We start from the raw sequence: 54,832 nt of genomic DNA on the forward strand, positions 1-54,832 counted from the left end.
TTGGCTTTCGTGCAATCGGCAAACGTATACATTGAATGGAGTAGACGAGAAGTTTCCGGCCCTTGCTCGTTCTTGTTGCTCTGCCCTGGAGTTACAGCGTGCGAACCGCGCGACCCCACACCTCACTAGCTCATGCAAGGCGGCTTGGGCCGTTGTCGGGAGCGGTCCTGACCGTTGCCGGTGCGATCGGCTTCGGTCTCGCAAATCCGCCCTCGTGTTTTGCCCAGACCGAGCCGGAGCCCTCGGTCAACGACTATCTCCCACCAAGCGAGCCGGAAGTCAGCCGTGACGAGTGGCGTCAGCGTATCGAAGATGCACGGCGAAGATCCAAAGAGCTCTCGCGCGAGCGGCGGGATCATCCCGAGTTCTATAAGCCGGTCCCGGAGGATCCGGACCTTGTCGCGACCGAACGTCTCCTCAATGACGACAGCCTGCAGCGCGGCGACATCGTCTCGACCAAGAAGGGCATGTTCGTCTACCAGGGGCGACCGGATCAACCGCGCCGCGAGCAGGATTTCGTGCCGATCGCGCCAAAAGCGACGCGTTGAAGAATTGACGGCGAACCAGCAGGCTAAGTCGCGCTCGAACGCTCAGTACCGCCGCAAAATCTGATTGAACTTCGGATCGGTCCCCCGCGTGGCCTCCAGAAGCAGCGACTTGCCCAGCGGCGTAGCCTGCAGGTAGGCAGCGATCAGGAGCTGCTCGTAGCGAGAGCGGTTGGCAAGCGCCGAGCGAACGTCCGATTGCGCCAGCAGCTTGATCTCTTCGTCGGCGGCCGCCGCGCTCGAGGTGACGGTTTGGAGCCGTGCGAAGGCAACGGCGATCGGCACCGCGCCGGTCAAGTAAGACATCTTCACTGCAGGCGTCACCAGCTCACCCGACTGCGCCTTCAGCGTGCCGAGCGTGAGCCAAAGCGCAGGCCGGATGGGTGATACTTTCAGGGCCGCAACAACCGCATCCTGGGCCGCCTTGTTCTCGGTAGCCCTGCTGGTCGCATCGGCTGCGGGATGGTGAAGAAAATCCGCGGCTTTGGCGGCCGCATAATTCGCCAGCAAGTCGCCGTCCAATGAAAGGGGCGCCAGAACGCCCGAAGCGGCTACCTTGACCTTCTCGGGCGGAAACTCGCCCAAGAACAAATCGCTCGCCCGAAAGTTCGACCGCGTGAGATCGCCGTAAAAGCCCAATGCTGCGTAAAGCAGCAACATCACTGCGATGCAGGCGCCAATGATGCGAAGCAGGATCATGCGGCTCATGATGAATTTCGATGCCCGTGTGGCAGGGCGCGGGAGTTGGCCAGCAACTCTGCAAAAGTCCTAAATTGCGAGCAGACTATCGCCCTGGATCGTGAGCAAGGTCAAGTTGCCGGTCGCGTAGGCGCCGGTGTCGATATTGATCCGGTTCGAGCGGATATCCGGGACGCTGACCGGGGTATGGCCGTGGACGACATATTTGCCGAAGCGTCTTTCGGACTCGAGGAATTCCTCGCGGATCCAGAGCAGATCCTCCTCCTTCTGACGTTCCAGAGCTACGCCTGGCTTGACGCCGGCGTGCGCAAAGAAGAAGTCGCCACACGCGAAGGACGGGCGGAGCTGCTGAAGAAACGAAAGATGCTCCGGCGGAAGCGCCTGCCTCAACCCTTCGATCAACTCAATCTGTTGCTCCGGCGTCGGATTCATTGTCGGGTTGATGCCGTAGGAAACAAGGGTCAGCAGGCCTCCGTAGCGACGCCATTCCTCCAGCCGTGCCGGGTCCTTGAGGACCTCGAGCAGGAACACTTCGTGATTGCCCTTGAGGCACACTGTCTCATGCGACTTCGAGCGCTCGATCAGGAGATCAATCACAGCACGCGAGTCCGGGCCCCGGTCGACATAGTCGCCAAGAAAGACCTGAATCGCTCGTTCGGGAGCGGAGCGGGCAAGGTCGGCGTCGATGACGGTTAAGAGCGACTGAAGCAGGTCAGCGCGTCCATGCACATCGCCAATGGCATAGATCCTCACGCCGTCGGGAAGCCGAGGCTTGACGTTCTTACGAAAGCGCTTGGAAAGGCCCATCAGCTCGTCGAATCGGGTCTGGCATCATGAATGGAGGGCATGATCGCTCATAGCAGAACAAGTTACGCGTCGGTATTCTTAATTGTTTCTAACCAAGGCGCGGCGGTTTTGATTAAAGGATTGCTGGGCTTTTGAGCCGGATTTCAAGACGTCTCGCGTAGCGTTTCCCCAACAAGAAATGGGAAGCGCGACATGCGCAAGACTTTAAAGTTCCTGGCGATTGCCGCCGCTCTGTTGGCTGGGACGGCTCAACACAAGGCCGAGGCCGCCTTTGTTGGTGCGCCGTCAGCGTTGCGCGGCGCCATCCAGTACATCAAGTTCAACCAGGCGACCCTGGCGCCGATGGCATTCACGATCTTTTGCCTGAAGTACGAGGGCGAGTGTAAGCCGCGACCGCAGCAAATCGTGTTCAGGGGCGGACGTCTCAAGCTTACGGCCGAGCGCATGGCGCAGCTTCAGGAGGTCAACCAGCGGGTCAACAGCGCGATCCGACCCGAGCCCAATTTGGAGGGGCTGCGCGGCGAGAAGTGGCTGCTGCATCCCACCAGCGGCGACTGCAACGACTATGCCGTGACAAAACGCCATGACCTGATCGCCGAGGGCTTTCCGGCGCGATCGGTGTTGCTCAGCGAGGTCGTCACGACCTGGGGTGAGCATCATCTCGTGGTCGTGGTGCGCACGTTCTCCGGCGATCTCGTGCTGGATAACCTCACCGGACACATCCTGCCGTGGTCGAAAAAGTCCTATCGGTGGGTCCGCATTCAAACGCCCAAGAACCCGACCTACTGGGCGTCACTCGCTGATCGCGACGTCTAACGACGAGCGACTAGTGACCCGTGCCGCGTGCGGACTGGGTGATGCTTTGGGACAATCCGAGTCCCACGATCGTCGACAGGCAAAGGATTGCTGCCGGATGCAGCAGTCCTGAACCAGCGAAGCTCTCAACCAGCGCGAAGACAAGGCAGGCTGCGGCCGCCGCAGGGAAGAACGAGTCGCGGCCGCGCTGCAAAGCCCCCAAAAACAAACGTCCCAAAGCCAACATGCCCGCCAGCAGCGCGGCGGAAAAGCCGATCCATCCGGTATCCGCGAAGATGGCAAAAGCCGTCGAGGGCGCCGTCAAAGCCGCGCCGGCATCGCTTTGGTAGATCCTGCCAACGGCCGAAAAGGTGCCTGCGCCCGCACCAAACCATCTCGTATCGGCCAACATTCGCTCCAGCGCGGCTCTGGTTTCGGCCCCCGCATCCGGGACAAGCCGCAAAAGAATCGGCCCTGCATTCTTTTCGAACAGGAAGCTCAGGACAATCATCGCTCCGACCAGCGCGGCTAAGGACAGTGCGCCAGCGGCCAACGGCGACAGGTCGATCCTTCGAATGACAAGGATCAGCAAGATCAACACGAGGCCAAAGGCCGCGGCGATCGCGCTGTTCGTCCCTGACAAGCCAAAAACCGCAACCGCGCTGGCCAACGCGCCCACGAGGCCGCAAAGGCCGACAGCGACCGACCGAACGACCGAGTGGCGCGTTTCGGCCCGCTCGGCGGCAAGCTGCATGACGGCTAGATTAAGCATGACGCCAAGACCGGCCATCGTTGTCCCGAGGTCGGAAGGGACGGCGGTTGCAAGGGCGGGCGACAGTGGACGCAAGCCCAGGATCAGAGCCGACACTGCTGTTACCCCGCTCAGCACGAACAGCACCAGTTCGGCACGGCTGCGGTCACGGACCACGACGATTGTCACGCTGAGCAACGAGATCGCTGCAAGGGCTTGAAACAGCGCATTCAGGGTAAGGCCGAGATCCGCCGTCACTGGCCCAAGCGACAGGCCACCCAGAGCATCGTGGCTGCTCGCCCAGATCGGATGCGCCCAATTCAGCCACAGCGGCGCCAGCTGGGTTGCGATGCAAAGGGGAATGGCGATCAGGACCCAGCGGCCCCAGACCGTGGCACGCAAATAGTGCTCGTAGTCGGCCTTTCGTGCGCTGAAGACCGCTGCAAATAGCCCCAGGGCCGTCGCCGTCATCCCGAGCTGAACGCCGAATTTGGCGCCGACAATGTCGAGAGCGGATGCAGAAACAAGGCAAACGATGAGGGCAAAATAAGCGAAGGACAAACGTGCGCCTGGAAGGAATCCTGAAAGGGTCAGGCCACCATACAAGCCGGAGGCAAGTTTTCAAACAGAGCTCTGCAGCCCACGCAGCTCCCAGCCCAACCCCAGATCAACGAAGCGTCGCCTGCGGGATCAGACGGATTGATGCGCCACAGAGGAGGTCAGCGGGCGGTCTTGAGCGGACGGGCGAACACGCGGGCGGCACGACCCGCGGCGAGAGCAAAGCGGGCGGCCGAGCCAAAGAGATAACCGGCCTGGAGCGCGATGGCCGCGAGCGCTACGCCCTTCAGGCCATCGAGAAAGCTCAGATTGGCCATCCAGCCGACCGGGATCGCGGCGAGGAGCATGACGAAGGTCAGCGGCAGGAGCACCAGGACGCGAAAGCGTTGGCCCAGAACTGCGCCTACCAGAAAGCTGAAGATCAAAAGCTCGGTCATCCGAAACACTCCGTGCTCCGGACCTTAGGTTCCCCACCCTAAAAAGACCCTTAAGTCGTATGGCTAAATTTTGTCTATTGGCCGCAACTTGTTGCCAGAGAATTATAGGCTTCGCGAAGCCCGTTCAGGGCCACCACGCCTTTGATTTCGCTGTCGCCTTCCTTCACCACCACGGAAAGCGAGGGCGTCGTCTGCCACTTACCGGCAGCAAAGGCGGAAACTTCGTCTGGCAAGAGCACTGCCGCGCCCGCGGCGGCCATGCTGGCCTCGAACGTCTGGGTACCGCCGCCGGTTGAGGAGATCGTTACGCGCGGGCGGCTCCGTGGCGGAAAGGGGCGGATCAAGGCCACCAACACGTCGATCTTGCCTTTGGGAGCGCAGCGGACGATCAGGCCGGCGAACTCCGGGTCAGACTGCATCGTCTCGGCTGTCTTGGAGATGGAAGCGAAGCTTTCGCCCTCTTTGGAGCCTTGGGCGCGGGAGAATTTCCAAATCGAGGAGGAGGCTGCGATCTCAACGAAGGGGCGCCCCGGGGGTTCGTATCCCGGTCCGGCGAGCAACCATCCTGTCACGGCAAGGGAAAGAAGCGACAAGAGCAATGCCGGAACTCCTCATGAGACAGCGGAGCATTAGCAGAGACACGCGGGGTTGAGAACGCCTCGCCCTTCGGTTGAGCGTTTGCCTGCTAATCGGGCACACGAATTACAACAAACAGTCACAAAGGGTTAGCGAAGGTTCCGAAGTAGTGGCGCAGGCGCAACACCGGCGGACTCATTGCGCCGTTAACCATCGGTTTCAGCCTGGAACTCTTGTCGTGCCGCCCGCTAGACCGTACCACTTTGAGGTAATTCGGGACGATCGGGGCCATTCATGCATTCCTTTGCCAAGACTTACGTATTCAAGCCGGCGTTTCTGGCGGTCGCGTTGGCGCTGGCGGCGTGCTCGACCAATCCAGGCTCCGGCCCGTTAACCGATGACGTCAACAACAAGATCCAGACCGAGAATGCACCGGCCTATGAACTGGTGCCGCTCAATCCCGCCACGGTGAAGATCCTGCACACCCATGAGCCCAAGGGGCTGGCAGGCGTGTTCACCGATCGCCGCCCGCCTGCCAGCATCGTGTTCGGCATCGGCGACGTTGTTGCGGTTACCATCTTCGAAGCCGCGGCAGGCGGTCTGTTCATCCCGGCGGAAGCCGGCGTCCGTCCGGGCAACTTCGTCACCATCCCGGATCAGTCGGTCGACAATGATGGCTTCATCACGGTGCCCTACGCCGGTCAGGTCAAGGCCGCGGGTCTCACGGCGGTACAAATTCAGCGCGCTATCATTGAGAAGATCTCCAACCGCGCCATCGAGCCGCAGGTCGTTGTTGCAATGTCCTCGCAGCGGACCCAGCTCATCAGCGTTCTTGGCGAGGTCAATGCGCCGGCGCGTTATCCGGCGAGTGCGGCAGGTGCCAAGGACAAGGTGCTTGACGCGATTACCCGCGCCGGCGGCATCAAGGGTCAGGGCTTTGAGACCTGGGTCATGCTGGAGCGTGCCGGCAAGCGAGCGACCGTGCCGTTCGAGAACCTGGTCATGACGCCCGAAAACAACATTTACGTTCGCCCGGACGACAGCATCTACGTCTATCGCGAGCAGCAGAAGTTCCTGGCGTTCGGCGCCAGCGGCCAGAGTGGCGAGTTCAACTTCGACGCTTGGCGCATCAATCTCGGCGAGGCCGTCGGCAAGTCCGGTGGTCTTCTCGACGGCCAGGCCAATCCGGCGGCCGTGTACCTCTATCGCCGCGAGCCGCGTGAGGTCGCTGCTCAGCTTGGCATCGACGTCAGCAAGTACACCACCGAGACGATCCCGGTCATCTTCAACGTCAATTTCCGCGATCCGGGCGGGTTCTTCCTCGCCACCAAGGTCATGATGAAGAATCAGGACATCATCTACGTCTCGAACTCGACCAACGTCGAAGTGGCCAAGTTCCTGACCTACCTGCGGGTGATCATGGCGACCGGCAGCGATGCCGTGAACCTCGCCAACGACGCTCTGATCTTCCGCAACAACGTCAAGTTGGCGCCTTAACGATCGGCGGCTCGAAGCGAATGGCACCGGGGCTTTGTCCCGGTGCCATTTTCGTTTAGCGATCTAGGCGGGTGCTGTCGAGTTTGGATCAAGGCACCACCGAGCAAGGTTCGCCGGTGATCGGTCACCCCCGCGCGGTTGCGAGGCTTCATGCGCTTTCGACGGCAAGCATTCTGGCGTTCTCTAACGCTCATCATCGCGGGCCCTGTTCTGCTCGAACAGGCTGCCGGCGCGGCTGCGGAGTTCGGAGTCCGCCACCGGATCGACGTGGTGGTCTCAGCCGAGCCCGATGCGCCGATCTTTCAGCGCCTCCGGGGTGCTAAGGGCGAAGTTTCATTCACCGTCCGATTGTCGGCGAACGCCAAAGAGAGTCGCTTCTTCGGGATGCTGCATCCATCCTTCCCGGATGCTGTTGTCCCTGACAAAACTGCCAAGCCGCTGGTCCAGCAGACCAAATTGTGGGAGGAGGACGTCTGCCATCAGCGGCGCGGCCTGCCGAAAGTGACGGTCACCCAACTTCGGGGGCGCTTTGGCGAAGGGGAGGGGCGGGTTGAGATTTCCGGTATCAACCGTCACATCGGGCTTCTGGTCCCGCCCGACGAATTAACACCTGGAATAAAACTCGATTCGGGGAGTGACGATCTTGGGCTATTCTATGCCTTTCGGGCGCAGACCAGGACCAGCCGTCTCAACGTGGATCTGAAGATCTATCCCATCGATTGCTTCCTCTAAAAGCTCAAGCAAGGGCCCGCTTAAACGACGATGCGCCTTCGGCTTCCCCATATGAGCTGGTCGTGGAGCTTGCCTGCGACCTTTCTGCTGTTCTTCGTCGCGGCCGGCGCGCCGTTTCCATTCGGCTCGACCAACGACCTGTCGATCGCGTTCTGGTGCCTGTGTCTCGGGATTGCCGTGATCTTCGCGCCGACGCGGGACTTGCGAAAGCCGCACATGTGGATGATCGCGGGCATCGGCGTCGTCGTCGCCGGCTACGCGTTCGTCTTGCACGAGCAGTTGTCCGACCACCCCTGGGTCGCGCCGTTCCAGCCGATCTGGAAGCAGGCGTCGGATCTGTTGGGCGTGCCGATCGCCCCCTCGGCGTCGATCGTCAAGAACGAGGCCTTCTTCGCGCTCGGCGCGCCGCTCGCCAACATTCTGGCGATCCTCCTCGGGATCACGGTCGGCGCGGACCGCGAGCGCGCCCGACGCATGTTGTGGGTCATCGCTGTCTCCGGAGCACTCTACGCGCTCTACGGCGTGCTCTCGTTCCTGATCGAGCCCACGCTGATCCTGTGGCGGGACAAGACCGCCTATCTCGGCAGCGTTACCGGCACCTTCATCAACCGCAACACCGCGGCGGCCTATTTTGGCTCCTGCGCCGTGATCTGGATGCTGTTGATCCTGGAGGGCGCCCGCCGCCGTTTTCCCGAGCGGCATCTCGAATGGAAGCGTCTGTGGCGTGATCTTGCCAACATTCCCGGCCGCGACATCCTCCCGCAGCTCGGAGCGCTGCTGATCTGCCTGATGGCGATGTTCATGACGACCTCGCGTGCCGGTGTCGCCCTTTCGCTGCTGGCCATGATCGTTGCGACGACCCTCTTCCTCAGAAAGGACTTGCCGCCGCGCACCGGCATATGGATCGCTTTGGGCTCGGGCGTGGTCGTTGCGCTTGGGCTGCTGCAACTGCTCGGCGGACAGGTTTCCAGCCGCTTCGACAGCCAGGGCCTGGTCGATGAGGGCCGGGTGGAGGCGTGGAAATCGACACTTCGGATCATTGCCGACAACCCCTGGTTCGGCACCGGCATGGGGACCTTTCAATGGGCGTTTCCGCCCTACCGCAGCCCGCACATCTCGATTCGTGGGGTCTGGGATGCCGCGCATTCGACCCCGCTGGAGCTCGCCTCGGAGGTCGGGATCCCGATGGCGCTTCTGGTCGCATTGGCTTGGGCGATCATGCTGGTCGTGCTTGGCAAGGGCGTGTTCGAGCGGCGGCGGGACGCCATCATCCCGCTCGCGGCGGCGGCGACCGCGACGCTGTCGCTGCTGCATTCCTGTCTCGACTTCACGCTCCAGGTCCCCGGCTACAGCATTCCGTTCTTTGCGCTTTTCGGCGCGGGGCTGGCCCAGTCCTTCCGCACGAGCGAGGTCTCCCAGCGCCCTGACGATGCGTCAGCGAGGCCAGCAGAAGATGGACGCAACACGGGTGCGCAGCGGGCCTCCCGCCGTATCACCGAGCTTCATAAAAGTGTCTAGATTTGAAGCAGTTGTGCCGTTTACGAAGTCTTTAGAATAAGTGGACAGCTGCTTCTACTTACAGTACGTTTCGCACTGCACAGCCATTTGCCCGGGCAGGGTAGCTGATATTTTGGAGGTTCATTATGAGCGTTATCAAGGTTGCGCTTCGTCTGGCTGCGGCCGCGGCGCTCGCCGCGACCCTTTCCACGGCCGCGAGCGCTGCCGTTTATCCGCCGCAGCGGCAGCTGGCGGCGCAAGTCATTTCCGATTTCAAGGGCTCCCCGAGCAGCCTGTTACAGCAATATCCGACCGGCGGCGCGCAGATGATCTCGCGCGTGCGTGATCTCGGCGCATCCGATCCGACGACGCTTCCGGCCCTGATCGCGCTGCTCAAGGATCCCGCGACGACCAAGGACCAGCTCCGCGCGATCGTCGGCGGCCTTGCCCAGGTCGCCCGCATGGCCGCGCAGAGCGACCAGGCGTTTGCCAGTGAAATCCAGGCCGCGATTGCCGGCACCAACAACCCCGACGTGATCGCCGCCTACCAGGCCGCAACCGGCGACGTCGCCATCGCGGCGACCGGCGGTGGTGGCGGCGGTGGCTCGGGCTCGGGCGGTCCGACTGGCAACGGCGGATTCCCGACCGGCGGATCGGGCGGCGGCGCCAGCGGGTTCGGCGGGCTGCACTCCGCCAACTCTGCCAGCACAACTGGCAGCGGCGGGGTTGGCGGCACAACGGTCAATCAGGTGAGCCCGCGCTGAGCCGTGCGTTAGAGAACTTTTTGTGAATTTCAGTAAAGCGGCGCCATCAGGCGCCGCTTTCGCGTTGCGCTGTTAACGTTCATGCGAATTGTTTCGTGGACGGCGCGTGTGCGCTGCATCAACGACATTCAACTTCAGATAACCCTGTGCTACTGTAGCGCGAGGCCTTGGGCATGAGACTTGCCTGAGCGCCGCGGGGCCATTGCCAGGCTTAAAATCCTTAGAGCGAAGCGCGGATTGATTTCAGGAACCGATAAATGTTGCAGGTGAACAAGCCGACCTCGGAGATCAACCGGGATTTCGCCGAGGACAGCTCGCCGTCCCAGACGCTGACCTCCTATCTCGACATCGTCCGCCGCCAGTTCCCGACCATCATCGCGATCGTGTCGGCTTGCGTGATCCTGGCGCTGCTCTATCTCTTCACTGCCGCGCCGCTGTTCACCTCGACTGCCGCGATGGTGATCGACACCCGCAAGGTGCAGCTGTTCCAACAGCAATCGGTGCTCGGCGATATCGCGGTCGATTCGGCAACCATCGAAACCCAGGTCGAGATCCTGAAATCCGAGAACATCAGCCTCGCCGTGATCCGCGACCTGCACCTCACCGAGGATCCGGAATTCAGCGGCAGCGGCGGCGGCCTTCTCGGCGCGATCACCGGCTCGGTCTCCGGCCTTTTCTCCTCCGGCCACGCGGCGTCCGAATTCGAACTGACGCGCAAGGCGTTGCAGCGGTTCGAGAGCAACCGCACCATCAAACGTCTTGGCCTGACCTATGTGATGGAGATCGGATTCACCTCGCGAGATCCTCAAAAAGCCGCGCGCATATCCAACGCCATTGCGGATTCCTACATCGTCGATCAGCTCGAGGCGAAGTACCAGGCGACGCGCCGCGCCAGCGTCTGGCTGCAGGACCGCATCAAGGAGCTGCGCATGCAGGCATCCGCAGCGCAGAAGTCGGTGGTGGATTTCAAGACTGCCAATAACATCGTTGACACCGGCGGAAGGCTGATGAACGAGCAGCAGCTCGCCGAGGTGAACAGCCAGCTCATCATGGCGCATGCCGCCACCGCCGAGGCCAAGGCGCGTCTCGACCGCATGAACGACATCCTCAAGCAGGAGATTCCGGACGCCAACGTTGCCGACGCGCTGAAGAACGAGACGATTGTCAAGCTGCGCGCGCAATATGTCGACATGGCGTCGAAGGAATCGATCTGGGCGATGAAATACGGCTCGGAACACTTGGCCGCCGTCAATTTGCGGCGGCAGATGGCGGAGATTAAAAAGAACATCACGGACGAGTTGAGGCGGATCCAGGAATCCTACAAGAGCGACTACGACATCGCGACGACACGCGAGGAAAGCATCAAGACCAGCCTTGCCAATGTCGTCTCGGAATCGCAGCTCACCAATCAGGCGCAAATCCAGCTCCGCGAGCTCGAGAGCACTGCGCAATCTTACCAGGCCATGTACGACAATTTCCTGCAGCGCTATATGGAAAGCGTGCAGCAGCAGTCCTTCCCGATCACCGAGGCGCGTGTCATCAGCGCGGCGACCACCCCGTTGGCCAAGAGCTCTCCGAAGTCGCTGGTTATCCTTGCTGCCGCGCTATTCGGCGGACTTCTTCTGAGCTTCGGCACCGCGATGGCACGCGAGCTTACCGACAAGGTGTTCCGCACCACTGGACAGATCGAGGAGCAACTCGGCGCGAACTGCGTTGCGATCCTGCCAGCGCTCGGGGCGACGGCCTCTTCCCCGGTGCTGCCGGGCAAGATCGGCCGGAAGAAGGCTAATCCCGAGCCGGATCTGCTGCGCTATGTCGTCGATCATCCGCTGTCGCGCTTCTCCGAGGCGGTGCGGTCGTTGAAGGTCGCAGTCGACCTCAACTCTATCGTGCGCGAGAACCGCGTGCTGGCGGTGACCTCGACCCTGCCCAACGAAGGCAAGAGCACGCTTTCGACCAACCTCGCGCAGCTCATCGCCCATGGCGGCGCCCGCGTGATCCTGGTCGATGCTGATCTGCGCAATCCCTCGCTGTCCCGCGCCCTGCTGCCGGATGCGAAAGCCGGCCTCGTCGACGTGGTCGCGCAACAGGCGCAGCTCGAGGATGTCGTCATGGTCGATCCGCAGACCGGGCTAGCGATGCTGCCCGCCGGCACCACCTCGAAGCTGCTGCACACCAACGAAGTTCTCGCCTCCAAGCCGATGCGCGATCTCGTCGCGCTGCTGCGTTCGAAATATGACTACGTCGTGCTCGACATGCCGCCGATGGCACCGGTAGTGGACGTGCGTGTCACCTCGCCCTTCGTCGATTCCTATGTATTCGTAGTTGAGTGGGGCAGAACTAAAATTGACGTAGTGCGCCATAACTTGCGCGGTGCGCCGGAGATCCAGGACAAGCTTCTGGGCGTCGTGCTGAACAAGGCCGATACCAAGCTTTTGGCGCGCTATGAATCCTATCACGGTCGCTATTACTATCAAAAATACTACGCGCGTTACGGGTATGTGGAGTAGCACGCAGAGTGTCTCATGTTGAGGGGCGCGCGAGGCTGGCATCTCGAAGTCCTCAGAGGGTTGATCATGCTCTCAGGTCTTCTGGGCGTGATCTGGGCTGGGGTCGTGCTGCCGGCGTTCTCCTCGACCCTCGCCGCGAAAGACGTGGTCGCGCGCATCTTGGCCGGAGCTCGCTTTAAGCCCGAGGTACTGATCGAGTTGCTGGCATCGCGGGAGAACAGGGAGTTTCTTTTCCAACGCAGCGAAACGGCGCGCTCAGAAGCTCTAATTCGGATTCAAATTGCCGATGCACGAAAGACCCCGGATGAAGCAGACAGCGATGCGGCTTTGGCGGAAGAGAGGCTGAGGTCGTCACTGGTACTCAACCCGCTCGATTCTTTCTTATGGCTAATGCAGTATTCACTTGAGATCACCCGCAACGGGTTCGATGCCCGAGCGGTCGGCTTTCTCAACCTGTCTTACTCGACCGGTCCGCACGAGGGCTGGATTGCGCTTCGGCGCAACAAGCTTGCACTCACCGTCTTTCCGACCTTGAGCGAGCCAATGCAGACGGAGGTGCTTGCGGAATTTGCAGGCATTGTGAACAGCGACTTTGTGGACGCTGCCGCACTCAATCTGGTTGGAGTGGGATGGGAACAGCGGGATCGTCTTCTGGCGAGCCTTGCAAATTCAAACCTTAGCCAGCGAGAGGCGCTAGCGAAGAAGTTGTTGCGTGAAGGCGTCAACGCGAGCGTGCCAGGCGTGGCAGTGGAGGACAAGCTATGGCGTTGATGACCAATGACCGGAGATTGACGGCAGGGCTTCTCGTCGTGCTCACAGCTTGGTTAGATGTTCCAACTGGTGCATTCGCGGAGTCAAATAATCCGGGCTCTAGGCTGACAGTTCAAGGCTCGGCAGACAGCTCTGGCTCTCCCGTCGTACGGGACGCTCTAGGTAAGCCGTGTCTAGATGTAGAAGCTGCGGCCCGAGCACATGTAGTCAATTCGAATTTGATCGACCACGTAGTTAGCATAAGAAATACATGCTCGCGGCTAATTAGGGTCAAAGTTTGTTATGCTGGATCTGACAGGTGCGTCGAAAACGCTCTCGGGAGCTTCAGTCGCACTGACATCCTGCTAGGTACAATGACGGGTGTTAAGAGGTTCAGATATATGATTTCTCAGAAGTAACTGGTTTGCGAGGCCGGCTAGCCACGAAGAGTACGTTCTTTGAGTTTCTGTGCGGGATTTCCAACGTATACCGCCCATGGCTGCAAATCTTTGAATGCAACCCCTCTAGCTCCAAGGACAGCACCTTCTCCCACTCGAACGCCTGGACCAACAAAGCACTCCGCAGCGATCCATGCCTTGTCTTCAATTACAATCGGGCTGGTAATGAGCTGAAAGTTTTTGTCGTTGATATCGTGGCTGCCCGCGCAAAGATGAGCACCTTGGGAAACCACTGCACGTTGTCCGACTCGAATTCGATCCTGACAATAGCAATTGACGCCCGGACCAATGGTGGCGTTCTCACCAATCTCCAAATAGGGAGGGTACCAAACACGAACGGAAGCGTGAACTCTTGCAGAGGGGTGGACATTGGCTCCGAAAGCTGTCAGCAGAAAAATTCTCCACTTATGAAAAGGAGGCGGGGTCCACCGCGCTAAGAGGAGCCATGAGATTTTCCAAGCTAGCCGGAATAACCGGTTTCCTAGCGAGAAGCTGGGACCGCCTTCCAATGGCTTACTTTGGCTCGCGTCTAAGAGCATGTGACGTCCTAGCTTATGGTAGTCCGATTATCGTACGACTGCTGCCGTACCGAACGCGTTTATTAGCCTCGTTACGTTTTGATCGATATCAAAGTGCTTCAGGAAGGCTAGACGTGCCTGCATCCGCATTTTTCGTTTTTCTTCGTGGGTCATGTTTACGAACTGTTCGAGCAACGAGCTGATTCCAGCTTCATTGTCCTTATCGACTAGTCCAGCTCCTTCTTCTCGAACTTCCCGCCAAATATTGACCTTATCCGTTATCAGTACCGGCTTGCCGCAGGCGAGCGCTTCAGCGACAACGATACCGAAGTTTTCTTGATGTGATGGAAGTACAAAAGCTTCGCAACCGTGAAATGCGCCCCATTTCTGAGCGCCCTCCAACATGCCAGGCCAGTGAATACGATCTGCGACATTGTGGCGAGCGGCTTGCTTCTTAAGTTGGGGAACCCAGCCATTTTGATCGGGGCCCGCCATAACGAGGTCGAGATCTGGAACCAAAGATGCGATCTTTGCAAAAGCCTCAATCAGCAGATCGCATCCTTTTTTAGGATGTATTCTGCTCAAGAAAAGAAGATAACGCCTGCCTTCCAACTGTGGTAGCTCGCGCCGAAACTCGCCAATCTGCGCCGCCGGATCGCCCTCAGTATCGGAGGTGCCATATCCGACCACGAGCTCGTTAGCTTTATACGGCCAGAACGCGTCCCTCGCGAGAACACGTTCTTCGTCGCAGGTGAACAAAACAGCGCGAGCCTTGGAGAGCAAAGGCCCCTCGTTGAACCACCACGAAATCTGCTTCAAAAGCGTCTTGAAGGGATAGGTTTTCCTGAACCACGGATCTAACATTCCGTGCGTAAACACGAAATAAGGGCGATCCATAGAAACGAGAGCCCGTCGAGCGGCAAAGGTCGAATAATTCCACAGGCCGTTCACAACCACGACGTCATAATGCGAGACGTTCGCTTTCAGCCAAGGGACCATCTTTGGGGTATATCCGTAATGCACCCACGGTAACCGTCTCCATCTAATGCGCGCTGCCGATTCCCTCGCGCCTAACGGATGAATCGGGATCGGACATGACTTCACCCAAGGAGCAGACGGATGATCGAGCGTAGCCAGTTCCCTGTGGTGCCCTAGCCGGGATAGCGCGACAGAGGATTTAAATATCCCCTCGATCGGTCCGCCGTAGCGTGGATCGGCCGTCGCAATAATGTGGAGAATTCTCAAGGCAGCTCGTTCGCTCGTTGACGATAACAATCCGATAGCTCCAAATTTTGCAAAATCAAGCTGGTCAAATCGAATAAATCAATTGGCGAGTAAGCTGCTGAATTTGGGCGCCGGCGAGACGTCGACCTTGAACTTGTCAATTCCTGTTAGGAAACCCAATTTACAGGAATCACGCGATCTTATGCAGGCCCGTAACTCGCCTAAGCTTTCCTCAGAACTCCAAATTTGCCGGTTCTCGCTCATCGTTCGAGCAGGCATGTAGCCTATAAGTAAACTTATTGTACCATTCAGAACGATATTGCTAGAAACATTGTTTCCCTCGGGTGAAAATGGATTCTGCTCCAGCAAACCAGCAAGCTCCGGATGTTTCTCGCGCCAGGGGGGCGAGGTAACGGGCATCCGATGGTATCTGCTTAGGACTTCCTGCCGGAGAGGCTCCCACTGATTCTGAAGCCCTCGACTATCGATAGTGAATGCTACCTTTTCGGGCTCGATGACTAGATTATGACGAATGAGATTGTCGCGACCACCACCTAACACTATAGACCGATTGACTCGATCAATTATGTTTCCCTCGATGGATGCGCCGCTGAATAGATCATCTAGGTAGATACCGACTATGAATGACTTGCCCTGGTGAAATCCAACGTCGTGCAAGTAGTTGGATCGGATTTGGACCCCGCGTTGTGTCCAATCTCGGCCCATATATATCGCCCCAGCGTCGTCGCTATCCCGGAGAACGTCAAAAATCTCATTTCGATCTATGGTATGGTCGTTGCCAGAGAGTACGATGCCAGAAGCGAAACCTCGGAAGATCTTGCATCGTTCGACCGTTATCCCGACGCCCTCGATCCTGACGCCTGCTTTATAGTCCCGACCCAACTGGCCGTATCGGGTGATAATCGAGTCTCGGATAATGTGATGCGCGGCAGAAAGCTTCATTCGATCGCCTCCGGTGAGCTTCACGCCGCCTTCGGCAGTATCTGAAATAATGGACCCTGATATCGTGACGTTCGAGCCGCCTTCCACGACTATTCCGGTCGCCCCTGCGAGACCAATGTAACAATCGACCAAAGCAACGTGGTGCGAGTCAACGATTCTCACCGCATCGGAAAGAGTCTTTTCAAAGATAACGTTCTTGACAATGATATGATGGGCATTCTCGATGACCAACAAGCTGGAGGTGCTTGAGACCTCTAGATTGGATCCGTCGCTGAACGGCACAACAAGAGCGTATCCTTCTCTCTCATTCAAAGCATACGTTCCGGGTTCATGAAGGTTCGAGAACAAGTTCTCGAGGAAGAGTCTGGGAGTTCTGTTGGAAGGTAGTGAAACCTTCGTTTGAACACTAAGCTTCGCAGGAGCTGTTGCTGTGGCGCGTAAAGTCTCGTAAGCCCAATCATAAGCCCAGTACCCATCGATCCATGGCGAGGGCTCTCTCGTTGCGTCAAAAGGGAAATCGTGGACTGCGAGTTCGCGCGTACCGTCGTCCCTCAGTTGCAGAAATTTTATGTTCTTCGCGAACGTTTGGTCGGGCCACCGGCTGAGCCTGAGTCTTTTACGGCCTTCAAAAATGTCGAATTGGCTATCTGCCGAGGCGTCGTAACGGCGCGGAGTGATAGAGCTATGAGTGGGTATTTCGAACACAGGCAAGTGTTGATATCCGCCCATTATGGAGCGTCGTTCCGAGGTGGCTAAAACTGCGACCGCCGGCCTCGCGCCGTTCAGCGACGTGGGAATGTCTTGACTGCCTTCAATTATTAACTCTCCTCCCTGATATCCAGAATCCTCTGCCGTAAGTCGAACCGCGTGATCGAGACGGAGCGAACCTGACGGCAACATCAGTCTAATTTCGCCCGTGATGCCCGCCGAGCGAATGGAACGAACCTTCGTCAACGCCTCTTCGATAGTCGATAAACGGCTGTGTTCTGAACCGGCTATGACCGTGTACTTTCCTATTTCTGACGCCCGAAGATCGCCGAAAGAGCCTCCTGCTAGTAGGAGGCCCAAACCGGTCGGCAACAGCCGTGTAATTGTAGGCACACTTAAGCGACGCCCTGAAATTATAACTGTCCTTACTTTGCGCGGTGCTGGTACTTTCGCCAGCGCGAAAGAATTGTAGATCATTACGCTCGACGCGATCATGAAAAATTTGTCTGGCGCAAAGAGCGCGCCATTTTGCATCGAGATGAGCATAAAGAACAAACGCATGTAACCGTCACGAGCCGATGCAAGATAGGTGAAAGCAACGAATGCTCCGAAGAAGCCAAAGTTGATGATCAAGTTAAGTAGCCCATTGTGCAGTACCTCAAGCCCAATGGTTCCGGCCTCGGGAATATCCATCTTGGCAAAGTGAAGAAACGGAATTCCGAAGAAATGGCCTGTAATCACTGTGGGGATGATTTTCAGGGGGACAATCAGCCGAACCATCCCGGATAGTTCCTGTTGAGTGCCCAAGTTTGTAAGCCTTACCAACAGCGAACTGTCGGCCAACGCCAAACCGATTCCGGTCGCCACCAACAACACGATGAATAGAAGATATTTAGCTGGATGTTTGCTCTGGCGAAGAAAGCAATAGCTAATAAAGACGAAAGCAGTGAGAAGTGCGGACAAGCTCGCGGATACGGCAATTGTCGAAATCGCGAGGCCCGCCACCATCTTGGCCTTGAAGCTATGCGTGAATGCTGGGCTTATGGCAAAGAGCAAGCACAAGCAGACGCCACCTAGATAAGAAGGTTCGCCAAACGTGGCTGCGGGGCGTAATTTCGAGTACAAGAGGTCCAAATATCCTGGGAGCGTGTTTGCGTTTTGGACGAATAAATCCGCTGGTATCCCAAAGTACACTCCGACCTGAAGGAAAGCCGCCTGGGCTATCGTCAAAGGAAGCAGCAGCCCAAACAAAAGCAGTAAAATGTTCACTGCTCGCGATGCTTCAAACTTCGAACCGTTAAAGCGCCAGTATACACATCCCGTTACGAGAAAAAAGAATACGGCTTCTCGGCATGTTCGAAGTATGTCTTCCGCATTCACGGATTCGAAAAGGAGCGTGGCCGACAGCATCACTGCAAGTGCAGCCAATCGCGGCGTTAACTTGGCGCGGAAGAGCAGGTTGAAGTTCCGGGGAAGGATTAGCAAGAAGACCGATCCAAAGCCTGCTACCGATAGGTAATATGTCGAACCTAGTTGAATGAATGGCAAGATAACCATTAAGCTCGCAAGTTGTGTCATGATCCAAAGCGCGCAATCTTAAGGTAACGCCACGTGAAATTTAGTATCCAAAGTGGGCCCCCAAACTGCCGGCAGAAATAGAGCCACTCTCGCGCCGGGATTCCTTTGGGATCAAGAACGATAAATCGCCAATTCTTCCATGTAAGACGCGATGTCGAGTCCTTGTACCGGTGGTTAATCTCCTGATATCCGACCGGGACTTTCATTTCTATGATTGCATAGCCCTTACGATGAGCTCGCAACCCGTAATCGTTGTCACCGAACGCATGACGATAGTGCTCGGAGTTGATGCCGACTTCGACGGCGGCGATGGCTGGTATAAGGACGCAATTCCCATTCATGGTACAGCATTCCATTTCAGCCTCTGAGAGCCGGCGGAATCGCAGCCTAGACACTCCGGGAGCCCGTCCATAGCCTCCATAGGAGACGTCCCCCGTCTTCGGGTCGATGGTTTTTCCGACTACAATCGTTCGAGAAGAATGCTTTGAGTAGAGATCGAGGATATCGGAAACAGCTCCTGCTCGAAGCTCGAGATCATCGTTTAGCCAGAGGTAGAAATCAGGTTCCGTTGCCATTGCGGTTTGCCATGAAAGCCTCATGCCGCCATTCCAGTAAAGGGAGCCGTTCCCGTCTATGATTTTGACATCAGGAAAGGCCTCGCTAACCGCTTGCGTGGTCCCATCCGTCGAACCGTCGTCTACTAGGTAAACTGTGTAAGCAGCAGAGCTTCCAATTGCGTCCGGCAATGCAGCGATGGCTGCTAATGTCAGGCTCTTTCGATTGTAGGAAGTTATTAAAACTGCTAGCCTTGGTCCGCAGATAGTGGACTCCATTCGTGTCACCATCTCTCTAATTAACTGGTCGCAGGCGAATTGCCTCATCGACCATCAACTGGTATCTCTGCGCAAATTCCCGTAGCTTGCTGACAGTCGCCGTCCCATCATTGGAAATAACCAAGTCACCGTTCTTGTCGCTTTCCATTACTTTTCTCATTGCGTGTATCAGTCCGGCACAATCATTTGGCTCGAAGTAGAGGGCCTGTTCTGGTTCCTGCTCGCGGTGAACGGGTATATCTGAGAGGATGATCCGTTTTTGAAGGGATTTGCTTTCCTCTACAGTTGTGCTCCAGCCTTCAAAGAAGGATGGATTTAGCATTGCGACAGAATTCTTCATCAAGCTGATCAGCTCTGGATATGGCACCAGACCAAGCACCACAAACCGATCCTCAATTCCGAGTTCTGCCACGCGGGCGATGAGATTTTGGAAGTGCTCTGGCTGTCTTCGGTCGGAAGTATGCCCAGTTAACAGCACGAGCGGCGCATCACCGTCGCTTTTCATGCGGCCAAGAGCTTCGACGACGATGCTGTGATTCTTATGAGCCCAAAACTGATTTGGCAAATGTATGTATCTCTCTTGGAAGCCATACTTCTTCTGAAGGGCCTCGCGCGAAACTGTTGGTGCTGCTTTTGAGAGACCGGAGACGAAATGAAGTACGCGCGCTTTGTGAGCTGTCTCAGGAGCAAATTTCTTCAGGTCAGTTTCGGCATCATGGCTGCTAAGTAGGATAATTGTTGCCTCCCGAGCGTAACGACCATAGCCCCGATCGCGTGCAGCCACCTCTTCAGTCGAAAAGAAGTGAGGCATTCGCCGATGTTGGAAATCGGCGATCCAGCAAATTGTCGGTATGGTTGCGCGCTGTCCTAGAGGTCCAGAATGGGAAAGCACATCGATCTTGTGAGCGCGCAAGAGCTGTTGCATAGGGGCGTCGGCGCCGAGAATCAGACTTGAGAGCTTACGGACGACTCGCCGGGCGCCATTTTCCTTTATCCAGGGTGTGCGCACGATCTCCACGTCCGGAAAAGCGGAAAGCCTTTCAGGCGCCATTTGTTCTGGCACAAAAAGAACAGGCTCAACGCGACGGTCTGGGAGAGTCATTACAGCTTGAATAAGGTTAGCGAGATAGTTTACTCCGCCGATCCAGCTGTCGTCGGTGTAAGCAAGTACAAATCCTACACGATTCATAGGGCGTTCTCTTTAAACCACAACGCGTACGTCTTGAGATCTGTCATCAGATCGTGGTGGGGGCGCCAACCCCAGCTAAGAGTATCGGATATGTCGGCACAAAGGTTAATTGGATCGCCAGCTCGCGCGAGGCCGGAAAAGCGCGGTTTTGCCGTGACTCCTAGTGCTTTGGCGAGTTCCTCGACTATTGGGCGTACAGCAATCCCCTTGCCTGTTCCTCCGTTTACAGTTGGACATGCGGGAGAAGCATTTTCAGCGGCGAAGGCCATTAGCTGAGCGGCGTCTTCAACATGAATCCAATCTCGTGTTTCCTCTCCCGTTCCGGAGAAGTTCAGGTCATCACGTAAAAGTCGACGACTAGCGTCCCAAAGTAATTGTTTACGCAGGCCAACCCCATAAACCGAGAAGAATCTTACGAGCGCCACCGATACCTGAGAGTGATGCGCATAGGAACGACAGAGGTCCTCTGCGATTTTCTTGTGGACTCCGTAAGAGGATATAGGCGTGAGCGGAGCAACCGGGGCGATCGGCTGGCGCTCTACCAAGCCATACACTGCGGCGCTTGAGGGAAGTACCAGACGGGCTCCAAGTGCCTGTACGCGGATGAACTCCAGCACGGCTAATGTGGTTGAAACTGTACGCTGATAGTCTTGATATGGATTGCTCAGGGAGTACGCTACCGATCCACTACCGGCGCAATGGAAAACCGCGGTTGGTAATCCCCCATACGTCAGCAGGTTTTCGAGACTTACATCGGCATTGTGCCACTCGGACAATCCATAAAGCCGCCATTCCTCTCTTGCCCAAGCGCCGTGTCCCAAGCCGATAACCTCGTAACCCCGCGCGGAGAGGGTGCGCGCAACATGTCGACCGAGAAAGCCGAAAGCTCCAGTAACTAGAACGCGCAGATTGTCCGACCTGCCTGCATCGAGAGAACTGTTCATGGTTCGGAAACCCCAACTTGGCGAGCAGGATTGCCGGCAACTATCGTGTAGGCCGGAACGTCCTTTGTAACCAGAGTGCAAGCGCCGACGATCGCACCTTTTCCTATGGTCACGCCCTTGAGAATGCTGGATCCAAATCCAATCCAAGAGTCGTCCTCAATGAGGATGGGGCTCGTGGGCACATCTCGCAGTGCGGGGGGATGGCCTGATTTAAATATATTTAGAAAGTGTTCATGACGACCAGCGGCGGACAGCGCATGTGAATTGCTATCGTGAATGTTAACACCGTGCGAGATCAAAACTCTGTCGCCGATCGTTACTGAGCTCGCCGACCATATGTAGCTATTCTCGCCAATGAAACAGAAAGAACCAATCTTTACGTTGCCTCCGTGAGGGTAGACTTCGACTCGACCCAGCATTCGGGTCTGTGAGCCGATGTCGATGTTGGTTGGGCATCCCGTGTTGCTGATCCGTGCCGAAGGATAAAGAACCGCCCCCGGTCCCAGGTTGCACCGTCTCTTCATGCCTTGCAGCTTGGCGAATTCTTCAAGCGTCGCCGGAACTCTAACCAGCCGGGAGATCAAGCGAAGTGGATAGTTTATTGTACGGCCAGTCAAGTTCCGCCTCCAGATCGGGTCGCGTTCCGAACGAGTTTTGGTAGGACAATCGCGTACGGAATTAGTGCAAAGAGGAAATAAGAAACGATCGTTCCCCAAACCACTCCAGCCGTACCCAGCCTGGGAATTAAAAAGAGCTTCAGGCCGATCGCGCTTGCACCTGTTAAAGTTGCGATGATTATCTGCGTCGTTACTACACCAGCGCCATTCAAGAATGGAGACAGTGCGCTAGCAGCGACTTCCAATACCTTCCAGATGCCCAATCCAACCAACAACGTGAGCGAGGGCGACACTGCGTCTCCGACCCATAACTTGAGCAAGCTAGGTGCAGCAATCATGAGCAATCCGGAGACGACTGCGGCAAGAGCCACGGTGATTAGAAGGGAGCGTTTCAAAGTGCGCGAAACCCATTGACCGTCCCCTCGGGCAATGGCTTCGCCGTAAGCTGGCCAAAGCGGAGATAATACCATTGAAAGAAGTATCGTAATTGCGCTGAACAGGCGCTCCGGAACGGCATACTGCGTAACCGCGGTAGGCCCGATAAGTTGGGCGATGATCAGATTGTCAGAGGCGAAGGCAATTGAGGCCACAACTTGCAGGACAAAAAAGAGCGAACCGACTCGTGCAATACGTTTCGCTGCGATCCAAGAAATAAAATGGTAGGACGGACGGATTTCAGGACGAAGCTGACCGAAAAAGAGAGCACTGTTCGAGAGAGCGGCAACGAGCGGCGCGCCTGCAAAGGCGAGAATCAGCCAAGGAAGCCCGCCCTCAAGTCGTATAGCCAATAACAGGCCGGCTAGTCCCAGGAGACTGCCAACTACTTGCCAGGCGTTTGCGAGGAACCCTTGCTGTAAGCCGATCTGAACACGTTGAACGACACTGAGCGGAATAGCCAGAGCGAAACAGGATGCAAAAACAGCGATCGCAGGCCCCGATTCAGCTACGGCAGAGGGTGTTTCAACATTGAAAAGGCGGTGCCATGGCACAATCGCGTACGCTCCAGCAAAGGTCGCAAAGAGTAATACCGAAATTGTGCACAGCGCAAAGAATGCGCTGGATACCGAGGCTCGTATCGCATTCTGGTCATTTCTTCCGGATGCGATTGCAACGGCATTAAGGACTCCGTTGCCAATCCCCAAGTCGGCAAATGAGAGCATTGCAAGAAGCGAACTAATCGTGAGCCATATGCCGTAGCGTTCAGGTCCTAAATAAGTTAGCGTTAAGGGTATAGAAATGAGCGCCGAGCCTATGGAAATGACCTTCGCAACCCCCGCAGAGAGGGCCGAAAGGGCGACCCGACGAACTCGCTCGGAAGCGCGATCTTCGGTGCTTAGCAGATGCAGATCGCGCAGCCTAAATAATGCCGAAAGGCGGGCCGGAAATGCAAGCGAAGTGAAGCGACTTACCATCTGTCAGTATCGAGAGCTTTGCTAAAGTGGGTGCCGCTCTAGCGTCCACATTGATTCAGTAAGCTCCCGACCAACCAAATGCCACGAATACGGTCTTCAGTAGTATCGTCGCATCCAGCCGCAAGCTCCAATTATTGATGTACCACAGATCATGCTCCACGCGCTGCTGCATAAGCTCGAGCGCGCGGGTTTCTCCGCGGTAACCATTAACCTGGGCCCAGCCGGTGATGCCGGGCTTGACGTGGTGGCGGTAGGCGTAGTTGCCGATGATTTGCTCATATTCGGTGTTGTGCGCGGCCGCGTGCGGGCGGGGGCCGACCAGCGACATGTCGCCCTTGAGCACGTTGAAGAGCTGCGGCAGCTCGTCGATCGACGTCCTGCGCAGCCATTTGCCGATGGCGGTCACGCGCGGGTCGTTCTTCTGCGCCTGCACGATTTTCGGGCCGTCCTCGAGCACGCGCATGGTGCGGAATTTGTAGATCTTGAAGGCGCGGCCGTTAAAGCCGTTGCGGGTCTGGCGGAAGAACACCGGCCCCTTCGAGGTCGCCTTGATCAGCACGGCGGTCACCAGCATCACGGGGGCGAACACGATCAGCGCCAGGGCCGTGCCGGCAAGGTCGAGCGTGCGCTTGAGCGCGCGTTCGTTCCGGGACAGCGGGGCGCGGCGCAGCTCCGCGGTGAAGGTGTTGCCGGTCGATTGCAGCGGATAGCGCAGGAAGCGCGCGGCGTGGGCATCGGGCACCAGATGCACGGGAACGGGCAGGATCTTCAGCGCGTCCAGGATGCTGTCGATCGCGTGCTGCCGGCTCCAGCTCATCAGCAGGAAGATGTGCTCGACCCGGTTCTCGCGCGCATAGGCGATCAGCTCGTCAAAGCGCGGCGCGATCGCCGACAGCAGCAGCGGCGAGGCGAGGTCGGCGGAGCGGATCTCCATGATCCGCATCAGGCGATAGCCGTGCTGGGCGAGATCCTTCATGGTGTTGGACGCCGCCGGCAGCCCGAATTCGGCGATCATCACCGCGCGACTGTTGGCGAACGCGCCGGTCGCAAGCGCCTTGGCGGTCCAGCGCCCGGCCGCCAGCTTCCAGGCCAGCAGCACCGTGAGGCCGACCAGGTAGAACGAGAGCGTGGTGCCGCGGGAAAACTCCTCGCTGACCTTCATGGTGAAGGCGATCGCCAGCAGCGCGCCGAACAGCCCGGTCCACGTCGTCAGCGTCATCCGGAAGCTGCGCGGCAGGGCGGTGATCGCCTTCAGGCGGTAGCCATGCTGCACTATGATCAGAAGGATGAAATTTAATGCAACCAGCACGCTCGCCGCTGCGTACACCTCGGCCTTGCCGACGACGCCCGCGGTGGCGAGATGGTAGGCCACCGAGCACCCGATGCCGCTGGTCACGATCAGAATCACGTCGACGACCATCACCACCCGTTCCACAACCTCGGGTCGCATCCAACGCGAGGAAAAATGTGTAGATGCGGCAGGAGCTTGCTCGACCACACGAACTTCGCCTGGCGAATCAGAGGGCGGCACCGGCCGCGTGGAAAGAAGTGTCATCCTGCCCCAAGCTCACGATAATAAATTTCACGATCCAAAAGCGCCGTGCTATCGGCCAAAGCCGCTGCTAAAACAAGACGAAGGAAAAAGTAACCTTACCCCACCAGCTTGACTGTAGCGCATGTTGCCTCGGTTGATATGTTAAATCTCACAACTTGTCAGGACGTTTCTCAGTGCCGCGAACCCGGTCCCGGCGGTCATCCAGGCAGAGATCGACCAGTTACGTTGCCGTGGGCCTTGCTGCTGTTGCGCTCCTGGGCACCGTGCTCCTCGTTCTGCGCCCCGATTCAACGCCGCTCCGAACATCAACGGCATCCCGGGCTGCGGGAGTAAAGCTCCTGTTGGATGGCTCCTATGGCGCGCGTTTTGCCGGCGAGCTGAGCGCCCTGAAGCAGGGATATTTCGCTTCCCCGGTGCAACTGGTGGCCAATCCCGACGCCTCCGACTTCGTCGAGAACGTCGCACGCCAACATGCCATCGGCGTGACGACCGGACAGAAGTTTTTGCTGGCAGCCTGGCGTGGCGCTCCTGTGACCTCTGTCGCCGCGAGCTTCTTGGACACGTCTGTCGCGATTTTCACGCTGGAAAGTTCGGGATTGCGGCGTCCCGCCGACCTGGTCGGAAAACGGTTGGGCTACCGCAAAGGCGGCGAAGGGGAGGTGATTTTCGATGCGATGATGGCCCAACTCGGTCTCCCGCGCAGCCAAATCACCAAAGTGCCCGACCATGATAGCTTCGACGCTCTGCAAGCCCATGACGTGGACGCGATCATTGCCGCCCTCGATGACCAACCGGATCGCTCCGGGCAGGATTTTGTAAAGCTGAATGTCATCAGACCCCAAGACTACGGCATCCATGTTCCCGGACTGGTCTATTTTGCGAGCAACGATCTTATTCATGACCAGCCATCTGTGATCGCCGATGTCCTTCAGGGGCTCATTCGAGGATGGCAATTCGCCTATGCCGATTATGCACGGAGCGTGCCTGTTCTAGTTGGCTTTGATCCAGCAAGGCTGAATTCCGAGAGGTTAAGGTTCGAGCTGCAGCAACAGCGCGCCCTTGTCCTGCCGACGGGAGGGCGCATCGCGGACTATGACGAAAGTCGGTGGAGGACCCTTCGGGATATTCTTATGTTCGCCAAGCTCGGAGAGGAGGAGGTGCCCCTGGCGCAGACCGTCAACTACCAATTCCTTCGCGATGTGTACCGCCGTTCGCCTGACCTTGCTGCCTCTGGGGGGACGAACACCGAGAAATAGAACCGAGAAGCCACAGTTCTGCGCCATATTGCTTCAAAACTCTGGTCCACGCTGTGGCACCGGTTGCCTTCATCCGAGGCCTTGATAAACTCGAAGTACTATATGGGCTGGTTCGCGGGGTGGTGCTGATCCTGGTCCCGTCGGTCAGGTTATTGGCGGGAGTTGCGCAGGTGCTGGATCCAATTCCGCTAGGGCGAGGAGCTTTTGGGATGTTTAAGGGACTGATACGAATAGGCGTTTTGGCCGCGGCCGTTTCCCTCTGCGCGGCGGGAGGCGCAAGCGCCGCCATGCAGATGCCCGGATCGGCAGCCGTGCTGACCGGCGAGGCGCAGGTGACACCGGTGACCTTTTGGGCCCAGTCCTATCCATATCGTTATGTGCCGCAACGCCACTGCCCGCTCGTGCGTGTTGAGACGCCGTACGGCTGGTACATGGATCGCGTCTGCGCACCGGAAGGGCCCATCCTTCGTCGCGCTTACTGATCAGCCTCACCGAGTTGCTAACCTGGATGAAACAAAGCAGTCGTGCGATTGGCACGACTGCTTTGTCTATTTTTGTGCCAATGGCCTGCCGCAGGATTGTGCAACCAGGGGCTGTTTACCAAAAATGCGACTTGACGTTAACTTGGGCTGCTGCCCGGTAAAGATTGTGTTAACAAGTTAGTATGCTGCGCTGCACCCTGGGTGTGTGCAGATTGGAAGAAGGGGCTGTGCAGTGGATTTTTCCGCAAAGAGAAGGCCCGGGTAGTCATATGACAGGGGCATCAACGTACAATCTTTCCGGCAAGCGCGTCTTTGTAGCCGGCCATCGCGGCATGGTTGGCTCGGCCGTCGTTCGGCGCCTTGCGTCTGAGAATTGCACCATTCTTTTCGCCGATCGACATGAACTGGATCTCACCAAGGAGGAGCCAACAATCCGATGGCTCGAGGCCAAGCGGCCTGAGGTCGTGGTTCACGCGGCCGCAAAGGTCGGAGGCATTGCTGCCAACAGCAACTTTCCTGTCGATTTTCTCTGCGACAATCTTTCGATCGAACTAAACGTCATCCGCGCCAGCCATGCCGCGGGCGTGCGGCGCCTCTTGTTTTTGGGATCATCTTGCATCTACCCAAAGCACGCCAAGCAGCCGATCAGCGAAGATGAACTGCTCACCGGACCGCTCGAGCCCACCAATGAGTGGTATGCGATAGCGAAGATCGCTGGCCTCAAGATGTGTCAGGCGTTCCGCCGCCAATTCGGCGATGACTTCTTCTCTGCGATGCCCACCAATCTCTATGGTCGTGGCGACAATTACCATCCCGATCATAGCCATGTGCCGGCGGCACTAATCCGACGGTTTCACCAAGCAAAGCTGGAGCAAGCGCCGACGGTGACGGTCTGGGGTACCGGAACGCCGCTGCGTGAATTTCTGAACGTCGATGATTTTGCCGATGCGTGTGTCTTCCTCCTGAAGAATTACTCAAGCGACCAGCCGATCAATGTCGGCAGCGGCGACGAATTATCGATCGCCGATTTTGCGGGAACGATTGCGGACGTGGTGGGCTATCGGGGCAAGTTGGTCTTCGATACGTCCAAGCCCGACGGTACGCCGCGTAAGCTGCTCGATAGCTCGCGGGTGCGGGCTCTTGGTTGGCAACCAAATATTCCTCTGCGCGCCGGCCTCGCCGCTGCGTATCAGGATTTTCTAAAAGGCTACGGCCGTCATCTGGAGGTTAGCGCCACCAGCTGAGCTCAACCATTCTGCCTGCAATAATTTGAATCTCAAAACTTACTTGGATTGCGCCTTTATGCGTGTTCTTTTGGTCGGCATCAATTATGCCCCCGATCTGATCGGAGTGGCGAAATACAATAGCGAGCTCTGCGAAAGCCTCGTCGCCGAAGGTCACGAGGTCAGGGTGATCACGGCTCCGCCGTATTATCCCGCCTGGAAGATTCCTTCGCGCTTCAGTAGTTCTTACTTTAGAACGAGGCATATCGATGGCGTTCGGGTCACGCGTACGCCGATCTATGTGCCTGAACATCCGTCAGGGGCGAAGCGACTTATCCATCATGCCTCCTTCGCACTCTCGAGCGCAGTGCCGGCCTTCGTGAACGCGCTCTCCTGGCGACCAGACGTCATGATCGCGGTAGCCCCGTCTCTGATGTCGGCTGCCTTCGTCTCGTTCGTTGCTCGTCGCGTCGGCGCCAAATCGTGGCTCCACATTCAGGATTTCGAGGTCGATGCAGCGTTCGATCTTGGTCTGCTGCGCAGCGGTTTCTTGCGCGAGTGGATGCTTAGGACTGAAGCGGCCATTCTCAAATCATTCGATCATGTTTCGACTATCTCTCAGCCGATGATGGATCGCCTGATCCTCAAAGGCGTGGGCCTCGATAAAGCAGTTGAGGTCAGAAATTGGATTGATACCCGGGCGATCTGCCCCGCTTCGCGGATGACGAAATATCGCGAGCAGCTCAAGCTTGGCGAGACCGACATCGTTGCGCTCTACTCCGGAACAATGTCGAAAAAGCAAGGGCTTGAATTCGTGATCGAGGCCGCGACCGGGTTGGAGCAAAGCCATCCACATATTCGCTTCATCCTCGCCGGAGAGGGTCCAGCTAAGATGAGGCTCCAGCAATTGGCCGCCGGGCACTCCAATGTCCATTTTCTCGGACTTCAGCCCAAAGAGAGCTTCAACGAGTTGATGGCAACAGCCGATTTTCATCTGATTCCGCAGAAGGCCGAGGCAGCCGATCTGGTGTTGCCTTCCAAGCTTGGCGCGATCTTCGCGTCCGCTCGGCCAGTCATCGCCATGGCCGAAGAGGGCACGGGGCTTGCGGCGGAAGTCATCGGCGCGGGCCTTGTGATTCCACCTGGAGATTCGTCCGCTCTTCAAGCCGCAATTTGCGAGCTTAGTGAGGCATCCGCCCTCCGCGAGCATTACGGGGAGCAAGGAAGAAAGCGCGCCCTTGATCGGTGGGACCGGCAAACAATTGTTCGTCGGTGGTCGGAAGTCATGGCGGACGAGCGCAAGTCGACAGGACCGAAGGGTATCGGACCGACAAGCGCTAACGACAACATCGGACTTCCAGTGGAGGATGCGGTTCGCTTGCCCTAACGGCCAGACCGAACTGCGGTGCTGGCAAAAAAACAGCCAGAAGTGAGCGCCGCCGGATGGGCGCCCGCTTCCTTCGCTCATTATGGTGGCTGATCTACTCCGACGTTACTCGTGACGCGGAAAGTATCGGAATCCGTGCTGCTTAATTAGCTCGTCCCGTTTTGCCGATTCGAGGTCTTCCTTCATCATTTCCTGAACCAGCGCCTCGAATGAGGTCGTAGGCTCCCATCCGAGCTTCTGTTTCGCTTTCGCGGGATCTCCCAAGAGAGTTGCGACCTCCGTGGGTCGGAAATAACGGGGGTCTACCGAGACGATACATTTGCCGGTAGAGGCGTCATAGCCCTTCTCATTGACGTCGCTGTCTTCCCAGCGGATCTTTATCCCGACTTCGCTCGCCGCAATATTGACGAAGTCTCTCACGGAATGCTGCACGCCCGTGGCGATGACGAAATCTTCGGGCTTCTCCTGTTGCAGCATCAACCACTGCATCTCGACGTAGTCGCGGGCATGGCCCCAGTCGCGTAGCGCGTCGAGATTGCCCAAATACAGGCGCTCCTGAAGACCCAAATGGATTCGCGCGAGTGCTCGCGTGATTTTTCGGGTAACGAAGGTCTCGCCACGAACCGGGGATTCGTGGTTGAACAGGATGCCGTTGCAGGCGTACATGCCGTACGCTTCGCGATAGTTCACCGTGATCCAATAGGCGTAGAGCTTGGCGACCGCATAAGGCGACCGCGGGTAAAAGGGAGTCGTCTCCTTTTGCGGGATTTCCTGAACCAGGCCATATAATTCGGAAGTCGACGCCTGATAGAAGCGCGCCGTCTTCTCGAGCCCCACTATGCGCATCGCTTCCAGAATCCGCAGCGTCCCCAGGCCATCGGAATTCGCGGTATATTCAGGCTCCTCAAACGACACGGCCACATGGCTTTGCGCAGCGAGATTGTAAATCTCGTCTGGCTGCACTTGGCCGACGATCCGAATGAGGCTGGAGGAGTCCGTCAGATCTCCGTAGTGGAGGCGGAACGGCGGATCAGGCTCGTGGGGGTCAAGGTAAAGATGGTCGATGCGATCCGTGTTAAACAACGAAGTACGGCGCTTGATGCCGTGGACTTCATACCCTTTTGCCAAAAGCAATTCAGCCAAGTAAGCGCCATCTTGACCGGTGACGCCTGTAATTAGTGCACGTTTTTTTGTCATAACAATCTCTAAGGTTCGATACCCGGTCGTACTCGAAAACGGAGTCAATAGGGAGATGGGCTGGCCCAAAAAATCAAGCTTAGATTAACGGCTGTTGAGGTCTGGGGAACGGGCATTGGATGGGGTCTCGCTAAGGATATTTTGCGTTTGTGCTCTAATTTTTCGATTTTACCCTACAACGGACGTCCCTAGCGCGGGCTTTATTTTTCGGAGTTTGGATTTGGGTACTCGCATTATCCCCCTGATCATGTGCGGCGGTGCCGGAACGCGGCTGTGGCCGGCTTCGCGCGAGGTGCGGCCCAAGCAATTCCTGCCGCTGTTCGGCACGCGCTCGACCTTCCAGGACACGCTGTTGCGCGTCTCGGAGGCCTCGCTGTTCGATCGCCCGATCGTCATCACCAATGCGTCCTACCGTTTCATGGTGCTGGAGCAGCTCGCCGAGATCGGCATCGAGGCCGACGTGATCCTCGAGCCGATGCGGCGCGATTCCGGCCCGGCGATCGCAGCCGGCGCGGTGTTCGCGCAGAACCGTTCGAGTGAGGCAATCGTGCTGGCGCTCGCCGCCGACCACGTGGTGCAGGACAATGCCGCGTTCGTCGCGGCGTGCCGCCAAGGGCTTACCGCCGCAAGCGCCGGGCGCATCGTCACGTTCGGCGTCAAGCCGGAGCGGCCGGCGACCGAATACGGCTATATCAGCCCGGGCGAGGTCATCTCCGGTGAGGTGCACGCGGTCGCGCGCTTCGTCGAGAAGCCGGATGCGGTGAAGGCGGCCGACTACCTCAATTCCGGCTATCTCTGGAACAGCGGCAACTTCATGTTCCCGGCCAGCGTCCTGCTCGACGAATACCGCAAGGTCGATGCGGCAAGCGTGGAGGCGATTTCCGATGCCGTGACCAATGCCGGCCGCGATCTCGGCTTCGTGGCGCTGGAGCCCGAGGCGTTCGCCGCGGCCAAGGCGATCTCGATCGACTATGCGGTGATGGAGAAGACCGCGCGCGCAGCGGTCGTGCCGGTGTCGTGCGGCTGGTCCGACGTCGGCTCCTGGCACGCGGTGTGGGAATTGTCGGACAAGGACGCGCAAGGCAATGCCGCGCACGGCGCCGCCGTGTTCGAAGATAGCCGCAACTGCAACGTCACCACCGACTCTGCGCTGGTCGCACTCGAAGGCGTCGACGATCTCATCGTCGTCGCGACTGCGGATGCCGTGCTGGTCTCGCGCCAAAAAGATGCCAACGGGCTGAAGCGGCTGGTCACCAAGCTCAAGGCGGTCGCACCGAAGGTCACCGAGGAGCATCTCAAGGTGCATCGGCCCTGGGGCAGCTACCAATCGGTCGACAATGGCGAGCGCCATCAGGTCAAGCGCATCGTGGTGAAGCCGGGCGGACGTCTGTCGCTGCAGAAGCACCATCATCGCGCCGAGCACTGGATCGTGGTCCGCGGCACCGCCCGCGTCACCGTCAACGAGACCGTCAAAAGCGTGCACGAGAACGAGTCGATCTATATCCCGATGGGCGCGGTGCACCGGATGGAGAACCCCGGTAAAATCATGCTGGAGCTGATCGAGGTCCAGACGGGAAGCTATCTCGGGGAAGACGACATCATCCGGATTGAAGACGACTATCAAAGGTCGTGACGCGCTCAACGAAGGATTACTGCCGTTGAGTGGCCAAGGCTGCCCTCAACTAACCGTCTTTGGTTCTGGCGGTTATCGTGCAGGAGGCACACTCAGTTCTCGGGACTGCCTTAAAGGGCGGCGACTTCTCGCGTTACACGTTCTGCCTATATTGCGACTCAAGAATGAAGGCGCCATATGTGTCGGGCAATCACTGCCAAAATTCGAAGCGCTCTATCTGGTGCAAAAGATATGGGTTAGGTGCTGCTTGGATATGCACTTATCGCCAGAATCATCGAGATGCGTGTTGTGAGAAGCGTCTAGGGGACACGCGCTCACAGATGAAAATGGCGCGCTAACTTGCAGAGGGGTGGGAGCCCGGGGGCAGTAAACTTTCTGTGGACACCCCTCGTCCCCCTGCTAGATTTGGACCATGCCTCGACCATTGGTTTTTATTCCAGCCGCGATCGGATTAGGCTTGATCGCCTACGCAACCCTGTCGACAATGACAGCGAGACCCTTTCTGATAAGTGCCGATGAGTCCAATCTGATCACCATCATTGAGCGATTTGGCGCATACGCTGTACTTGGAGGTCTGTTCTACTTCGCTGTACCGGGCCGCGTTGGTCTCGCCGTTGGCCTCGTATCAGCCGTGGCAATCCTGTTGGAGCTCCTACAGAGATTCCGCGCCGATCGAGATCCGGGCTTTATTGACGTCGTAGAAAAGATCTCTGGTGGTGTCGTCGGCATTGTTGTTCTTCACGCTGTCTTCAGGATGCTCGCAACGTCTCGCAGAGCGGCTAACGACGCTAACCTGCCCCAGCCTTGACTGCGGCCGCAAAGCTAGCAACGGATTAGGCTCCTGGCCGCCGCCAGAGCCAACTCGCCGAATGAGTGTGTTCGGCAAATTCGTAAGTACGTTGCTTTACTGGTGCGCCCGAGCAGGTTGCCTCTTTCCCGACCTGCTTAATGGCGGTCAGAAAGCCGAGTGACAGATATGTGGGCGACGCATTGGGCATATGGCTCAATTTTGTGCGTCAATCGTCTGCAATATCGCGTAGCTTCGTCGGTCGAGTGGGTACATTATTTCGGGAGCTGGGGAGATGATCTTTGAGCTCCAACGCGGATCAGCTTTAACCCTGCTGGTTTGTTTTCCAAAACTTACGCTCGGTCACTCGGTTGCGGCCCATCACGGATGATTGCCAGATGACATCACAGGTCACCGTCGACACTCCGATGGCTGAAGGTGTTGACGACCAATTCGAGGCAGTGGTCTTGGGCGCTGGAATTAGCGGCCTCGTGGCAGCGTCAATTTTGCAGCGCCAAGGTGCTCGGAGGGTGCTAGTCATCGATGAGTATCCTTCGATCGGCGGCAATCATATCGACTGCAAGATCGGCGACTATACGTTCGATGTCGGCAGCTACATCTTCCAGGACGATTCGCCGCTATTGGCACACTTTCCCGAGTTGTTACCGCTCTACATTCAGATCTACCCGTCATGGGGGCGGCTCACTCCCCAAGGCGCAGTAAGCCACTATCCGCTATCCATCAGGGACGACCTGCTTTCAGCCGGCCCGTTGGAATGGCTTCGGATGGTGAGCTCGATCATCTTTGCGCGAACGTTCCGCCGCAAGATCCGGAACGCCAAGGACTTTGCAACCTTTTGGATCGGAAGGCGGTTACTGGAGCGCACGGGACTCGGCTATTATTTGAGCCGGTTCTACGGATTTCCTGCCGACCAGGTGGACGTCAAGTTTGCAGAGAAAAGAATGCTTTGGATCAAGGAGCATGCGACGCTGCGAAACCTTATCGCGCGGGCCTTCCGCCGTGCCCCTAACGTAACTCCCAATCAACAACTCGTTCGGCCGCGGGAAGGCTTCACATTTCTGTATCGCAAAGCAATGGAGCGGCTTGAAGGCCAAGGCGCGGACTTTGTTTTGGGTACCAAGATAGCTCGCGTTGAAGGGCAGAACGGCGAGTTTTCGATCGTCCTGGCCAACGACCGCGCGATCGTCGCTCGGCGCTTGGTCTCGACCATTCCGCTAGCGCGTATCCAAGAATTGTGCGGTTTGCAAAGCCGTCGAGACCTGAAGACCGTCACGTTGCTGACGCTGTTCTATAGTTTTTCCGGTGAGAGAGGCTTCACACAGCCGATCTTGTACAATTTTTCAAGGGCAGGGGCGTGGAAGCGCCTGACGATTCATTCCGATTTTTACGGCAGGTGCCTCGGCCGGGAATTCTTCTCTGTCGAAGTCAATGCTGAGCACGTGGCCCACGACACCAGTAGGGCAGATTGCGACTTTAGAACTCACACCTGCGACAACAGACTGTTTTTAGGCGACCTTCGGCTCGAGGGCGCGCATATGCTTGGCAATGCCTACCCGATCTACACCGACCAGGCCGACGAGCACGCGGCAAGTGCGGTGGTCGCACTGCGCAAGTTGGGAATTGAATCGATTGGACGGCAAGGCAGATTTGACTATCAACCAACCGCTCGCGACTCCACGCTAAAAGCCGAAGCCGCGCTTCGTCCGGATTAGCGGGACAGGAGCAGATTCCGTGCGCGCGCACCCTCAGTTCCAGTAAATAGCTGCCACAGTTTGCGCAGGGCCTGTTGAAGGCGCGGTGAGCACGTGCTCGGCTGATAAAGTAGGTTTCCTGCGGAGCTGGGAATTACGTATCGCTCAGTGCCGGTCCAGCCAAGTGAGCGTGCAGGCCGCAACGGGCTGGTGCGCCATCTTCCTGACTGCGCCAATGAGGCCGCGCAGGCGCCCGCACTTCCTGCAAAAAATCGGCGTGTCATCGAGGGCTCCGTCAGCACACTCGAAGGTAACCGCCAGCGTCGCGCAGTTCGAGCAAATGGCTTCGAAAGCCGTGGCATGGGTGGAGCTCGCGCTCATCATCATCCCTCAATGGTGCAATCGATCTCGCAGGTTGTGAGTGCCGTGACGGCCTAAAAGGCCGGGTCCAATCGCGCGGTGATCAATCTTCAGTTCAAACGGCGTTCTGTCCTGCCAGAGGCTGTCAGGCCTCCCCTCTGCAGAGAGATGTCTGGTCGGGCGTCGAGTCGACCAGACTTTCAATATGCTGCATCTTCAAACACAGCCGGGATGGTTGCGAGCATTATCTTGGTGTCGAGTACCACGGACCAATTGCGTGCGTAGAACGCATCGCAGGCAACGCGCCTGCGGTAGGTGGTTGTACTGCGACCGCTCACTTGCCAAAGGCCTGTAATTCCAGGACGGCAGGCCAGATAGGCGTCGACCTTGTAGGCGTATCGCGCCAGTTCTTCTTCTGTGACCGGTCGGGGGCCGACGATGCTCATGTCACCACGAATGACATTGAACAGTTGAGGCAATTCGTCGAGACTGGATCTGCGCAGCATTGCGCCCAACAGCGTTACGCGAGGATCAGAGCGTAATTTGCGAGCGGCGTGCCACTCCGCAGCCGCGGCAGGATCGGACTCCAGCAATCGTTGCAGCCGCTCCGCTGCGTCCGGCGCCATGGTACGGAATTTCAGGCAGTCGAAGGTTTGACCGTTAAAGCCAACTCGCCTGTGACGAAACAGCGCCGATCCTGGCGACGAAAGAACTAAGGCTAAGTAACAAATCAGCAATAAAGGAGAAAACAGCAGAACGCCAATAACTGCCAATACCAGATCGACCGATCTCTTTACTACTGCACCCACGGGACGCGGTACCACGTGGACGGGAGAACGCCTCTCCACGGAAATAAAAGGCAACTCGCCGCGTGTATCGACCACATTGGTCATTGCGGGAACTCCATAAACAACATCTAAAAAAGCGTTTGAGCTCGTCCCCTCTATTCTCTAGATCGCATTGCCCCCTGTGAGCAGATTAAATTCTGACGGCGGCGCACAATTAGCACAAGTTTAAAATTTCGGCACAAAAGCGGATTTTTTCAGCTTAAAATTATACTTGGTTCGCAGAGTTTGCCGCGCGCGTTTGAGAAAAGCCATGGGATTAGCGCTGGCTTCTTCAATTTTGGTAATACGAATAGCGTCGATCGGAATAGCCCTCGAAGCGGCGCATAAATGCTTCGTCCGTCTTATTGAGGACGGCACCCAGCAATCGCTCCGAAACAAGCGGCGATGATCGAATGGCCTTGAGGACCTCGTCGGTGGACGTGCCCCATTCAACCACCATCAGAAAAGCGTCGAAGAGGCTTGCTATCGCCTTGACGTCGACGATCGGCAAGATCGGCGGCAAATCGCAAATAATATAGTCGTACTCCTCCCGAGCGCTCTCCAATTCGACCCTGATCGATGGTGCACGAAGGACATCGGAGCTGTTCGAAGGCGTTGGAGTCGCGGGAGAGGGCACGACATCGAAGTTGAACATGGTGTCGCTGATGATCACGTCTTTGAGCTTCGACCGATCGGCGACCATGTTTTGCAGCCCGGGCCGGCGCTCATAGCCAAGCATTTGGGACAAAGCGGGTTTACGTAGATCCGAATCTATCAGAAGGGTACGGGCTCCCGTTTTTGCAAGAAATGCTGCAAGAGCCGCGGTCACGGTTGTTTTGCCTTCGCCGGGGAGGGCCGACGTAACGCCGATAACTTTCGCCCTCGCCGGGTGAAGATCGATTGCGACTTTGATGTAGCGCAAAGCCTCGCCCGTAGCCGAAAAAGGCGCGGCTCGGTTGATCTGATGGAAGGCGCTCAGTCGACCGCCCCGCAGTCGAGCCGTCAATCCTGAAACCGCTGGGAACGCAGCCAGGCAGGTCGTGCCCAAGAGCTTCTCGAGCTGATCGCGTGTGTGGACCTTCCGGTACATGAATTGCTCCCGGGCGATCGCAGCAAGCATGCCCAAGCCCAACCCACACATGGCTGCAAAGGCCAATGTGATTGCGAGCTTGGGCGAGCTCGGCTTGGCGGGAGCAGACGCTTCCGTCACCACGCGGGCCTCCGTCGACGGAAACGACTGCTGCTGCACCGATTGAGTGAATCGAGACAAGAAGGCCTCGTAGATGCCGCGGTAGGTGTTAGCGCCCGTTTCCAACTCACGCAGGTGAACCTGAGCTTGCCGCGTCGCGCCGGACTGCTGGAAGATCTCGATCATTCGCCGATCGATCGCCTCTTCCTGCGACTTCGCGATCTGGAGCTCACTCTTATAACTCTCCGCGATCCGGGAGATTTCATCCCACATCGAACGTTGCAGTGCGGCCATTTCCGAGCGCAGATTCCTGGCGGCTTCATGCTCGGAGCCGTAGCGGGTGCTCCATTCGGCTTGCTTGTTTTGATTTTCAAGGAATTTCTGCCGGAGCTTGGTGATGACCTGGCTGTTAAGCGCATCGGTGACAACCGGATCAGGGATGTTGAAGTTTTCCTTCTCGGGCCGTTGTTCGATGATGCGTTGTATGCGCTCGAGCTTGGCTCGAGCTTGGCTGGTGTCGGCACGAGCTTTGGCCAGCGCCACGCCGAGCTGATCGAGCTCAACCTCGCTCGCCAGTTTGCCTTCGACACCAATAATGATGCCGTTTTCGGCTTTGAAGTCCTGAACGGCCTTGTAGGCGGTGCTAGCCTGCTGACGAAGCTCGCTAATCCGCTGCTCCAGCCAAATGCTCGCGCGTCGGGTGGCCTCGTACTTTGCCTGCAGCCGGTACTCGATGTAGGCCTCTGCGACCGCATTGGCGATCCGTGCAGCCTTATCTGGATCAAGCGAGGTATAGGCGATCTGCTCGACATAGCTGCGACCCAAACGCGTTACGCGCAAATTGTCTTTCAGAACACCAAGCGCCCGTCGCTCCAGTTCAACAGGCGAAGGCTTCTCCTCGGACGGTTTCGCGACCCGCAACAGTCGGGCCAAGCTTGCGGCGCTCGAGGAGGCGAACTCCGGATCGTCGGTGAGGTGCAACTGGGCTATGACCGCCTTTCCCACTTTTTCCGACCGGGTCGTCTCGATCTCGCTCTCCACAACGGAGTCGTCTGCGCTGTGATGTTCCTGGGAGTTCTCGCTTTGCGGAGAAGTAATCCCCTTGGTATCAATGAACATGTCGGCCTGCGCAGTGAATTTGCGCGGTGCGATCCCGACGTAAAAAGCGCCAAGCGCTAACGAGGCAACCGTCACGAAGGTGATGAGCCGCCATTCGCGACGTAGGAAGTCGCGTAACAGAAGCAGGGATCGGGCCTGATCAGGACCGGCTTCCGTCGCCGTTGCTTGAGGCCGAAATTCGCCGGCGATGTTCATTCCACGCCCTCAACTCAACTCGTGTTAAAAACGCATACATTCCAAAAGAAGGGCCCGCATCAGTTCGTGCAAAACAAGGACGGACATTCGAAAACGAGAGCCAGTATCGCCGATTAAACCGCCGTTTCAGAGCACAAATCCGTTGCAGCCCGTGCTCAAGAAGCGATCAACTGCTGGCTGCGGCCCTCTGTGAAGCCGGCTGCTGCGGGTGGTAAGCACGGCGATGCCGTAAGATGCATCTTAGCCGCGTGCGCAATCGACGGTTGCGGGCAGGTGTTTAGCTGAGCGCTGCTCGGCCCCGGACTCTCGATCGGGCGCGTTGGGCCAAAAGTAACTCGATATGGGAATGCATCTTGCGGATGAATGGCTCGCGGCCAAACTGCTGGGCATGAGCAATGATGGCTTCGGGCTCAAAGGTCATCTTTGAGAATCTGGCGATGCTCTCGGCGATGGCACTGACAGTCTGCTCGTCGAAGAACAGTCCGGTCACGTTGTTCGCGACCGTCTCGGTGGCGCCGCCGCGCCCAAAAGCCAGCACCGGACGTCCGCTCGCCATAGCTTCAACCGGGACCATGCCGAAGTCTTCTTCTCCAGGGAAGATGAGCGCGCGACAGTGCGCGTAGTGGTGTTTGAGTGACTCGAACGGCTGCGGCCCCAGCACTGAGACGGTCGGGCCGGCGAGGCGGCGGATCTCGGAAAGCATGTCTCCGCCGCCGATAACCACTAGTTTCAATTTCAATTCATTGAAGGCGCGTACCGCAAGATCAGGTCGCTTGTAGGACACGAGTTCGCCCGCCATCAGATAGTAGTCGCCGAGTTCGGAGGAGGGGCACGGGGAGAATGCCGCCGTATCGACCGGAGGGTGAATCACGGTCGCATCGAGACCGTAGTAGCGGCGGATACGTCCAGCGACCGTTGCAGAATTGGCGACGAAGCTGTCGACCCGCGCGGCCGAAGCGGCGTCCCAAAGCCTCAAATAGTGTGCAAACGGGGGCATTGCCAGACGCGCCAGGACGCCTGCGCCTGCTCGATAATCGTGAAACATATTCCAAATGTAGCGCATGGGCGTGTGGCAATAGCACACATGCAGGGCGTGCGGAGGGGCAACGATGCCTTTTGCCGGCCCCGCTTCGCTGCTGAGGATGAGGTCATAGTTCCGCAAATCGAGCTGCTCCAGAGCGATCGGCATGAGCGGTAGGTAGGTCTTGTACATGCGTCGAGCGCGCGGGAGCCGATTGATAAAGGTCGAAATAACGCGGTGCTTTCGAATGGTCTCGGACACCATCTCCGGGACATAGACGTGCGTATAGATGTCCGCCTCGGGATACATCTCGCAGAGCGCCTCGAGGACTTTCTCGCCCCCCCGCATCCCCACGAGCCAATAGTGAATAATCGCGACTTTCATGCAATCAATCTCCCGCGAACGAGTCAAAAACCATACGCCGTGAATTCCCCAGCGGCTTCGAGCGGACACTCAAGCTTCAACGTGGCAGGATTTCAGGGGCTGGCGGACAACCCTCGGCCGGACCAGCCCCGCGCCCGTACACGTGGACATAGTCGATCAACAGCGTAGAAGGACTGGGTGTCTGATCGATAGGCCAGCCGCCACCGAGGGCAAGGTTCACGAGAGGATAGAGCGGACCGTCGAGTTCAGGTGGAGCTGGTTGGCTCCAGACCGGCTTTCGGTCAAAGAAGAACACAAGCTTTTGTGGCGAGATATCGACGCCAAAAGTATGGAAGTCTTGGACAAGGGCATCGTTGGGTACGCTGACCTTTTGCGCCTCGCCCCGGGTGCTATGCGGCTGCTTGTACCAGATGTGCGTGGCGGCCTGATAAGCGGATGTGAACTGCCCGTAATACTCGATGATATCGATTTCGACATTTCCTTCAGTCACCGTGGCGGGCTTCAGGGCAGCAAGCCAGAACGCCGGCCACGTTCCCGGGCCGGGTGGCATCTTCATGCGGGCTTCGAAATAGCCGTAACGGGTCCCGGTCCCGGCGCCGGAAGCATCGGCTGCCGCCAGCAGACCGGACGTCCACCTGCCGTTGCGATCTTTTGAAGCGGTGATGGCCAGAATTCCGTCTTCGACCTTAAATGGTCCCCTAGGCCCCGGATTTGCGAATGCCGCGTCGCCGAAATCGCCCGACCAGGGCGTGTGGGCGGTCCAGCGTGCGGGACCGACGCGATTAGCTGAGACACTGAGCTCGTCGAATTCTTCAAGCAAGACGGGATGGAGTTCACAGGATTGGGGCTGCTCGGCTGCGATTGCAGAGCCAAGTGAAGCTCCAAGGGCGAGCACGACTGGTGTTCCTGCCCAGGTCGATCGCTTCAAGTTGCATGCTCCTTCTCGCGCATCGCGTTCTCCTTTAGCATCGAGTATCACACGGCCTCTGCCCGGCTGTTTATCCGGACACCAAAGCCATAGAGCGCGGCGACGTAGACGATTGCGCCGAACAATGAGATCACACCCAATTCAACAAAAGCCACCATATGGATCTCAGGCAGTTTGTATCGTAGCCCGATCACCAGAAGGGTCATCACCGCGCAGGCAGCGGCGATTTGCCAGAGATTGGCGGCTTCGGAAGCTACGCTTGTTCCGACAAGCTGTCTCGCTCCGATCAAGGAGAGGATGAACATGATGAACGAAACCGCGCCTCGTGCCGCGACCACCCCGGCAAGAGAATAAAAATAGAAACCCAAGAACATAAGAACGAGCTTGGCGCACAGCTCGACCAGAGTTAGGCGAAACACCAACTGCGTTCGATTGGTGGCAAGCGCCAACGAATGCAGTGGCTGATAGAAGGCGCTAAGGACGGTCGACAGGGCGAGCCATCGCAAATAGACGCCGGCGTCGCTCCATTGCGGGCCCAGCAGTACCTCGGCGATCAGGTCCGAGGTCAATGACATGCCGATGCAGGCCGGCGCCGCGAGCAGCATCGTGAACCGGGAGGCTTTCGAATACGCGTGGCGGAGCCGGTCCTGGTTCTGGTTGATCTGCGAGAATGCCGCCATCAGAGGCTGCATCGCCGGACCTATCAGGCTCTGTGTCGGCATCACCGAGAGGTCGCTGGCAATGGTGTATTGGCCCAGCGCGGCTTTGCTCGATGAATAGCCGAGTAGGATCCGGTCACACTGCCAGCTCAGGGCGATAACAATTTGCGCGCCGCTAAGCCAGCCGAGAAAGGCCGAGAACTCCCGAAATTGGGATAACGAGAAGCCCGGTTTATAAGGTGCCAATATATAAGATATCGATGTGGCGCCCACGGACGCCGCTACGCCGCTGGCGACAATGGCCCAGTACCCAGCTCCGAGACCGAGCGCGGTCGTCGCAACAATGGCTGCGGCGAGTTTGCCGAAGATCTCGGCCAGAAAAACTTGCCTGAAGGTCATGCTGCGGATGTATTCGACCATTCCGGGACTATACAGGCTGCGGGCCAATGGTCCGATTGCGCTGACGAGGATCAAGCTGAGGAGGCGGGGATCGTTGTAGATCTGTGCAAATGGCCACGCCACCGACAAAAGCACAGATGCCAAAGCGACCCCCCTCAGGGCGCTCAAGGTAAAGGCAGTATCCAAGTGCGACTTCGTTACATGTGGCAGGCGCGTCAGGGCCTGGAGGGTTGGCACCTCAAGCACCATGTCCGCGATGACCGTTACTGTCGCTGCGAGGGCAGTCAGGCCGAAGTCGGCGGGTGTCAGGATGCGTGCGAGGACAAGAAGCGTGACGAAATCGATAGTCCGGGCTGTAAGCCTGGACGACACAGTCCAGGCGGCTCCCAAGATCGTTTTGCGGGCAAGCACGACTTACTGCCTGCACGTTTCGACGGGGCTATGCCACGTCTTTGATCCGAGCCCGGTTTTCGGTCGCGCGGCCTCACAAGACTGCGGCGTCATCGCGATTGCCTTTCGTTGGAACTCCCAGCTGTGGACCCGAGCTCTTCTTTCCGCCCGGCACAATTACGGCTGCACGCTCGGGTTCGATACGGCCTGTCAGCACGTCGGCGAAACCGAGTATGTTTCCTCGAAGCCGCCCCCGCCGATCGATGAAAGGTTCGGGTCTGGCGCAGCGCGCCAAGTTGATGGCCACGTTTCGAAAGATTTGACCTATTGCCTGTCGAGGCGTCGTCGTACCCTTGCGTAGCAAATAAATTGGATTGACGACTTGCGAATAACCCAGCCGATCTCCGGCAACACGACCGGACTTGACCCCCATATGAACTCCGCGGGCCCGCGGGGACTTGATCAGGCGGCCGCCTCGCTTTGCCACCGCCGCGCCAAAATCCCGGTCTTCCTGCCAGCCGTAGAGGACAAGGCGCTCATCAAATGTTGTGCTGCCGATCGCGGACATGCGGAAAGCCATGTTGCAGCCGTACGGGCTGAATGGTTCGATGCGCGGTGCCTCGTGCGGCAGAGTTTTTTCCGTCATGATGCGCAGTGCTTGGTCAAAGCTCAGTCCTGGTCCAAGAATGCCATCGGCATAAAGATACCCGGTGAAACCCACGACCTCCGGCTCGTCTCGAAAGGTCTGCGCGGCCGCAGCCAACCAATCGGGATCCGCCAAGAAATCATCGTCGAAGAACGCGATGACGTCGATCTCACCGCTGAGCGTGGCCAACGCGGTATTGCGTTGAGCCGGCAAGCCGCCCGGACCGGTGACAACTCGAACGCCAGGCAGCTTGGCGGCATCGCCCGCATCCTCCGTGGTGACGCAAGAAACGATCACCGCGTTCGGCTTGAGAGTCTGGGTCTGCAGCAAGTGAGTCAGGGTCGCGGTCACCATTTCAGGCCGCCCTCGCGTTGCGATCGCCACTGCCACCTTGGGTAACGGCCCAATAACGCTCGTCTGCTGCCCTCTCACAGCAGCGGCAGGCTCTCGCATCAGTTCGAGATATCCAGCCGCCGTACGTTCCCAAGAGAACATTTTGATTCGCTCGCGGCCGCGTCCGATGAGTTCATCCCGCTGATTGCTCGTCATCGAGAGTTGTTGAATGCATTGGACCCATCGCAGCGGATTGTCAGGAGCTGCGAGCAAGGCGGCATCGCCGCATACCTCGGTCATGCTGGCCCGATCCGAGGCCACTACAGGACATCCGCGTGCCATGGCTTCGATGATCGGAAGCCCAAAACCCTCTGTCCACGATGGAAAGATCAAGCACAAGGCGCGATCCATGAGATAGGCGAGATCGTCATCTGTGATGTGGCCGAGCAGGGTTAGTCCGTGAGCGTTCGCTAGACTCTCCGGAGCGAAAATGCCCGCGCCTCCTCCCGCAACGATGACGCCAATGTTCATTGCGGCAAGCTCAGGCGCGATCTTGGCAACCAGCTGCAGGTTCTTGTGCGGAGCGCGGGATCCGAGCGCCAGCACAAACCGGCTCTCCGCTGCAACCTCCGGAGCTATGCGCGCGAGCCTTGGATCCCAAGCCAAGGCGTGCTCGTGTCCATTTGGAAGTACCACGATATCTGCGGTCCGCACCGGAAGGTGCCTGGCAAGCTGCCGGGCGGAATAGGTCGACACGGTTGTGATCCTTGCAGCCCGTCTGGCCAACAGCGGTTGCAGGGCGCGGTAGCTGGCGCGGAATGTCGCTCGATAGCTCTCCGGCGCATCGAACACGTTTGCGTCGTGAATACACACGACCTGATCCGATTTGGTGGCCGGGGCGGTGTTGCCGAGATTGAGCAAACGCCCGGGCCACCGCGCTGGAAGAACCGCTTGCTCCCAAAGGTGTCCGCCCACGGGCCCCGCTGTGATGAGCGGCATGGCCTGAAGTCCGGGATCGGCTGCGGCCATGGGGGCGATGATCGGAACCTCCGCGCCCGACGCGACGAGTGCTTGATTCATCGCCGCCGCGACGTTGTGGGCATAGCGCTGCACGCCAGTTTTGGGCTGAGTTAAATAGCGGCCATTCACGCCAAAAAGGCTGCTGGATGAGTTCATGCCTTGGCTCCCGATAGCTCGGATGGGGTGAGCAGTACTCGTTCGAGGTGGTCCTGAGGTGAGGCGCAAGCCAGCGCGGCGAGGGCGTAAAACAGCAGACCTTGCTCCACGGTCGGGGCTGCCAACGTGTCGCCGATGATGAGCGCAAAACATGCATTCCGGGCGGCGAGGCCGGCGTCCGCCTCATAGGTGCGCCGGCCTTTCGATTGCCGGAACAGGGCCGTTGCGGCGAACAGGGCGTAGAAGGCGGTTCCGGGAATACCGACGTTTGCAAGAAGTGCGATCGGAAAGCTCGAGGTGCGAATGGTTCCGAGTCCAACGCCAAAACCAAAAGAATCAAAGAAGTTCTGTAGCGCAGCGGCATTCCACGAGCTGCGCTCGACCGCCGAGGTCGACGACGATTTGTTAAGGATCAGCGTGTCGATGTAGCCGCGAACCGTTTCGCTGGCGCGCTCGTCGAGAAGCACCCCCAAGATCACGACGATCAAAATGATAGGCGTGCAGAGCACAGCCGCGGAACTGAACGGACGGTTCGGTTGAAAGCCGCTCCGCTGCACCAGTCCGGCGTAAAGGATTGAGGCGACCAGCGGAGCCCCCGCGAATCCTGTCGAGGAGGTGGACAGGATGACCAGCGCGAGGGATGCCAGCGCCATAGGACCGGTCACCATCAGGCTCCTGCCGCTCAGCCAAAGTGTACCGGTGAACGCGAAGGCGCCGAGCGTGGCGCGCGCGAATGCGGAGGCCTCGGGAAATGAACCGACGATGCGCTTTACACCATTGACCTGGTCATCGGAGTGCATTGTGTATTGGGCGTTACGCATGAAATCGAGAATACCTTGCGTGCCGGTCGCATAGGTCCCAATGTCCAGCATGGCGAGCAGAATATTGCCGGCGCAATAGCCGAGTACTGCGGCGACGACAGCCCGAAACCCCCTCTGGGTGGTTCCGATTGCCGCCGTGATCACGAAGCAGGCGAGATCGGCCGCCATGTAGACGGACTGATTAAAATTGCTGGACACCGGTCCAAGCGGCACAGTCGAGCCGGTGTTGGCGTATTCCGACGCTCCAAGGGGCACAATCTGCGTTGCGCCAGCCAGTAGACGTGGCATCAAGAGCGCAGAGCCGACTGCAAAGATGACCAAACATAACAGCCAAAATCCGGGCTGGCCGAAGGTCATGGCCCGCATCGCAGCGGCAGCCTCGTGCCGCCGGGTCAGCACCGCCGCCAACGCAAAGCTCAAGAAGAGGTGGGCCGGTTGGATGTTGGCGCCGCCGACAAGGATGGCGGCGGCGGCGCCGAACAGAGCTGTGCATAGCAGCGCGCCGAACGTGGCTCGGTATCCCAGGGGCAGGCAAAGCAAGCCGAGTAGGATGGTCAGAACGCCGATCGGTTCTACGGACATGACGCACCGGCGGCGTTTATACCGGGCTCGTGCGACACGCAGCCGCGCGCTTCAGCCGAAAATCCTGACCCCGCTAAGCTGACCGGGCGCGTTGCGCGAACTGCTGTTGGATTCCACATAAGCGTTTTCAATGCTGGCGAGCCACGATGCCCCTGAGGGAATGCACGGAATCAAGCATTGGCAGGAGAGCGTACTTTAGAACGGGAAATTGCCGCGCTATCGCGCCCTCACGCCAGAGTTCAAATCGTAGCGATGCCAACTTGCGCAACACCGGACGAGGTTGCTCGGCCGGCAATGCTTGCAGGAGCTCGGGTCTACCGAAGTCGACGGATCGCCCGGGGACTTCGAGGCATCGCAATTCGCCCGCGGTGGGCCGCGTAATCGCTCGCTTAAGGCGAATCCAAGCGATCTCGACATCCCGCAATGCTGCTGCCCCGCCATCGGCCGGAAGGTTGTCCACGTAGCTGAGAGCTCCGGATAGCAGCTCGTTTCCAAGGCTTGGATCGACGAACCCGAACCGGACGTCCCCGCAGTTGGCGACCACCTCCTCACCCTCGTCGACAAATGAAGTAACAGAGGGGACCGCGGGCTCGAACAAGCTCTCGATGAGATGCCAGTACCGCAGGACAGAGGAACGGACGTCGAGCGGGCTGTAACGATTGCGCTCCACCAGCAGGCCGGTTACTTGCTTGAAATGCTCCTCGCTATGTCCCTTGTAGTTTGCTCGGGCAAATTGAATTGCTTCAATTCGCTGCGTAGGAAAGGCGCTGACCAATAGCCGCTGCGTGCTTCCATAGAGGCCTGTATCGCACAACAAAATTCGGCAAGCATCGCCCCGGAGCTTGGCAAAGTGCCGCTCGAACAGCGCGTTCTGCATGCGGATGTCGGACAACACGGCTTTGGCACCATCATCAAACAGCATTGCAAAAAAAGCGTCCGCATCACGAAAAGGCCGCTTCCACTGGTCTGGAAGCTCGTAGTGTCCTCCACCAAGGGCGCTAGCTACATCAAAAAACGAGCGGCTTCGAAACTCACGAGCAACCTCTTCGAGCGCTGAAGCGCTTCGGACCAGGACCGCGGCGCGCGCCGCAACCAGGCGCGAGACCATGATGTTTTCCCGCCGCATGCCGAGCGGCAGCGAGAGCCTCGCGACTACCCGTTCGAAGACCTCTCGGATTCCAACGCCTCCCCTGGCGCAAAACAGCAAGGTCGCCTTGTCATGTGCCTCCGCTTCGGCGGCATATAGCCAAATCAGCAAACAAAAATGAGTGACAATCGGCCCAAGGACAAAACGCCCGAATGTATACGCATTTTCAGGTGCCGCCGCTGGCGAGCTGATGCTGCGCTTGGGTCTTGACAACGCAGCCTGAGCGGCGACCAAACCACCATTGGCCTTACGTAAGTAGCCCAGCCAGATCGGCCGAGGCGTATGAACGACCGTGAGTCCATGCGCCGACGGGCGACGAACGTCGGCGTGCGGATCATCGCCGATATGCAGGATCCTGCCTAAGGACACGCCTTCAACTTCGGCGACGCGAGGAAACAGGTCACCGTCACGCTTGGTTCGTCCTTGATCGGCGCTGCTGTAGATCTGATCAATAACATCGTGCCCATGAAAATGCCGGATCAGCTCACACAAATCCGCAGACGACAGCATTGTGTCGCTGACGGCGACAATGCGGCTGCCCCTCTCCCGGCGGGCGCGCAGAGCGCGGGCCAAGGCCCGGTTTGCGACAAGCGAAGTCTTCTCGACCTCGAGTTCAATCGCCAACCGCGCCGCGCCGACGGAAAGCGGTAGACCTAGCAAGCTGAGCTGCCGATCGATAACATCGAGCAATCGGGCCTCACCCGATCCGCGTACGGCCAGGGCCCGGAAGGTGAGTCGCTCGGCTTCCTGTCTAGCTTTTGACAACAGAGCAGGTTCGATTAGCCAGCCACGCGCCCGCAGAAAACTGCTGAATAAATGCTCACCTTGCATAATGCGTGAGCGGGCGGAGCGCACGGTTCGCAGCAGAAGCGTGTCAAAGACATCGACGGATATTATATCGACGCCATCGGCGGAGCTGATCAGCTCGGCTAGCCTATGTGATTTCATAATCTACAAAAACTCCAAACGCCACTGACCGCCATGCCCTTGGAACGCGCTCAACGGTTGCAGACTAATTTATGCTATCGCTTGCTCCGCAATTAGATGTTGCTCAGATGATTGGATTACTTGTAGCATTTTGCGTGCCAACTCGAAGAGGCGTCTGGATTTTGGATTCAAGAGTTATCTGGATTGATGATCATCGGCCGAATTCCCACCCAATCGCGGCTGGCCAGTTCTAGCGAGAGTATTTAGAGACACAACAATGCGTTCGATTGCTAAGCTTGGCGTTTCCGCGCTTGCTTATGTTGCCTTCAGGGCTGCACAAAGCGCCTCGCTCCGCAGGATGATCTTCAATGCCATCCGGTTGCGGCGCCCCGAAGTAGAACGCTTTGGTCGGATGGACGAGATCCGGTTCTTGGCCTACTGCTTTGTGAACCGTGATCGATCACGATCGCAAATATTTCAGGACTTGTGGATTAGCTACGAACTCGGAGAAAAACGAGGCGGATTCTTTGTTGAGTTCGGGGCAACCAACGGAGTGACTAATAGCAACACCTGGCTGTTGGAAAAAGAATACGGGTGGCAAGGAATTTTAGCTGAACCCAATCCATTCTGGCACGACGCGCTCGCACAGAACCGCAACTCTCGTAAGGATCGTCGGTGCGTCAGCTCAAGCTCCGGCAAGAAGGTACGCTTTTTGGTCACGAATGCAGTTGATCCGGAGCTCAGCGGGGTAGCCGAATTCGCTTCGGGAGATCACTTTGCAGCCGTGCGCTCCGAAGGAGAAGAGATCGAAGTCGAGACAGTCTCACTTAACCAGCTGCTGGCGGACTGCAATGCTCCTCGTAGGATCGACTACATGTCGATCGACACCGAGGGTAGCGAGTATGACATCCTCAGGAGCTTTGATTTTTCTCGGTACACCATCGATTTGCTCTCCGTGGAGCAAAACCGGCAAACCGAAGCGGCCATCGAGGGGCTTCTGACGAAGCACGGATACAAGCGGGTTTTCGCGGAGTTCTCGCAGTGGGACGGCTGGTATGTGCATTCGCAGCATATGGTATCCCGCCATGGCACGAATCTTGAGAGGCGCTTGGACGCAAGTACGGTTCAGAAGGCTGGCGCGGTGGGGAACGCGAAGAGCGGGCCAGCCGTGGACTGATGATTGCATGAAGATATTGCAGCACGAGTAAGAAAGCCGCGAAGATGTCATTGTTGGAGCCCGCGACCGAAGCTAAGCGCATCAAGGTTGCGATGCTGCTCAGTTGCAGTTCCTTCGAAGGGTTTTTCGGTTGGGTGCAGGGGCAGACGCGCGCGAGTTATCTCGAGCGCTATCGAAACGACTGGGCCTGGTATTATGCTCGCGGTCTAAGCCGAAACGGGATTAGGCCATTGCTCTACATCCCGTCACTGCGCGAAGCAGGCAAATACGACACAGATGTGGGGGTGGTCGTTCGATTTCTACCGCTTGAGCATTGGTACAGACTGATTGAACGTGTGTGGGTCAAGCGCCTGTCGCGCCGTTCGCGCTGGTCTCTCTATGCGGAGGAACGGCTGAACACGATTGCCTTTATGCAGCCGCTTCGGAGCGCGCTGATCGCAGATGAAATTGATCTGCTGTACGTGCAGGAATATTGGAGTGGCAGATTTGACCATCTGGTAGGCCGACTTGACTTGCCGGTCGTCGGTGCAGATCATGGTGGCCTATCGGACCGCGTCGTGACGCTGTTCAAACGCAGCAGTTTCCACAAGACGGCGTTGCTCTATGGTCAAACCGAGCAGGAGTGTCGCATCGTCAGCCAATACGGCGGTCGATCCCGCCTTCAGCCGAACGGCTGCGACGTATCCGAGTTCTTTCCTGATGCCACCGCAAGCCGCTCCAAGACGATTCTGACGATCACGCGCTTGACCAACAGGCAGAAACGCACAACCGACCTTATTCGGTCCCTCGTCGGCCTACCTGAGGAGTGGACGTTGGATATCGTCGGCACTGGACCGGACAAGGACCTGTTGCAGCGGCTCGCCGCCAAGCTCGGCTTGTCGCACCGGGTGAGATTTCACGGGTTTGTCGATCGCTCCGCCGTGCGCGCGCTGCTTTGCCGGTGCGGCGTATATGTGATGCCATCGGCGAATGAGGCGGTGGCTCTTGCCGTGCTGGAAGCAATGGCTTGCGGTGCGGCGGTGGTGCTCAGCCGAATACGGGCATTTGAGCAATTGGTCAGGCACGGAGTTAATGGATTGCTTTTTCCCGTCGGTGACGTGAGCGGTCTAACCGCTGCAATCCTTGAGGCCTGGCGCGATCGCCAGTCGCTTGGGCGAGCAGCGAGTGAAACCGTCCAAACGAGCTATAATGCGGAAAAATTATACGCGGAGCTTGCGGATAGCTTGCGAAGGTCCAGCCATCGATCCGTAGTCACCGCAGCCGAGCGAGCGTCAACTTAGATGTTATTGGATGACCTCAGGCGATAAACCGAAAAGCAACCCACGACTTCGTTCAAAGAAGGATTCGCAATGAAGGAATTATACGAGGGCGATGCTTACGGAAAGAACAATCCGACATGGCACGAAGAGGACGCGCCGTGGAAGGCCGGTCACGTCGCGCAGATGATCCGGCGAAACAACCTCCCAACCGAACGGATATGCGAGATCGGCTGCGGGACAGGCGAGATCTTGTTGAATCTGGAAAGGGCGTTTCCGGGCGCGCGCTTATCGGGATACGAAATCTCGCCCGATGCGTTCAGGCGGGCAGCGGCCAAAGATACACAACGCACTAAGTTTCACTTAAGCGACCTGCTGGGCGAACAGGATTTGGAGTTCGACGTTATCCTTGCAATAGATGTGATTGAGCATGTTGAGGATTATATTTCATTCATAAAGCAGTTGCGGCGGTTTGGAACATTCAAGATCTTTCACATTCCACTAGATCTCTCCGCGCAATCCATTTTGCGGGCATGGCCGATTACAGAACTCAGGCGCAATGTCGGACACATCCATTATTTCTTCAAACAATCAGCGTTGGCGACGCTCGAAGATTGCGGCTACACGATTGTCGATCATTGTTATACCGGGAGCCGGTTGGAATTGCCCAATCAGGCCTTCACGAGTCGTCTCATGCGACTGCCCCGCCGCCTGATGTTTGCATTCGATGCTGATCTTGCAGTGCGCTTACTGGGCGGCTACTCGCTGCTGGTCGTCGCCAAGTGAGGATAGATAGCTAAGAAAGCTTGATTGCGCTCAGAGGCTGACGCGCCTCGCGGTCGAACTCAGTTGGAGGCGATCGACTCCGAATTGGACCGACTCTTGTCCGTTGCAGCCAGCTTATCGGTCGCAATCAGCTTGCGCTGGAAGACGCGAAACAGCGCGCGGGTAGCCAGGCCGATAAAGTAACTGCCTTGTAGGATGGCTTGGGAGATGAGGACGATGAGCACGGTCTGAAGCGCACCAAGCTGGCGATTGAATGCCAGAAACAGCGCGACAAGCAGCACGAGCAAGACAAAGGGGAGTAACACCCTAAATCGGAAGCGCAGCCCCAACAGCGCCCCAAAAACTGCCAGTCCGATTGCCGCGTGTTCCATTCCAATGCCCTTCGATGCGCGAAGTCTGTTGGGAAGAGCTGAGCTGAACGAACGCCCTTGAGCATCGGCGTCGTGCCCCTGGGCCCCAAGCCCGAGTTCGACGCGTTGCCCCGCTGCCCAAGTCAAATGAATCCGTCAAACGACGAGATCACTCCTTCCGCGCCGATGTCTAAACGCGCACTATGGCAAGATCTTGTGGAGGTGCAGCTCTCACGGGGAGCCAAGCCGGTTTTGCTCCACTCAATTCAGTTACTTAGGCCCGTTTTTTGGGCAGGCAGTCCCGCTGCGGAAGCCAGCGATGAAAACAGAATAGCAGGTGGGGGAACCAGATCAAGCTGACCCTCTTCCGATTAACCCTTTTTTTAAGCCAAGACCGAGTTTCTACGGATTTTGCGTTGGCAGGGAATTTGCACGTTAACAGTGTTGTTTTCGCTCAGCTCGAGGTCGATCAGCCTACTGAGTGCGCTGAGCACCCGGCCTGGGGGTATTTTTCATCGTCCATCGCTATTTGCCGCAGGTATCCATGCGCATTCTACAATTGCTCAATCATACGCGACGCCTGAATGGCCATGTGCATGCCGCAGTGGACCTCGCCTGTGCGCAAGTGAAACTCGGTCATCAAGTCGCAATGGTGAGCGGCGGCGGCGATTTTGATCTCCTGCTCGCGGGCAACAATGTCGAAACCATGCGCGTCAGTCTGGAGCGCCGACCCAAGCAACTTCTACACGCCACGCTGTCTCTCTACCGGCTCGTGCGCGATTGGCGAGCAGAGGTCGTTCATGCCCATATGATGACGAGTGCCGTTCTTGCATGGCCGATTTGCAAGTTGCTCGGCATCCCGCTCGTCACCACTGTTCACAACGAGTTTGAGAGAAGCGCCGTTCTGATGGGCTTGGGAGCGAGAGTGATCGCGGTTAGTGCAGCCGTTGGTAAGTCAATGCGAAAACGAGGCATCCCGCAGTCGAGGATTCGAGTGGTTCTGAATGGAACAATTGGTGCAGCTCGGCTCGACCAGAAGGATCGCGCACCAGCTTCCCTTCAATCTCCAGCGATCATATTCGTTGGCGGACTACATCCGCGGAAGGGGCTTTCAGACCTCTTTTCGGCATTCGATATGGTTTACAGTGTGCTCGGAACGGGGCACTTGTATATTGTGGGTGACGGACCTCACCGCGAGCAATATGCCGCGCAAGTCAGCTCCATGGGGTGTGCGTCGGCAGTGACATTCATGGGCGCCCAAGATAACCCTTTCCCATTCTTATCAGGCGCCGACGTGTTCGTATTACCCTCGCATGCTGATCCCGCTCCGCTGGTGCTGTCGGAAGCGCGGGAAGCTGGCTGCGCCATTGTCGCGACCGATGTGGACGGAATTCCTGAACTGCTTGAACACGGCCGCGCCGGCGTTCTCGTTCCCGCGCGCAACCCGCAAAGACTTGCCGAAGTATTGCGCTCTTTACTCCAGGACCGAGAAGCCGTGCTGGAGTGGAAGAAGAAAAGTCAGTTCAATCTCGAGTTCCTTACGATCGACCGGGTCGCTCGTCAGACCCTCGCGATTTACCAGGAGGCGTCTTGACACACTCATGCTCACGCCTGAGCCAAACGAAGCAAGTGATCCAACGACAGCAATGACGTGCTCTAGAGTAGGGGCAAGGGATGCTCCTAAGCTGGCCGTTATCATTGCCTGTTTCAACTACGAGGCTTATGTCGAGCGAGCGGTCAAGAGCGTCTTGGACCAAAAGTGTGATGCCTGCGAACTCCTGGTCGTAGACGATGGCTCAACTGACGGCTCGTGGGAGGCGATAACTCGTTGCGCCGTTAGCGCATTCAAGATTGAAAATCGAGGGCAGTTAGGCGCCTGCCTGTTTGGTCTGGACAAGACACAAGCACCATTCGTTTTGTTCCTCGACGCCGATGACGAGCTGAAGCCCGGTTCACTAGCCAGACTCGTCGCTGAATTGGACGAGCGCGTTGCAAAACTCCAATTCGGCCTGACGCTCGTAGATGCCGAAAGCAACCGTATCGGATCGCTGTCGTCGCTCAAATCGTTCCGAGAGCGCGACAGATTGGTCAATGAGGTGCTTAGACGCGCCGTCTACAAGACGCCACCGACCTCGGGAAATGTGTTTCGTCGGGACGTCTGCGAGCTGTTGCGAGAAGTGGACTACGATAGGGCCGTTGATGGCGTCGTCCTGTTTGTTGCTCCGTTCTTTGGGGACATAGTGAGCCTATCCGAAGAGCTGGGAAATTACCGCGTGCACGGCCTGAACGACTCGCAGCTCGGTCAGCTTCCAACCGCTTCCGTGCTGGACCGCGACATCAAGAGGTTCGTGGCGCGTACGGAGCACTTGCGCTGCATTCTCGCTCGCGTTGCTCCGGGCCGAACGTTGATCGAGCCGCAACGGGCCTATTACTATCGCGAGCGCAACTTCTGCCTTCAGATTGTATCGGGGCGCAGCTCGCCAGCTTCGATGCTGCCGAAGCTGCTTGCGAGTCTTGGATCTGAACCTTTTTCAATCGTTCATAAACTCGCGCTAGCTGCTTTCTTTGTGCTCGGGGCCGTGCTGCCTCGCGAACCAGCCAAGGCATTGATGGCCTGCAGGTCTCGAAACTGGAGCCAATCGATGGCGGGCCTTCGCCGCTTCGTTTTGCAGCGCTAGTCGCGGCCCCGCGGCCAGCATCAGGTCTGGCAGCTATGTTCAATGACGGCGAGGCTGTTGCTTGATCGACATCCGTGCGCAATCTGTTCCAGCGTCCAATTGCGGCCTGAAAAGCTATCGATCCTACCCGATAAGATCATGGAAACTGAAGGTCTGTCCGAGTACGTTTCCGATCGCGCCTTGCGGTAGGTGTGTTCCGTTCAAGCTGACCGAATCCAGATAGAGATTGCGGTCGGTGTCTGGGGTCCCTTCCCAGCGATCGTTGAGAAAGTGGACCAGGACGATGTGATCGCCGGATCCCCAATTCCCTTGCACTGCGACCGTGTCGGATTGACCGGCCCCATGCGATGCGTGGGCCGTCAAGGTCCCGCCGACCTGGGTGCCATCGACTGAGATGGTGTAGAGCGCGTCGCCGAGATAAGCATCTTCGCTGATCTTGAAGACGAGTTGATCCGGACCGGCGCCGATCGTTGGTGATGACCCGCTTTGCACTTGTGAAGACGTATCGGCCGAGTTCGTCTGTGGTAGGGTCGTGATCGCCGGCGCCGTCGTTCTGGCCGACGCGCCGTCATGGAAGGTGAAGGTCTGTCCAAGCACGTTTCCGATCGCGCCTTGCGGCAGGTTCGTTCCGTTGAAGTTGACGGAGTCCACATAGAGATTGCGGTCGGTATTCGGGGTCCCGTCCCAACGGTCGTTAAGAAAGTGGACGAGGACGGTGTGATCACCGGATCCCCAAGCCCCTTGCACTGCGACCGTGTCGGACTGACCGGCTGCATGCGATGCGTGGGTCGTCAGCGTCCCGCCGACCTGAGTGCCATCGACTGAGATGGTGTAGAGCGCGTCGCCGAGATAAGCATCTTCGCTGATCTTGAAGACGAGTTGATCCGG

The 54,832-nt window shown here is 57.8% G+C and carries 45 protein-coding genes; 20 read left to right on the top strand and 25 right to left on the bottom strand.

What is annotated here, in order from left to right; genetic code table 11:
* Nucleotides 1-152 precede the first annotated feature (152 nt).
* Complete coding sequence (locus AC0L3K_RS16705) at nt 153-548, top strand: hypothetical protein (RefSeq protein ID WP_007595526.1); 396 nt, start codon at nt 153-155, stop codon at nt 546-548.
* Between the two features lie 42 nt (nt 549-590).
* Here AC0L3K_RS16705 and AC0L3K_RS16710 read toward each other — a convergent pair whose 3' ends face one another.
* Nucleotides 591-1,130, bottom strand: a complete 540-nt coding sequence (locus AC0L3K_RS16710; RefSeq protein WP_473366389.1) for a hypothetical protein — start codon at nt 1,128-1,130, stop codon at nt 591-593.
* A gap of 183 nt (nt 1,131-1,313) precedes the next feature.
* Nucleotides 1,314-2,051: a metallophosphoesterase family protein gene (locus AC0L3K_RS16715; RefSeq protein WP_473366390.1), complete on the bottom strand. Its 738-nt coding sequence runs from the start codon at nt 2,049-2,051 to the stop codon at nt 1,314-1,316.
* Between the two features lie 192 nt (nt 2,052-2,243).
* On the opposite strand from AC0L3K_RS16715, the gene AC0L3K_RS16720 reads away from it, so the two are divergent.
* On the top strand, nt 2,244-2,867 hold the full coding sequence (locus AC0L3K_RS16720) for a transglutaminase-like cysteine peptidase (RefSeq protein WP_473366391.1): 624 nt from the start codon (nt 2,244-2,246) through the stop codon (nt 2,865-2,867).
* A gap of 10 nt (nt 2,868-2,877) precedes the next feature.
* On the opposite strand, the gene AC0L3K_RS16725 is transcribed toward AC0L3K_RS16720, so the two are convergent.
* From AC0L3K_RS16725 to AC0L3K_RS16735, 3 genes are all read right to left on the bottom strand, one after another.
* Nucleotides 2,878-4,158, bottom strand: coding sequence for a hypothetical protein (locus AC0L3K_RS16725; RefSeq protein ID WP_473366392.1), 1,281 nt, complete (start codon nt 4,156-4,158; stop codon nt 2,878-2,880).
* Between the two features lie 158 nt (nt 4,159-4,316).
* Nucleotides 4,317-4,592 (bottom strand): hypothetical protein, encoded by a 276-nt coding sequence (locus AC0L3K_RS16730; protein ID WP_473366393.1) that lies wholly within the window; start codon nt 4,590-4,592, stop codon nt 4,317-4,319.
* A 74-nt stretch (nt 4,593-4,666) separates the two neighbouring features.
* Nucleotides 4,667-5,191: a hypothetical protein gene (locus AC0L3K_RS16735; RefSeq protein ID WP_473366394.1), complete on the bottom strand. Its 525-nt coding sequence runs from the start codon at nt 5,189-5,191 to the stop codon at nt 4,667-4,669.
* Nucleotides 5,192-5,462: 271 nt separating this feature from the next.
* Between AC0L3K_RS16735 and AC0L3K_RS16740 the strand changes: the two genes are divergently transcribed.
* The 6 genes from AC0L3K_RS16740 (at nt 5,463) to AC0L3K_RS16765 (ending at nt 12,939) form a co-directional block, all read left to right on the top strand.
* Complete coding sequence (locus tag AC0L3K_RS16740; RefSeq protein ID WP_473366395.1) at nt 5,463-6,665, top strand: polysaccharide biosynthesis/export family protein; 1,203 nt, start codon at nt 5,463-5,465, stop codon at nt 6,663-6,665.
* Nucleotides 6,666-6,815: 150 nt separating this feature from the next.
* Nucleotides 6,816-7,397: a hypothetical protein gene (locus AC0L3K_RS16745; protein WP_473366396.1), complete on the top strand. Its 582-nt coding sequence runs from the start codon at nt 6,816-6,818 to the stop codon at nt 7,395-7,397.
* 51 nt (nt 7,398-7,448) lie between these two features.
* Nucleotides 7,449-8,915: an O-antigen ligase family protein gene (locus AC0L3K_RS16750; protein ID WP_473366397.1), complete on the top strand. Its 1,467-nt coding sequence runs from the start codon at nt 7,449-7,451 to the stop codon at nt 8,913-8,915.
* Nucleotides 8,916-9,040: 125 nt separating this feature from the next.
* Complete coding sequence (locus tag AC0L3K_RS16755; RefSeq protein WP_473366398.1) at nt 9,041-9,658, top strand: hypothetical protein; 618 nt, start codon at nt 9,041-9,043, stop codon at nt 9,656-9,658.
* Between the two features lie 257 nt (nt 9,659-9,915).
* Nucleotides 9,916-12,168 (top strand): polysaccharide biosynthesis tyrosine autokinase, encoded by a 2,253-nt coding sequence (locus AC0L3K_RS16760; protein WP_473366399.1) that lies wholly within the window; start codon nt 9,916-9,918, stop codon nt 12,166-12,168.
* A 66-nt stretch (nt 12,169-12,234) separates the two neighbouring features.
* On the top strand, nt 12,235-12,939 hold the full coding sequence (locus AC0L3K_RS16765; RefSeq protein ID WP_473366400.1) for a hypothetical protein: 705 nt from the start codon (nt 12,235-12,237) through the stop codon (nt 12,937-12,939).
* A 415-nt stretch (nt 12,940-13,354) separates the two neighbouring features.
* On the opposite strand, the gene AC0L3K_RS16770 is transcribed toward AC0L3K_RS16765, so the two are convergent.
* The 9 genes from AC0L3K_RS16770 to AC0L3K_RS16810 are packed head-to-tail and all read right to left on the bottom strand — an operon-like array spanning nt 13,355 to nt 24,782.
* A complete protein-coding gene (locus AC0L3K_RS16770) occupies nt 13,355-13,915 on the bottom strand; it encodes an LbetaH domain-containing protein (protein WP_473366401.1) in 561 nt (186 codons plus the stop codon).
* A gap of 27 nt (nt 13,916-13,942) precedes the next feature.
* On the bottom strand, nt 13,943-15,169 hold the full coding sequence (locus AC0L3K_RS16775) for a glycosyltransferase (protein WP_473366402.1): 1,227 nt from the start codon (nt 15,167-15,169) through the stop codon (nt 13,943-13,945).
* A 48-nt stretch (nt 15,170-15,217) separates the two neighbouring features.
* Nucleotides 15,218-18,367 (bottom strand): right-handed parallel beta-helix repeat-containing protein, encoded by a 3,150-nt coding sequence (locus AC0L3K_RS16780; RefSeq protein ID WP_473366403.1) that lies wholly within the window; start codon nt 18,365-18,367, stop codon nt 15,218-15,220.
* Entirely contained in the window at nt 18,364-19,200 is an 837-nt protein-coding gene (locus AC0L3K_RS16785) for a glycosyltransferase family 2 protein (protein WP_473366404.1), read from the bottom strand. The genes AC0L3K_RS16780 and AC0L3K_RS16785 overlap by 4 nt, the downstream gene beginning before the upstream one ends.
* 16 nt (nt 19,201-19,216) lie before the next feature.
* The gene (locus AC0L3K_RS16790) at nt 19,217-20,389 is read right to left on the bottom strand and encodes a glycosyltransferase family 4 protein (RefSeq protein ID WP_473366405.1); all 1,173 of its coding nucleotides are present in this window, start codon (nt 20,387-20,389) and stop codon (nt 19,217-19,219) included.
* Nucleotides 20,386-21,333: an NAD-dependent epimerase/dehydratase family protein gene (locus AC0L3K_RS16795; protein ID WP_473366406.1), complete on the bottom strand. Its 948-nt coding sequence runs from the start codon at nt 21,331-21,333 to the stop codon at nt 20,386-20,388. Before AC0L3K_RS16795 ends, AC0L3K_RS16790 begins: the two co-directional genes overlap by 4 nt.
* Entirely contained in the window at nt 21,330-21,950 is a 621-nt protein-coding gene (locus AC0L3K_RS16800) for an acyltransferase (RefSeq protein ID WP_473366407.1), read from the bottom strand. The genes AC0L3K_RS16795 and AC0L3K_RS16800 overlap by 4 nt, the downstream gene beginning before the upstream one ends.
* Nucleotides 21,947-23,362 (bottom strand): lipopolysaccharide biosynthesis protein, encoded by a 1,416-nt coding sequence (locus AC0L3K_RS16805; RefSeq protein ID WP_473366408.1) that lies wholly within the window; start codon nt 23,360-23,362, stop codon nt 21,947-21,949. Before AC0L3K_RS16805 ends, AC0L3K_RS16800 begins: the two co-directional genes overlap by 4 nt.
* A 55-nt stretch (nt 23,363-23,417) precedes the next feature.
* Entirely contained in the window at nt 23,418-24,782 is a 1,365-nt protein-coding gene (locus AC0L3K_RS16810) for an undecaprenyl-phosphate glucose phosphotransferase (RefSeq protein WP_473366453.1), read from the bottom strand.
* 476 nt (nt 24,783-25,258) lie between these two features.
* Here AC0L3K_RS16810 and AC0L3K_RS16815 point away from each other — a divergent pair, with 476 nt between their 5' ends.
* The 4 genes from AC0L3K_RS16815 (at nt 25,259) to AC0L3K_RS16830 (ending at nt 29,265) form a co-directional block, all read left to right on the top strand.
* Nucleotides 25,259-26,173, top strand: a complete 915-nt coding sequence (locus tag AC0L3K_RS16815) for an ABC transporter substrate-binding protein (protein WP_473366409.1) — start codon at nt 25,259-25,261, stop codon at nt 26,171-26,173.
* A gap of 209 nt (nt 26,174-26,382) precedes the next feature.
* Nucleotides 26,383-26,655: a hypothetical protein gene (locus tag AC0L3K_RS16820; protein WP_473366410.1), complete on the top strand. Its 273-nt coding sequence runs from the start codon at nt 26,383-26,385 to the stop codon at nt 26,653-26,655.
* 269 nt (nt 26,656-26,924) lie between these two features.
* Nucleotides 26,925-27,899: a GDP-L-fucose synthase family protein gene (locus tag AC0L3K_RS16825; protein ID WP_473366454.1), complete on the top strand. Its 975-nt coding sequence runs from the start codon at nt 26,925-26,927 to the stop codon at nt 27,897-27,899.
* 58 nt (nt 27,900-27,957) lie between these two features.
* Nucleotides 27,958-29,265, top strand: a complete 1,308-nt coding sequence (locus tag AC0L3K_RS16830) for a WcaI family glycosyltransferase (RefSeq protein WP_473366411.1) — start codon at nt 27,958-27,960, stop codon at nt 29,263-29,265.
* 105 nt (nt 29,266-29,370) lie between these two features.
* Here the strand turns inward: AC0L3K_RS16830 and gmd are convergent, their stop codons facing one another.
* Nucleotides 29,371-30,462: a GDP-mannose 4,6-dehydratase gene (gmd, locus tag AC0L3K_RS16835; RefSeq protein ID WP_473366412.1), complete on the bottom strand. Its 1,092-nt coding sequence runs from the start codon at nt 30,460-30,462 to the stop codon at nt 29,371-29,373.
* A 220-nt stretch (nt 30,463-30,682) separates the two neighbouring features.
* Here gmd and AC0L3K_RS16840 point away from each other — a divergent pair, with 220 nt between their 5' ends.
* The 3 genes from AC0L3K_RS16840 to AC0L3K_RS16850 all read left to right on the top strand — a co-directional run bounded on the left by AC0L3K_RS16840 (nt 30,683) and on the right by AC0L3K_RS16850 (nt 34,615).
* Nucleotides 30,683-32,095: a mannose-1-phosphate guanylyltransferase/mannose-6-phosphate isomerase gene (locus AC0L3K_RS16840; protein ID WP_473366413.1), complete on the top strand. Its 1,413-nt coding sequence runs from the start codon at nt 30,683-30,685 to the stop codon at nt 32,093-32,095.
* A gap of 457 nt (nt 32,096-32,552) precedes the next feature.
* Nucleotides 32,553-32,903: a VanZ family protein gene (locus AC0L3K_RS16845; protein WP_473366414.1), complete on the top strand. Its 351-nt coding sequence runs from the start codon at nt 32,553-32,555 to the stop codon at nt 32,901-32,903.
* 377 nt (nt 32,904-33,280) lie between these two features.
* On the top strand, nt 33,281-34,615 hold the full coding sequence (locus AC0L3K_RS16850) for an NAD(P)-binding protein (RefSeq protein WP_473366415.1): 1,335 nt from the start codon (nt 33,281-33,283) through the stop codon (nt 34,613-34,615).
* Nucleotides 34,616-35,154: 539 nt separating this feature from the next.
* On the opposite strand, the gene AC0L3K_RS16855 is transcribed toward AC0L3K_RS16850, so the two are convergent.
* The 8 genes from AC0L3K_RS16855 to AC0L3K_RS16890 all read right to left on the bottom strand — a co-directional run bounded on the left by AC0L3K_RS16855 (nt 35,155) and on the right by AC0L3K_RS16890 (nt 47,718).
* Nucleotides 35,155-35,847 (bottom strand): sugar transferase, encoded by a 693-nt coding sequence (locus AC0L3K_RS16855; protein ID WP_473366416.1) that lies wholly within the window; start codon nt 35,845-35,847, stop codon nt 35,155-35,157.
* Nucleotides 35,848-36,073: 226 nt separating this feature from the next.
* A complete protein-coding gene (locus tag AC0L3K_RS16860; protein ID WP_473366417.1) occupies nt 36,074-38,284 on the bottom strand; it encodes a polysaccharide biosynthesis tyrosine autokinase in 2,211 nt (736 codons plus the stop codon).
* Between the two features lie 277 nt (nt 38,285-38,561).
* On the bottom strand, nt 38,562-39,689 hold the full coding sequence (locus AC0L3K_RS16865) for a glycosyltransferase (protein WP_473366418.1): 1,128 nt from the start codon (nt 39,687-39,689) through the stop codon (nt 38,562-38,564).
* Between the two features lie 76 nt (nt 39,690-39,765).
* Nucleotides 39,766-40,617 (bottom strand): glycoside hydrolase family 16 protein, encoded by an 852-nt coding sequence (locus tag AC0L3K_RS16870; RefSeq protein ID WP_473366419.1) that lies wholly within the window; start codon nt 40,615-40,617, stop codon nt 39,766-39,768.
* A 47-nt stretch (nt 40,618-40,664) separates the two neighbouring features.
* Nucleotides 40,665-42,086 (bottom strand): lipopolysaccharide biosynthesis protein, encoded by a 1,422-nt coding sequence (locus AC0L3K_RS16875; protein WP_473366420.1) that lies wholly within the window; start codon nt 42,084-42,086, stop codon nt 40,665-40,667.
* Nucleotides 42,087-42,159: 73 nt separating this feature from the next.
* Complete coding sequence (locus AC0L3K_RS16880; protein ID WP_473366421.1) at nt 42,160-44,220, bottom strand: glycosyltransferase; 2,061 nt, start codon at nt 44,218-44,220, stop codon at nt 42,160-42,162.
* On the bottom strand, nt 44,217-45,623 hold the full coding sequence (locus AC0L3K_RS16885) for a hypothetical protein (RefSeq protein WP_473366422.1): 1,407 nt from the start codon (nt 45,621-45,623) through the stop codon (nt 44,217-44,219). The genes AC0L3K_RS16880 and AC0L3K_RS16885 overlap by 4 nt, the downstream gene beginning before the upstream one ends.
* 127 nt (nt 45,624-45,750) lie before the next feature.
* Nucleotides 45,751-47,718 carry a hydrolase gene (locus AC0L3K_RS16890; protein WP_473366423.1) on the bottom strand — a complete coding sequence of 656 codons (1,968 nt, stop codon included), beginning with the start codon at nt 47,716-47,718 and terminating at the stop codon, nt 45,751-45,753.
* A 256-nt stretch (nt 47,719-47,974) separates the two neighbouring features.
* Between AC0L3K_RS16890 and AC0L3K_RS16895 the strand changes: the two genes are divergently transcribed.
* The 3 genes from AC0L3K_RS16895 to AC0L3K_RS16905 all read left to right on the top strand — a co-directional run bounded on the left by AC0L3K_RS16895 (nt 47,975) and on the right by AC0L3K_RS16905 (nt 50,916).
* Nucleotides 47,975-48,874, top strand: a complete 900-nt coding sequence (locus AC0L3K_RS16895; protein WP_473366424.1) for an FkbM family methyltransferase — start codon at nt 47,975-47,977, stop codon at nt 48,872-48,874.
* Nucleotides 48,875-48,918: 44 nt separating this feature from the next.
* Nucleotides 48,919-50,154 carry a glycosyltransferase family 4 protein gene (locus AC0L3K_RS16900; protein WP_473366425.1) on the top strand — a complete coding sequence of 412 codons (1,236 nt, stop codon included), beginning with the start codon at nt 48,919-48,921 and terminating at the stop codon, nt 50,152-50,154.
* A gap of 69 nt (nt 50,155-50,223) precedes the next feature.
* Nucleotides 50,224-50,916, top strand: coding sequence for a class I SAM-dependent methyltransferase (locus AC0L3K_RS16905; RefSeq protein ID WP_473366426.1), 693 nt, complete (start codon nt 50,224-50,226; stop codon nt 50,914-50,916).
* A 59-nt stretch (nt 50,917-50,975) separates the two neighbouring features.
* Here the strand turns inward: AC0L3K_RS16905 and AC0L3K_RS16910 are convergent, their stop codons facing one another.
* On the bottom strand, nt 50,976-51,287 hold the full coding sequence (locus tag AC0L3K_RS16910) for a hypothetical protein (RefSeq protein ID WP_473366427.1): 312 nt from the start codon (nt 51,285-51,287) through the stop codon (nt 50,976-50,978).
* A gap of 523 nt (nt 51,288-51,810) precedes the next feature.
* On the opposite strand from AC0L3K_RS16910, the gene AC0L3K_RS16915 reads away from it, so the two are divergent.
* Both AC0L3K_RS16915 and AC0L3K_RS16920 read left to right on the top strand, forming a co-directional pair.
* On the top strand, nt 51,811-52,860 hold the full coding sequence (locus tag AC0L3K_RS16915; RefSeq protein WP_473366428.1) for a glycosyltransferase family 4 protein: 1,050 nt from the start codon (nt 51,811-51,813) through the stop codon (nt 52,858-52,860).
* A gap of 7 nt (nt 52,861-52,867) precedes the next feature.
* The gene (locus tag AC0L3K_RS16920; RefSeq protein ID WP_473366429.1) at nt 52,868-53,944 is read left to right on the top strand and encodes a glycosyltransferase family 2 protein; all 1,077 of its coding nucleotides are present in this window, start codon (nt 52,868-52,870) and stop codon (nt 53,942-53,944) included.
* 123 nt (nt 53,945-54,067) lie between these two features.
* Here the strand turns inward: AC0L3K_RS16920 and AC0L3K_RS16925 are convergent.
* Nucleotides 54,068-54,832, bottom strand: a 765-nt coding sequence (locus tag AC0L3K_RS16925; RefSeq protein WP_473366430.1) for a carbohydrate-binding domain-containing protein, incomplete at its 5' end; no start/stop codon positions are given.

The sequence above is a fragment of the Bradyrhizobium sp. MI1.10 genome, assembly GCF_055811035.1.

What these genes read in the sequence shown, in the direction of transcription:
- AC0L3K_RS16715 (WP_473366390.1), bottom strand. Translation starts at nt 2,051, where the DNA reads ATGGGCCTTTCCAAGCGCTTTCGTAAGAACGTCAAGCCTCGGCTTCCC.
- AC0L3K_RS16720 (WP_473366391.1), top strand. Translation starts at nt 2,244, where the DNA reads ATGCGCAAGACTTTAAAGTTCCTGGCGATTGCCGCCGCTCTGTTGGCT.
- AC0L3K_RS16730 (WP_473366393.1), bottom strand. Translation starts at nt 4,592, where the DNA reads ATGACCGAGCTTTTGATCTTCAGCTTTCTGGTAGGCGCAGTTCTGGGC.
- AC0L3K_RS16740 (WP_473366395.1), top strand. Translation starts at nt 5,463, where the DNA reads ATGCATTCCTTTGCCAAGACTTACGTATTCAAGCCGGCGTTTCTGGCG.
- AC0L3K_RS16745 (WP_473366396.1), top strand. Translation starts at nt 6,816, where the DNA reads ATGCGCTTTCGACGGCAAGCATTCTGGCGTTCTCTAACGCTCATCATC.
- AC0L3K_RS16750 (WP_473366397.1), top strand. Translation starts at nt 7,449, where the DNA reads ATGAGCTGGTCGTGGAGCTTGCCTGCGACCTTTCTGCTGTTCTTCGTC.
- AC0L3K_RS16755 (WP_473366398.1), top strand. Translation starts at nt 9,041, where the DNA reads ATGAGCGTTATCAAGGTTGCGCTTCGTCTGGCTGCGGCCGCGGCGCTC.
- AC0L3K_RS16760 (WP_473366399.1), top strand. Translation starts at nt 9,916, where the DNA reads ATGTTGCAGGTGAACAAGCCGACCTCGGAGATCAACCGGGATTTCGCC.
- AC0L3K_RS16765 (WP_473366400.1), top strand. Translation starts at nt 12,235, where the DNA reads ATGCTCTCAGGTCTTCTGGGCGTGATCTGGGCTGGGGTCGTGCTGCCG.
- AC0L3K_RS16770 (WP_473366401.1), bottom strand. Translation starts at nt 13,915, where the DNA reads ATGCTCTTAGACGCGAGCCAAAGTAAGCCATTGGAAGGCGGTCCCAGC.
- AC0L3K_RS16780 (WP_473366403.1), bottom strand. Translation starts at nt 18,367, where the DNA reads ATGACACAACTTGCGAGCTTAATGGTTATCTTGCCATTCATTCAACTA.
- AC0L3K_RS16785 (WP_473366404.1), bottom strand. Translation starts at nt 19,200, where the DNA reads ATGGAGTCCACTATCTGCGGACCAAGGCTAGCAGTTTTAATAACTTCC.
- AC0L3K_RS16790 (WP_473366405.1), bottom strand. Translation starts at nt 20,389, where the DNA reads ATGAATCGTGTAGGATTTGTACTTGCTTACACCGACGACAGCTGGATC.
- AC0L3K_RS16795 (WP_473366406.1), bottom strand. Translation starts at nt 21,333, where the DNA reads ATGAACAGTTCTCTCGATGCAGGCAGGTCGGACAATCTGCGCGTTCTA.
- AC0L3K_RS16805 (WP_473366408.1), bottom strand. Translation starts at nt 23,362, where the DNA reads ATGGTAAGTCGCTTCACTTCGCTTGCATTTCCGGCCCGCCTTTCGGCA.
- AC0L3K_RS16810 (WP_473366453.1), bottom strand. Translation starts at nt 24,782, where the DNA reads ATGGTCGTCGACGTGATTCTGATCGTGACCAGCGGCATCGGGTGCTCG.
- AC0L3K_RS16820 (WP_473366410.1), top strand. Translation starts at nt 26,383, where the DNA reads ATGTTTAAGGGACTGATACGAATAGGCGTTTTGGCCGCGGCCGTTTCC.
- AC0L3K_RS16825 (WP_473366454.1), top strand. Translation starts at nt 26,925, where the DNA reads ATGACAGGGGCATCAACGTACAATCTTTCCGGCAAGCGCGTCTTTGTA.
- AC0L3K_RS16830 (WP_473366411.1), top strand. Translation starts at nt 27,958, where the DNA reads ATGCGTGTTCTTTTGGTCGGCATCAATTATGCCCCCGATCTGATCGGA.
- gmd (WP_473366412.1), bottom strand. Translation starts at nt 30,462, where the DNA reads ATGACAAAAAAACGTGCACTAATTACAGGCGTCACCGGTCAAGATGGC.
- AC0L3K_RS16850 (WP_473366415.1), top strand. Translation starts at nt 33,281, where the DNA reads ATGACATCACAGGTCACCGTCGACACTCCGATGGCTGAAGGTGTTGAC.
- AC0L3K_RS16855 (WP_473366416.1), bottom strand. Translation starts at nt 35,847, where the DNA reads ATGACCAATGTGGTCGATACACGCGGCGAGTTGCCTTTTATTTCCGTG.
- AC0L3K_RS16860 (WP_473366417.1), bottom strand. Translation starts at nt 38,284, where the DNA reads ATGAACATCGCCGGCGAATTTCGGCCTCAAGCAACGGCGACGGAAGCC.
- AC0L3K_RS16865 (WP_473366418.1), bottom strand. Translation starts at nt 39,689, where the DNA reads ATGAAAGTCGCGATTATTCACTATTGGCTCGTGGGGATGCGGGGGGGC.
- AC0L3K_RS16880 (WP_473366421.1), bottom strand. Translation starts at nt 44,220, where the DNA reads ATGAACTCATCCAGCAGCCTTTTTGGCGTGAATGGCCGCTATTTAACT.
- AC0L3K_RS16885 (WP_473366422.1), bottom strand. Translation starts at nt 45,623, where the DNA reads ATGTCCGTAGAACCGATCGGCGTTCTGACCATCCTACTCGGCTTGCTT.
- AC0L3K_RS16890 (WP_473366423.1), bottom strand. Translation starts at nt 47,718, where the DNA reads ATGAAATCACATAGGCTAGCCGAGCTGATCAGCTCCGCCGATGGCGTC.
- AC0L3K_RS16895 (WP_473366424.1), top strand. Translation starts at nt 47,975, where the DNA reads ATGCGTTCGATTGCTAAGCTTGGCGTTTCCGCGCTTGCTTATGTTGCC.
- AC0L3K_RS16900 (WP_473366425.1), top strand. Translation starts at nt 48,919, where the DNA reads ATGTCATTGTTGGAGCCCGCGACCGAAGCTAAGCGCATCAAGGTTGCG.
- AC0L3K_RS16905 (WP_473366426.1), top strand. Translation starts at nt 50,224, where the DNA reads ATGAAGGAATTATACGAGGGCGATGCTTACGGAAAGAACAATCCGACA.
- AC0L3K_RS16910 (WP_473366427.1), bottom strand. Translation starts at nt 51,287, where the DNA reads ATGGAACACGCGGCAATCGGACTGGCAGTTTTTGGGGCGCTGTTGGGG.
- AC0L3K_RS16915 (WP_473366428.1), top strand. Translation starts at nt 51,811, where the DNA reads ATGCGCATTCTACAATTGCTCAATCATACGCGACGCCTGAATGGCCAT.
- AC0L3K_RS16920 (WP_473366429.1), top strand. Translation starts at nt 52,868, where the DNA reads ATGCTCACGCCTGAGCCAAACGAAGCAAGTGATCCAACGACAGCAATG.